Origin of the sequence: Glaciihabitans sp. INWT7 (genome assembly GCF_014217685.1) — a bacterium.
In the GTDB taxonomy this organism is placed as follows: domain Bacteria; phylum Actinomycetota; class Actinomycetes; order Actinomycetales; family Microbacteriaceae; genus Lacisediminihabitans.
Window position 1 is genome coordinate 280,756 of record NZ_CP043653.1, and the last position, 55,032, is coordinate 335,787.

The window sequence follows — 55,032 nt, forward strand, 5'->3', positions numbered from 1 at the left end:
ACGGCGGGCCACCTCGGCGTCTTCGATCGCTCTCACTACGAAGACGTGCTCATCGCGCGGGTTCGCAACCTGGCCGAACCCGCGGTGATCGAAGAGCGCTACGGCCTGATCAACGAGTTCGAGAAGCAGGTGGTCGACAGCGGCACCACCATGGTCAAAGTCATGCTGCACATCAGCGCCGACGAGCAGAAGGACCGACTCGAGGCGCGCCTCGACGACCCGGAGAAGAACTGGAAGTTCAATCCGGGCGATCTCGACGAGCGGGCGCTGTGGCCCCAGTACCAGGAGGCCTACCAGATCGCCTTCGAGAAGACTTCGACGGCGGATGTCCCGTGGTTCGTGATCCCCGCAGACCACAAGTGGTACGCGCGGGTCGCGGTGCAACACCTGCTGCTCGACGCGCTTCGGGGGTTGCACCTGACCTGGCCGCCCGCCGAGTTCGACGTGGCCGAGCAGAAGGCGCGACTGGCCGACGAACAATCGCCGGTCGAGTAACAAACCTCAGTCCAGCGCCTCCACGATGGGCCGGAACTTCATGCGAGTCTCGAGAAGCTCCCGCTCCGGCACCGATTCGGCGACGATTCCCGCGCCGGCATAGGCCGTGACCCGACCATCCTGATCGAACTGCGCGCTGCGCAAGGCGACCGCCCACTCACCGTCGCCATCCGCTCCCACCCAACCGACGGGGCCGGCATACCGGCCGCGGTCGAATGGCTCGAGCTCCCCGATGATCCGCAAGGCATCCGGCGTCGGAGTCCCCGCCACGGCGGCCGTCGGATGCAGCGAGCCGATCAGGTCGAGTGACGTCGAGCCGTCGGTGAGATCCCCCTCGATGTCACTCGCGAGGTGCCAGACGTTCGGCAGCTTCAGGGTGAAGGGCATCTCGCTGGCCATCACATTCGGGCTGTGCGACCGAAGCGATGCGAGCACATTCTGCACCGCATAGCGGTGCTCGTCCTGGTCTTTGGTCGAGGTGGCGAGCGCGGTCGCCGCCTGCTCGTCGGAGGCGGCGTCCAGCCCACGCGCGGCGCTGCCGGCCAGCACCCGGGCGGTCACCGAGCCGGCGTCGACGGTGACGAGTGTCTCCGGGCTCGAGCCGATGAAACCGTCGACGGCGAATGTCCAGCAGTCCGGATATCCCGCGGCGAGCACATCGATCATGCGTCGGATGTCCGCGCCATCCGGCAGCTGGCCCACCAGCTCGCGGGCGAGCACCACCTTGCTCACCTCGTGGGAGCGGATGCGCTTCACAGCGGTTGCCACCGCATCCCGGTAGTCCTCGCCCGGCACTGTGCCCGGGTGGAAGTCGACGTGAAACCGCGGGCCGTAGGGCTCGAGAGGCGGCACGACGAGCGGGTCGAGCTCTCCGAGTGCGATTCGCGTGATCCAGCTCTGGCCCTTGTCGCGCCCGATGATCATCGACGGCACGAGCAGAACACTCGTCGTGGCCGAGTCGTCGGAGAACGCGAAACTGCCGAAGGCGATGAGGCCGGTGCCCGTGCGCGCCAACGGATCGGTGACCGTCGCGGCAGCGGAGATCCGTTGCCAGGCGACAGCCGCGTCATGCACCCGATCGGGGCCACAGAACTCGAGCCGGAGGGCTTCTCCGTGCCCGACGAGGCCGAAACCGCGTCGCATCCAGAGCAGCGGATGCCGGGCCTCGAGCAGCGGCACGAGGGGGCCGAGATCTGCCGTGGGGGTGGTCTCGACCGTGAGGGACGGCACCGCGGCACCATCGTCGAAGGGCGCGGATGCGGTCACCCGGCCAACACTAGCCGGGCCTCGCTGGGAGCCACGGATGCACAGGAAGGCTGAACTAGACTTGTGCGCGTGGCAAAGGCAGATCTGACCAAGCAACCCAAAGAGGTTGCCGAGATGTTCGACGGCGTGGCTAAGCACTACGACCGCACGAACGATGTGCTGTCCATGGGCAACTCTTTCATCTGGCGCATCGCCACCACGCGGGCCGTCGCGCCCGTCGCGGGCGAACGCATCCTCGACATCGCGGCCGGAACCGGCACGAGTTCCGTGGCCCTCGCGAAGAGTGGCGCCGAGGTCGTCGCCGCCGATTTCTCGGCGGGCATGATCGAGGTGGGCCGGCAGAACCATCCGTCCATCACCTTCGTCGAAGCGGATGCCACCGACCTGCCGTTCAAGGACGGCGAGTTCGACGCAGTCACCGCGTCGTTCGGGCTGCGCAACGTGGAGGACCCGAAGAAGGCTCTGGCCGAGATGTACCGGGTGCTCAAGCCGGGGGGGCGGCTCGTGATCTGCGAGTTCAGCACCCCGTCTCGGGCGATTTTCCGCGCCGGCTATGGCGCCTACATGCGCTACCTGATGCCCTCGATCGTCGGGGCGGCGAGCTCCAACCCCGAGGCCTACACCTACCTCGCCGATTCGATCCGCGAATGGCCCGACCAGGTCACCCTCAGCCAGTGGATCCGCGGCGCAGGCTTCACTCGCGTGGCCTACCGCAACCTCACCGCCGGGGTCGTGGCGTTGCACCGCGGGCATAAGCCCGCCCGCGTGGTCACCCGTCGGGCGCCCCGCAAGACCGCGGCGCCGAAGAAGCCCGTGATCGAAACCGTCGTCGACAATGATGTCGCCACCAACCCGGACAGCCCGGCGGCTCCGAAGCCCTAGGGCTTCGTTTCCGCCCTCGACGGTTAGGCCGACCTCGTGACTCCCAGCGCGCCCCTCGCCCGCCGCCGCAACTCGCTCAATTCCGCGCTCGGGCTCGGTGAGAAGCTCTTCTCTTCCGCGAGCGAACGTCGTTTCGCTGCGGCGATCGAAGACGGGCTCGACGAGGTCGAGACAGGTCTTCTCGGCCAGGTCTCCTTCGCCGACGACATCGCGGATGCGACCACCCGCTACCTGCTCGACGCGGGGGGAAAGCGGGTGCGTCCCACCCTCGCCCTTCTCACGGCCCAACTCGGAACCGGCAACACCCCTGAGGTCGTGATCGCAGCGGAGGCCCTCGAGATCACCCATCTGGCATCGCTCTATCACGATGATGTGATGGATGAGGCGGGCATGCGCCGCGGAGTGCCCAGCGCCCAGAGCGTATGGGGCAATTCGGTGGCCATCCTCACCGGTGATCTGCTGTTTGCGCGGGCATCCAAGCTCATGTCGGGTCTGGGGGAACGCGCCATCATGCTGCAGGCCAATACCTTCGAGCGACTCTGTCTCGGCCAGTTGCACGAGACCATCGGGCCCCGTGACGACGAAGACCCGATCGATCACTACATCCAGGTGCTCGCCGACAAGACCGGCTCTCTCATCGCCGCCGCGGCGGAGATGGGAGTGATCTTCGGCAATGCGCCAGAGGAGTACCGCATCCCGGTGAAGGTCTTCGGCGAGAAGATCGGTGTCGCCTTCCAGCTCATCGACGACGTGATCGACCTGGCCGCGGGAGAAGAGGAGACGGGCAAGACCCCCGGAACCGACCTGCGCTCGGGTGTCGCCACCCTCCCGCTGCTGTATTTGCGCGACCTCGCGAAGACCGACGGGGATGCTGCGGACCTGCTCACCCGCATCGAACGCGACGTGAACGCGGCGCACTATTCCGCCGAACAGCCGGATGAGGCAGAGCTCGCCCTCGCTATCGCCGAATTGCGCGCCCACAGAGTGACCCAGAAGACCCTCGACGAAGCGCACCGCTGGGCGCGCGAGGCCGTCGAGGCGCTCGGGCCGCTTCCCGACGGGCCGGTGAAGAAAGCGCTCACCCGCTTCGCCGAGAGCGTCGTCGAACGCTCCAACTGACCGAACCGCTGCTGCCTGCCGGCGCGCCCGTCGAGAGCCGCCGCAAAACAATGAGGAACCCATGACGAAACTGAGACTCGCCATCGTCGGCGCCGGTCCCGCCGGAATCTACGCGGCGGACATCCTGCTCAAGGCGGAGAAGAACTTCGACGTGTCGATCGACCTCTTCGAGCAGCTTCCGGCACCGTACGGGCTGGTGCGCTATGGCGTGGCGCCGGACCACCCGCGCATCAAGGGCATCATCACCGCGCTGCGGGAGGTGCTCGACACCGGTCGCATCCGGTTGTTCGGGAACGTGCTCTACGGCCGGGACATCACGCTCGATGATCTGAAGAAGCACTACAACGCGGTGATCTTCTCCACCGGTGCGGTGCGGGATGCCGACCTCGACATCCCCGGAATCGATCTCGACGGCAGCTATGGAGCGGCGGAGTTCGTGAGCTGGTACGACGGTCATCCCGATGTGGCGCGCGAGTGGCCGCTCGAGGCGAAGGAGGTCGCGGTGATCGGCAACGGCAACGTCGCTCTCGACGTCGCTCGCATCCTCGCCAAGCACGCGGACGACCTGCTTCCCACCGAGATCCCCTCGAACGTTTATGACGCCCTTCTCGCGTCCCCGGTGACCGACGTGCATGTCTTCGGCCGTCGCGGACCGATGCAGGTGAAGTTCACGCCGCTCGAACTGCGCGAACTCGGCGAGTTGCGCGACGTCGACATGATCGTGCACGACGAGGACTTCGACTACGACGACGCTTCGAAGACGGCTATCGCCAGCAACAAGCAGGTGTTGGTGATCGACAAGGTCTTCACCCAGTGGCGCGCGCGCGAGGCCGGCACCGCATCCCGTCGGCTGCACCTGCACTTCCACGCAAAGCCGGTGGAAATCATCGGAGAGGGCCGAGTCGAGGGCTTCCGCTACGAGCGCACCGCACCCGATGGTGAGGGTGGCGTGATCGGCACCGGCGAGATCCGGGAGCTGCCGGTGCAGGCCATCTATCGGGCGGTCGGCTACTTCGGATCGCCGCTGGCCGAGATTCCCTTCGATGAGAAGCGAGGGGTGATCCCCAATCGTGAGGGCCAGGTGCTGGATGACTCCGACCACCCCCTGCCGGGTGTCTACGCCACCGGTTGGATCAAACGGGGCCCGGTCGGCCTCATCGGGCACACCAAGAGCGACGCGATGGAGACCATCAAGCATGTCGTCAATGACCAGGCGAACTGGTGGGCGCCGACGCATCCCGACGAGCAGTCCGTCGTCGACCTGCTCGAGGAACGCGGTGTCGAATTCACCGATCTCGGGGGTTGGCACCGGCTGGACGAGCACGAGAAGGCCCTCGGTGAGCCCAGCGGACGCGCCCGGATCAAGGTGGTGCCCCGTGACGAGATGGTGACGGTCTCCCGCGCCTCGGACTGAGTCGCGTTCGGCGACGGGGATCGGACTCGCGACCGACCCGTGCTACTGAACGGCTGCCGTCAGCCGCGCCGTGTTGTCGAGCACCTTCGAACGCAGGGGACGGGTGAGCCAGTCGTCCAGCGTGAGCTCTGTGCACTGCTGGCGATAGGACTCTTCCACCTCGCGAAGCTGTGCGACGACGTGGCGGCCGTGGAGCATCACCGAGATCTCGTAGTTGAGGCTGAACGAGCGCATGTCCATGTTGCTCGAGCCGATGACGGCGACCTCCTCGTCGATCGTGAAGTGCTTGGCGTGCAGCACCGTGGGCGACTTGTAGAGCCAGATGCGCACGCCCGCGCGCAGCAGGGCCTCGTAGTAGCTCCGCTGTGCGTGGAAAACCACGGGCTGGTCGGCGACCGCTGAGCAGAAGAGCTGCACATCCAGTCCGCGATACGCCGCGTTGGTGATGGCATAGAGCATCGAGTCATCCGGCACGAAGTACGGGCTTGTGATGATCACCCGGCGCTGCGCGCTGTACACGAGCGAGTCGAAGAGTCGAAGGTTGTTCTCGAGATCGAATCCGGGTCCGCTCGGCACGACCTGGGCGTCGATCGCATCCTTGATCTTCTCGTCCGGAATGCGATCGGTCTCTCGCATGAGCAGTTCGTCGGTCTCGCTGTACCAGTCGGTGACGAAGAGGGCGTTGATGCCCGCGACGATCGGTCCCTCGAACCGCACCATCAGGTCTTTCCATTTGAGACCGCGGCGCACGTTGCCCCGCTTGTTGTAGCTGCGGTCGATCATGTTCTGCGAGCCGGTGAAGGCGAGGGTGCGGTCGATCACGAGCAGCTTGCGGTGGTTGCGAAGATCGGGCCGTTGCCAGCGACCCCGCCAGGGCTGGATCGGCAGCATCAGGTGCCAGGTCGCGCCGATGTGCTTGAGGCGGCGAATGGTCCGCAGGTAGCCGGGGGACCGGATGGATGCGACGTGGTCGAGCAGCACCCGCACAGTCACCCCTCGCGCCACCGCGGCCTCGAGGGCGTCGAAGAACGGCTTCGTGGTCGGGTCGTACGACAGGATGTAGAACTCCGCGTGCACGAAGCGCTTGGCCATGCCGACGGCCTCGGTCATGGCGGCGAGGGACTCGGCATAGTCGGTGTAGAGCTTCGCCGTGTTGCCTCCGACCAGAGGCATCGAGCCGAGGGTGCGATTCTGTTCCACGATCGGCTCGAGCCAACCGGGGAAGTCGACCTCCTTTTCGACCCGATCCATCCCCTCGGTGGTTTCGAGGATGAAGGAATTGATCTCCACCTGCTTCTCGCGCCGCCGCTTGGGGAGTTTTCTGCTGCCGAACAGCAGGAAGAGCACGATACCGATGTAGGGGATCAGGAAGATCGCGAGCAGCCAGGCCATCGCGGTCTGCGGCTTGCGATTCTGGGGAACGATGATCACCGCGAGTACGCGGATCACGATATCGATCACCAGTGCGATGGTCGCGAAGACCGAACTCGCGAAGAAGTTGACGACGAAAGAGACCACGGGTTCGGGTGCGCGGCGGGCTCAGCGGAAGTTGACGAACTGCAGGTCGATATCGAGATCCGCGCCCTTGAGAAGGGCCATGGTCGACTGCAGGTCGTCCCGACTCTTCGACGTGACGCGCAACTCGTCGCCCTGGATCTGCGCCTTCACGCTCTTAGGGCCCTCGTCGCGGATGACCTTCGAGACCTTCTTCGCGTCCTCACTGGAGATGCCGTTCTTGAGCGAGACATCGATGCGGTACTCCTTGCCGGAGGCGTAGGGATCCCCGGTGTCGAGGCTGCGAAGGGAGATGCCGCGTTTGATGAACTTGGCCTCGAGCACCTCGAGCACCGCTTTCACGCGATCTTCGGACGAGGCTTTGAGCAACAGCTTCTCGCCGCTCCAGTCGACCTCTGCCCCCACATTCTTGAAGTCGTACCGCTGGGCGATCTCCTTCTGCGCCTGATGGAGCGCGTTGTCGGCCTCCATCTTGTCGACCTTGCTCACGATGTCAAAAGTTGGGTCAGCCATGCCAGCAGTTTAACGGGCGCGTCGGACGAAGATAGGAGCCGATGTCGATTCTGCGCGTGATCCTGATCTGCGCGGCTGGCCTGGTGGTCACCGTGGCGGTGATCGGCGCCATCGTGGTGTTCGCGCTGCCGGGAGGCGTCGGGCCGCATCGGCTTCCGGATGCCCAGGGCCCGTCGACCCCGCTCGCCCGCTTCGCGACGGCCGCGCCCGTGACCGCGGCAGCGGTCCCCGCCGGCCCAGCCCTCTCGGCCCTCGCCGATCCGAATTGGGTCGCCACCACCGCGAAGAAGACCGGAATTCCGTCGCGTGCGCTTTCCGCCTATGCCGGCGTCGCGATCTCGTTCGAGAGTCGTGAGTGCGGAATCGGCTGGAACACGCTGGCGGGCATCGGTGAGATCGAGTCTCGCCACGGCACGATCTTCGGCGGACGCATCGCCGCGAACGGCACTGCGACCCCCGCGATCTTCGGGGTGCCGCTCGACGGAGGAGCCGTCGCGAACATCCCCGACTCCGATCAGGGCACGATCGACGGAGATGCCAACATCGACCGGGCCGTCGGTCCGATGCAGCTGATCCCGGAGGCCTGGCGCAACTGGCATGCGGACGGCAATGCCGATGGCGTGCAGGATCCGCAGAACATCGATGACGCGACCCTTGCCGCGGCGGGCTACCTGTGCCGCGCCGGCGGCAAGGCGTTGAATACGGAGAGCGGCTGGCGGCAGGCTGTGCTCGCGTACAACGGGTCACAGCAGTACCTGGATGACGTGATCCGCTACTCCACCGGCTACGCGGCCGACGTGGCATCCTCGCCCTAGGACATCACCGCAACGATCACCGAGCCGAGGGGCGCGCCGTCGTCGAGCGCACCATGAGTTCGAAGGGAAGGGGCGTGTTCGACGAACCGAGGGTTCGGCGATCGGGGTGCAGCTCGTCCATGAGCAACTCGACAGCGAGCCGGCCCTGCAGCTCGGGAAACTGCGCGACAGTCGTGAGCCCGAAGAAGTCGCTGAGTTCGTGACCGTCGATGCCGATCACCGAGATGTCGGCGGGCACCCGCAGTCCGAGGTCGCGTGCGGCCAGGATGGTGCCGATGGCCATCTCGTCGGATGCGGCGAAGACGGCGGTCGGCCGGGTTCGCGGGTTGCCGAACAGCTGCTTCGCCGCGGCGTACCCACCCGGAATGGTGAAATCCGCCGACCGGAACAGCGACGGATCCGGCGAGATCCCCGCGGCTTCCAGCGCAGCCTCGTAACCCACCCGCCTGTTGGTGGGCAGGTGGAAGTCCCGCTCCGACTCCTGGTCGCCGCCGATGTGGGCGATCGACACATGACCGAGGGCGAGCAGGTGCTCTGTCGCGAGGCGAGCGACCGCCACATCGTCGATGCTGAAGGTGCGCACTCCCACCAGTGGTCCGCCGACGCCCACGATCGGCTTGCCGAGCGCGAGCAGGCCGGCGAGCTCGATCGGGGTGAGCTCGAGGGAGATCGCGACGACCGCATCCACCCGCTTTCGGAGCAGAAAGTGCTCGAAGACACTGCGCCGCTCTTCCCCGCCCCCACCGAGGTTGTAGAGGGTGAGGTCGTAGCCATTGCTCAGTAGCGAACGTTCGGCGCCCTCGAGCACCGAGCTGTAGAACCACCGGTTGAGAAAGGGGATGACGACCCCGATGTTCTTGGTGCGCCCGCTCGCGAGGCTCGAGGCGTTCGAGCTCACGACATAGCCGAGGTCCGCGGCTGCGGCGGTCACCCTGGCCTTCGTGATGTCGGAGACGTGGCCATTGCCGCTCAGGGCCCGGGACACCGTGGCGGTGGACACGCCGGCGGCTTCCGCGACCTCCTGGATGCCGGCCATCTGCCCGTCCTCTCGCTCCTCGTCGTGCGACCGACTGAATCCTATGGCCTCGCTCACCGCACCCTCGATTTCGCGCGGGCCATTCACCCTGTATCCTTTATTTGCGCGTTCGACCCGTGGTCGATGTGCATGGCAAGTTACCCAAGTGGCCAAAGGGATCTGACTGTAAATCAGCCGTCTACGACTTCGTGAGTTCGAATCTCGCACTTGCCACAGCAACACCTGCACGACCGACGGCCCGGCTCGATACGAGACGGGCCATTCGTGTCTCATCGGCGCACCGCTAACAAGAGCCAGGAATCCATGACGGCCGAACTGCTCGAGATCGCCCGCTCCGTCGCAGTGCAGGCGGGGGCGCTGGCACGGCTGCGCCGCTCGGAGGGGGTCGAGATCGCGGCAAGCAAGTCGTCGACCGAAGACATCGTGACCTTTGCGGATCGGGAGACCGAGGCGCTCATCCGTTCGAGGCTCGCCGAATTGCGGCCCCACGATGGATTCTTCGGAGAGGAGAGCGATGCGGAGACCGGCACGAGCGGGCTCACCTGGGTCGTCGACCCGATCGACGGCACCGTCAACTTCCTCTACGGGATTCCGCATTACGCCGTGAGCATCGCGGTGGTCGAGGGCGATCCGGATCCGCTCACCTGGCGCGCGCTCGCCGGAGTGGTCGCGAATCCCGCGAGTGGCGAGACCTTCTCCGCGCAGGCCGGCGCGGGGGCGTTCCTCGGTGCTTCGCCGATCCGCGTCGCTCCGCCGGTCGAACTCTCCCAGGCCCTCGTCGGCACCGGTTTCTCCTATCTCGCAGACATCCGTTCCGAGCAGGCGGAGGTGCTCAGCGGGTTGCTCCACCGGGTGCGTGACATCCGTCGAATGGGGGCAGCATCACTCGACCTGTGCGCCATCGCCTGCGGCCGGCTCGACGCCTATTTCGAGCGCGGTCTCGGCCCCTGGGATCACGCCGCCGGTGCGCTCATCGCCCGGGAAGCGGGAGCACGAGTCACCGGGAGGGATGGCGCGCCGCCGTCCCGCGAGTTCGTCCTGGCCGCCGAACCCGCGCTCGCCGCCGGGTTGGAGCGCCTGTTCGCAGAACTCTGAGCGCAGGTCCAGGGTGCGCTGCAACGATGAGGAACAGCTCTCCGGCGGCTTCTGAGCGATTGCCGTTTCAGCGGCAGTGACGTACCCTTTACCTATTCGTTATAAATCCTGCGGTGTTTCACCCGGGTTTTCGCACCAAGGATCACTGACCCACAGACCCACAGACCCACAGACCCACAGACGTACTCGAGTTCTCCAGCTCGCTGTATCCGTTGTTGGAGGACCACCAGCTTGAACGCCTATCGCTCATCCACGCCCGCACCATCGGCGACTCCGGAGAGTCGGTAGCGTGGCCGGCTTCGACTGGAGCCTCGAGTCCGCCCGCGATCAGGAGGCCGCTGACCGGGTCGCCCGCGGCCAAGAGCGCCATGGCGCGGCAGCGGCAGAGCCCGCCGCCACCTCACGCCGCGCGTTGAGGGAGCAGGAGACTGCGGCATCCGCGTCCCGCGTTCGCAGCCTCAAGGCTCCCCGAGCGCTCAAGGAACCGCGAACCGGCGCTCCGAAGACCCGCATTCCGAAGGCTCGTCCAGGAAAAAAGACTTCGCCTCGCGCGGTGGCGCCGCGGCCGAGCGTCCCCCACGCGTCAGCGGTCCGCACGACGCCCGTCCGCCCGCCGGTGAGCCGCCCGGCCCCCCGCCGCGGGCAGCTCCTGCGCAAGTTCATCACCATCAGCGCGATGTTCGGTGCGGGCGCGCTCCTCGTGGCGACTTCCCTTCCGGCCGTGGCCCTGCAGATGAATTCCGCCAGCGCTCTCACGCCCGATCTTCCCGCCACCTCGAACTCCCAGGTGCAGAGCCTCGTCGTGGACGGTGCGGCCACGGATGCCGCGCCCACCCGCGACCCGTACACCGTGGTCAACACCATCCAGCAGGCCCGCATGAAATTCGGACTGCAGAACTTCTCGTATACGAACGACACGAACGGCACTATCCAGTGGCCGTTCCCGTCGCCCGTTCCGATCAGCTCCGGATTCGGGGCGCGGGTCTCCCCCTGCGGAGGCTGTTCCTCCTTCCATGAGGGTGTCGACTTCATTCCCGGAGCGGGAACGCCGATCGGCGCGATCGCGGATGGCACCGTCACCTATGCCGCGTACGACGGCAACTTCGGCTACCACGTGATCATCGACCACAACATCAACGGCCAGAAGGTGCAGAGTCTCTACGCCCACATGCTCGCCGGCTCCATCAAGGTGGTGGTGGGCCAGCAGGTCACAGTGACCCAAGAATTGGGCCTGGTCGGAAGCACCGGACACTCCACCGGAGCCCATCTCCACCTCGAGGTCCACCTCGACGGCACGCCGGTGGATCCCTTCGCCTGGCTGAAGGCGAACGCGAACTGACGTTCGCCCCCGCTTACGGGGCTGGCCTTCTTGGCCGCGTTTGGCTACTCTTAACGAATTCGTTACTTTCGTATACACATTGTGATGCTTAGCAAGCGAAGCATCCGTGTGGCCGTACCAGTCCAGTGGTGCTGTGAATCGCCGCAGGGAGCAGCCGTCATGTCACAATCGTTCAGCGCACATTCGAGCGCGTGTGGGAACGATCTCCCTGTCCGCCTACCGGGACTCGTGTGAGCGGCGACCTCGGACTGCCGCCGGCGCGATCACGTCGCGAGCTGGCAGAGCGTCGATCCTCAGAGCCCCGAAAAAGTGCGCGTCGTGTTCGGGCGCTGTCGGCGGCGGCACGTCCGGCGGCACCCCTTCCCCGTAACGCGGTGCGCCGGGTGCTGCGCAAGCTGATGACCGTCGGGGCGATGGCGGGAGCCGCCGCCCTGCTCATCTCCACCTCTCTTCCGGCAAGCGCCTTCCTTCCCGCCTCCTCCGGATCCAGCGCGTCGGCGACCACAGCATCCCTCAGCGCGGCCGAGCCCGCCGAGGCCCTTTCTGTGCAGAACATGCGGGTGGATGACGCGGCCGCGGTCGCCGCACCGACCCGGGACGCATACACCGTCGTCTCTCTCGTGCAACAGATCGCCACCAAATACGCGTCGGCTGCGCGCAGCACCGCGTACACCAACGATCCCAACGGCACGATCCAGTGGCCGTTCCCGGTGCCGGTGCCGATCACCTACGGATTCGGTCCTCGATCCGTGCCCGGATGCGGATTCTGTTCCACCTTCCACGAGGGAGTCGACTTCACGCCCGGCTCGGGCGTCGCCATCCAGGCCATCGCCGATGGAGTGGTGAGCAAGGTCGAATTCGACGGCGGTGGGCTCGGCAACAACGTGACCATCGACCACAACATCAATGGCCAGAAGGTGCAGAGCGTCTACGGCCACATGCTCACCGGTTCGGTGCGGGTGGTGGTCGGCCAGATGGTCAAGGTGACGGATGAGGTGGGCCAGGTCGGCAGCACCGGCGCCTCGACCGGCGCCCACCTTCACCTCGAGATCCACCTCAACAACACGCCGGTCGACCCTTTCGCCTGGCTGAAGGCCAACGCGAACTGACCGAGCCGTCGTTGGTCGAGCCGCCGTTGCTCGAGTCGCCGTTGCTCGAGCCGCCGCGCAGCGACCGCATCGAGACCTAAGCGCGCAGCCAGACCGCGGTGTCACCCGGCAGCGATCGCCCATCGAGCTCTTCCGAGGCCACGATGATCTCCCCGGCGGGCAGCTCCACCGGCTCGGTGCCGGTGTTGGCGATCACGGTGACAGAGCCGTTTCGAAACGCGACGACGGCATCCGGGTAGCCCGTGAGCCATTCGACGTGGCCGAGTCCGAGGTCTGCAATGGACCGCCCGGCGAGAAGACTGCGGTAGAGCTCGAGAGTCGAGCCGGAGACGCCCCGCTGAGAGTCTCGGGCGTAGGGGGCCCAGTCCGCCGGTTGCGGAAGCCAGCTCTTGCCGCTGGGGCCGAAGCCGTACGATGGCGCGTCCGCCTCCCAGGGGATCGGCACGCGGCATCCATCCCGGCCGTAGCGTTCGCCGTCGGTTCGGAACCAGGTGGGATCCTGGCGCGCTTCGTCGGGCAGGTCGATGACCTCGGGCAACCCGAGCTCCTCACCCTGGTAGAGGTAGGCGCTTCCGGGCAAGGCGAGCATGAGGGTCGTCGCCGCGCGTGCGCGTCGAAGTCCGAGGGAGCGCACCGGCCGGCCGGGCGAACGCGGGCCGATGCCGTGGCCCTGCGGGTTCTCGGCGGTCATGGCGAGGCGTGAGGCGTGGCGCACCACGTCGTGGTTCGACATCACCCAGGTGCTCGGAGCGCCGACGCCGGTGAAAGCGACAAGAGAGGCGTTGATGATCGCCCGCATCGTCGGGCCGCTCCACGGAGTCTCGAGGTAGGAGAAGTTGAAGGCCTGCTGCATCTCGTCGGGCCGCACCCAGCGTGCGAGCTTGGCGAGCGGCTCCACCCACGCTTCGGCGCAGAGCACACGATCGCCCTCGTACTCCTCGAGCACGGAGTGCCAGTCCCGGTAGATCTCGTGCACGCCGTCCTGCGCCCAGTAGGGCGGGGTATTGTCGTCGTCGAGATTCGCGTCGATCTGCGGCTCGAGACCCAGGGTGCCGCTGCCGCCCATGCTGCCGCCGTCGGCCGGAGCCGTGTAGTCGGGCAAGCCCGCGGCCTTGATCAGGCCGTGCGCCACATCCACCCGGAAGCCGTCGACGCCGCGGTCGAGCCAGAAGCGCAGGATGTCGCGGAACTGCTCCCGCACCCAGGGGTTCTGCCAGTTGAGGTCGGGCTGCGAGGAGTCGAAGATGTGGAGGTACCACTGGCCGGGCGTTCCGTCGGGATTGGTGAGGCGGCTCCAGGCGGACCCGCCGAACACGGAATCCCAGTTGTTCGGCGGCAGTTCGCCGTTGAGGCCTTTACCCTCACGGAACATGTAGCGGTCGCGCTCGGGGCTTCCCTCCGGTGCGGCGAGGGCCTCCTGGAACCAGGCGTGCTGATCCGAGGAGTGGTTGGGCACGAGGTCAACGATGAGTTTGAGGCCGAGCTCGTGCACGCGCTTCTCGAGTGCATCGAAGTCGGCCAGGGTGCCGAAGATCGGATCGACGTCGCAGTAGTCGGCGACGTCGTATCCGGCGTCCTTCTGCGGCGAGGTGTAGAACGGCGAGAGCCAGACGGCGTCCACCCCGAGTTCCACCAACGCGGGAAGTCGTTCGGTGATGCCGATGAGGTCGCCGAGGCCGTCGTCGCCCATGCCGTCGGCGAAGGACCGCGGGTAGATCTGGTAGATGACGGCGGAGCGCCACCATTCGTTTCCGGAGGCGCTGGAAAGTGTGGTGGTCTCGGTTGCGGGCGCAGAAAAACCCTGCCGAATGTCGAGGCTCATCCGAAAACCCTATTGCATCGCCTGTCGCCCGAAATCGCGGAGCAGTCGGCCGCCCGCAGGAGTGCCGGTGAGGGTACTGTCTGCAGGCGTGAACTCTTTGCCCCTTTGGCTGCTCGTGCTGATCTTCGTCGCGGGTGCCGCCGTCATCTGGGTGGCGGGCATCCAACTGTCCAAAACGACGGATGTGCTGGACAAGAGGCTGCATCTCGGCAGTGCCCTCGGCGGGCTGATCGTTCTCGCGGTCGCCACCAACCTCCCAGAGATCGCCATCACGGTCAGCGCGGCTCTGTCGGGGAATATCGAGATCGCGACGGGAAACATCCTGGGCGGCATCGCGATCCAAACGGTTGTTCTCGCGATCCTCGATCTCTTCGGACGGCGGGGAAAGGGCGTGCGCCCGCTGACCTACCGGGCCGCCTCCCTGACACTGGTGCTCGAGGCGGTCGTCGTCGTCGCAGTTCTGTCTGTCGTCGTGGCGGGCAGCCAGCTCCCCTCTGGGCTCGTGTTCGCCCGGATCACGCCGGACGTGGTCGCCATCGCCGCCCTGTGGATCGTCGGTCTGGCGCTGGTGCAGCGCTCCGGCTCGCACCTTCCCTGGCACGAGGACGGGTCGGCTCCGGACTCGTCTCCGCATCCGCGTGGACATCGGCGTCACACGCCGGACAAGAAGATGAGTGTGACGAAAGCCGCCATCGTGTTCGCGATCTCCGCCGTCGCCACCCTCGTCGCGGGAGTGGTGCTCGAGCGGGCCGGCGATGCCGCGTCGTCGCAGATCGGCCTGTCGGGGGTGCTCTTCGGAGCGACCTTCCTGGCGCTGGCGACATCTCTGCCCGAGATCTCCACAGGGCTCCAGGCCGTGAAGCAGGGCGACGACAACCTGGCGATGAGCGACATTTTCGGGGGGAACGCCTTCTTGCCTGTTCTCTTCCTCGTCGCGACGATCATCTCCGGCAGGTCGGTTTTGTCCCACGCCAACCCCAGCGACATCTACCTCACGTCCCTCGCGATACTGCTTACCCTGATCTACATCGTCGGTCTGATCTTTCGACCGTCCCGACGGATCCTCGGCATGGGTGTCGACTCTCTCGCCGTGGTCGTCGTCTACGCCGTTGGCATCCTCGGGCTGGTCTCGATCGCGAACGGATGACCGAACCTCCGTCGTAATCGGGCCGTAACGGCGCTACGGTACCTTCGAGACCAGCATCGGCGGGCAATTCAGCCCCGCAGGCCATCGAGGGGGCACCATGGGCATCGTCAACGAGCCGCACCACGACGGTTCTCCCCTGTATGTCTCCGATTCCGCACCCCAGCTCGGCGACCACGTGCGCGTGCGCATCCGCATCCCCGAAGAATTCGGGCCAGTCATCGCCGTGCATACCCGCTCCAATCCCGACCACGAGCCGCGCTTCGCCGTCGCGTCGCCCGTCGCGGATGTCGACGGGTGGGAGTGGTGGGAGGCCGAGATCGAGATCGAGAACCCGGTGCACGGCTATCGCTGGCTGCTCTCCCTGGCGGATGGTGGTTCGGCCTGGGTGAATGCCACCGGTGTCCACACGATCGAGACCCTCGATTCGGAGGACTTCCGGCTGGTGACCTATCCGGCTGCGCCCGAGTGGGCCTCGTCGACGGTGATGTACCAGATCTTCCCCGACCGATTCGCCCGGTCTGCGGCGGCATCCACTCGCGCACTGCCCGACTGGGCCGAACCGGCGGAGTGGACGGATGACGTGGTCTACGTCGGCGCGGACACCCCTCGCCAGTTCTACGGCGGCGATCTCGCGGGCATCGCCGAGCATCTCGACCATCTGGTGGCTCTCGGGGTCAATCTCATCTACCTGACTCCCGTGTTCCCGGCGCAGTCCAACCACCGTTACGACGCGCTGTCCTTCGCCGAGGTGGATCCTTTGCTCGGCGGAGACGAGGCGCTCGTCGCCCTCATCGAAGCGGCGCATGGGCGCGGACTGAGGGTGATCGGGGACCTCACCTCCAACCACAGCGGGGACGCCCACGAGTGGTTCCGGGCCTCCCACCTCACTCCCGGGGCCGCGGAGAGCGAGTTCTACTACTGGCTCGACGAGCAGCAGGAGCGCTACGTATCGTGGCTCGGAGTTCCGAGCCTCCCCAAGTTCAACTGGAACTCGGCCGAACTGCGCCGTCGCTTCATCGACGGCCCCGAGTCTGTCGTCGCGAAGTGGCTCGGCGAACCGTACAACCTCGACGGCTGGCGCATCGACGTCTCCAACATGACCGGACGCTATCTCGACCAGGACCTCAACCAGGAGGTGCGCCGCACGATCCGACGCACGATGGTCGCCACGAAGACGGACACGATCCTGCTCGGGGAGTCGACCAACGACGCAGCGAGCGACTTTCCCGGGGACGCCTGGCACGGGGCGATGACGTACGCCAACTTCACCCGGCCGGTGTGGGGCTGGCTCTCCGAGCCCGGGAGCCTCGCGCCCGGCGGCATCGGCATGGCGCTCGGCACGATCCCCAGCTACAGCGGGATCGAAGTGCATGCGGCGCACATCCGCTTCACCGCAGCGTTCCCGTGGCGCGTGAGGCTCCATAACATGAACGCTCTCGACACCCACGACACCCCGCGATTCCTCACCCACGCGCGCCCGGGCACCGTGCCTGTCGCGTTCGGTTTGTCGGTGACGCTGCCGGGCATCCCCGTCGTCTTCGCCGGCGACGAGTTCGGACTCACCGGAACGGATGGCGAGCACTCCCGTACTCCGATGCCCTGGGGAACCGAGGCGGCGGCTGCCGACACCATCTCCCTCTATTCGCGCCTGATCCACCTTCGGACCTCGCATCCGGCATTGAACGGTGGCGGCATCCGCTGGATGCATGCCGGCAGCGAGGTGCTCGTCTTCGTGCGGGAGTCTGCCGAGGAGAGCGTGCTCGTCGTCGCGGCCCGGGATGGTTTCGACGTGACCCTTCCGGCGCACGCGGTGGCCGGCCTTCCGGTGACGCTCTTCGGCCGGATCGGTGCTGTGCATACCGCTGAGGGCCTCAGGCTGAGCGGATCCGGGCCGGCCTTTGGCGCATTCGAGTTGCCGGGCATCACGCTTCCCGACTTCTTCGAGCCCGGCGTGATCCTCGCCCTCGAGTAACGGCGCGGCGGGCCCCGCGGCGGGTGCTATTCTCTAACGGTGCCAAAATGGCGCGCGGAAATTCGTGTGCTGCTTTCGCCCCCTTAGCTCATTGGTAGAGCACTTCCTTGGTAAGGAAGAGGTAGTGGGTCCGATTCCCACAGGGGGCTCTCGTAACCCGTTTGTCTGGTTACGTCCCGGCGGGGTAGCTCAGGTGGTTAGAGCACACGGCTCATAATCGTGGTGTCGCGGGTTCAAGTCCCGCTCCCGCTACTTAGCTTCATGCGCCCGAGACTATGTGGCCGAATCCACCGAGCTCCACGATTGCACTCTCGGTTCGGATCAACAGAGCGGTCGCTGTATCGACCTGTCGCTCGAATCATGCCGGGCCCGGTTCTCCGGCAGGGACGTCACGGAAGAACGGGCGAGACGGCTCCAATCGCGGCCTGAAGCGTCCGGATGCTCGACCCGAGCACGCCCGACGACAACAAGCCCGAACCGAGCGGGCCCGCGGAGTCCTCTCCGACTGACGGCAGCTGCTGAAGTGCTGCCCTGACCCGAGCGTCCATGTGGTCGAGCTGCCAAGCGATCTCGTCGGAGAGAGCCATCGGTCGGTCCGGAGCGGCCAGCCCGGCTGCTTTCGCGGCGTAGGCGGCTGCGCCGAGAGCGTGAGCGCCCATGTGAGCGACACCCGCCGCTTGTCCCGCAGACCGCGCGGCTGCCGCTGCAGCAGGGGAGTCCACGCCGTTCGCGGCCCGACCAGCGACGAAGCGCCGACGAATTTCACCGACAGCATCGAGCTCACCCCGAGCGAACGCGCGAGTTCGATCGATGGCATCACGGGGTCGATCGTCTGTGGGGGCCTCGGTCTCGAACAAGACCAGGACACGCTCAGCACAGTCTGCTGCCCACAGAGCGACGAGGCGTCGATCAGCTTCGCTCAATGACTGCGGGGAAAGCATTCCAGCATTCTCGCACCCCGTCCTACCGGGCGCTCCGGCTACGGCAATCCGGTCGCGCTGACACTATTGCGATCGACCCAGCTCCGGGGGACGATCGAGTCGTGGCTACTGGCACGGTGAAGTTCTTCTCTGCGGAGGAAGGCTGGGGAGCTATCTCGTCGCCAGAGCTACCCGACGACCAAGACGCCTTCGTCCACTTCTCCGTTATCGAGAGCGAGGGGTACCGCTACCTCGTAGCGGGCGATGAAGTCGATTTCGACTACGTTCGTATCGACCAACACGGCTTCCGCTTCGTGGCGACTCGCGCGCGCAAGGGCGAAGCCCCGAGTGCGGCAAGTCCGGCGATTCGCTAGACGGTCAGGCCGGTGAGGGGGAGGCGTTCTGCGGAAGAAGACTCGCGACGCTTGCCCCGGGACGGAGGTCGAGTCGACGGAGCAACTGGGCATTCAGCGCCACGACGACCGTGGAGGCAGACATCAGCAATGCGCCGACCTCCATCGGGAGAACGAAACCGATGGGCGCAAGCACTCCCGCGGCGAGCGGCACCGCGATCAGGTTGTAGCCGGCGGCCCACCAGAGGTTCTGCTTCATCTTCCGGTAGGTCTTGCGAGACAACTCGATAACCGAGAGTACCGATCGGGGGTCATCACTGGCGAGGATCACGCCGGCGGAGGCGATGGCCACGTCGGTGCCCGCCCCGATGGCGATGCCGACATCCGCCTGGGCGAGCGCGGGCGCGTCATTCACGCCGTCCCCGACCATGGCGACCTTGCGGCCCTCGCGCTGCAATTCGGTGACCTTTGCTGCCTTGTCCTCCGGGTGCACCCCGGCGAATACCCGATCGATGCCGAGGTCATCCGCCACGGACTGGGCGACGGCCTGGGCATCCCCGGTGATCATCACCACCTGTATCCCGAGTGCGCGGAGGGCATCGACGGCGTGACGGGATTCCGGTCGCACCTCATCGGCAAGCCCGAGGGCCCCGATCACTTTCGAGTCCCGGAGCACGTGAAGGATGATGGCTCCCTCGCGTTCCCACGCGAGCGTCTCGGGGAGCGGATCGGCGGTGTGGGAGGCGAGCATGCCCGGTCCGCCGACGCTGACCTCGCTGCCGTTCACGACCCCCGTGACCCCGATAGCCGTCGACGCCTGGAAGTCGGTCGCCTTCAGGATCGAGAGACCGCGCGCTTTCGCGGCATCCACGATGGCCGTGGCCAGCGGATGCTCGCTGTCTGCCTCGACGGCCGCCGCGAGTGAGAGCACATCCTGCTCCGAAGTCGGCGCCGTGACGGCCACCCTGGTGACGCTCGGCTCACCCTTGGTCAGGGTTCCGGTCTTGTCGAAGAGCACGGAGTCGACAGTGCGCATGTTCTCCAGCGCCAGGCGGTCTTTGACCAGGACGCCACCCTTCGCGGCTCGTTCCGTGGCGATGGAGACGACGAGGGGGATTGCCAGGCCGAGAGCGTGCGGACAGGCGATCACGAGCACGGTGATCGTACGGATGACCGCGTCCTGTGGCGCTCCGAGGGCGGTCCACACGATGGCGGTGATCACGCCGGATCCCAGTGCGAACCAGAACAACCAGCCGGCGGCGACGTCGGCCAACCGTTGGGCTCGTGACGACGAGTTCTGCGCCTCTGAGACGAGCCGCTGGATGCCGGCGAGTGCCGTGTCGCCCCCCACCGCGGAGATCCGCACCCGGAGGGCGTTGTCGGTGGCCACCGTTCCCGCAACGACCTGGGCGCCCGGCCCGCGTGTGACCGCCCGGGATTCGCCGGTGATCATCGATTCATCGACATCCGCTGTGCCTTCGGTGATTTCCCCGTCCGCCGGGACGCGGCCGCCGGGACGCACGATGACGAGATCGCCGACCTCCAGGTCGGCGGGGGAGATCACCGCCACAGTCTCGCCGTCGATGCGTTCCGCCTCATCCGGCAGCAGTGCCGCAAGCGACTCCAGAGCGGTGGATGACTGGGCGAGGGATCGCATTTCGATCCAGTGGCCGAGAAGCATGATCACGATGAGGAGGGCGAGCTCCCACCAGAAATCCAACTGACGATCGATGAGGCCGAGACTCGCGGCCCACGATGCGACGAACGCGACGGTGATCGCCAGCGCGATGAGGAGCATCAATCCGGGCTTGCGTGCTTTCAGCTCTGACACGGCTCCGGTGAGGAACGGACGCCCGCCCCACGCGTAGAGCACGGTTCCGAGCACGGGCGAGATCGATGCCACCAAGAGGGTGTCGGGGAGCGGGTAACCCAGGATTCTGGCGAACATCTGGCTGAATGCCACCACGGGAACGGCGATGACGAGCATGATCCAGAACAGACGTCGAAACTGACCGACGTGGTCGCCATGCCCGGCGTGGCTCATCCCGTCCGCCGAATCATGGTGCGCGGGCGCTCCGTGGTGGTCGCTTTCGAGCACGTGTTGTGTCGGCTGGTCATGAGAGGGGGACATCATCGAAATATATACCCCCATGGGGTATATATCAACCTCAAGAGCGTCATTCACTGCGCGCCGGATGTGGTCAGCGCTCCCGGCGCTCCTTGACACGGTGCGGATTCGGATGTCGACTCGGTTCACCCGCTGACCGAGGATGTCAGTGGCCCGAACCGGCCGAGGAGTACTGAGATGAGCACCATCGTCGTGCAGGCATTCATCACCCTGGACGGCGTCGTCCAGTCCGGCGGGGGCCCGGAGGAGGATCGCGAGGGTGGCTTCGAGCACGGCGGGTGGACATCGGAGTATGACGAGCACGACGTGGCTGGCGAGATGACGGAGATCATCCGCTCCTGGGAGAGCGCAACCGAGGCGCTGCTGCTCGGACGCAAGACCTACGAGATCTGGGCCTCCTCCTGGGGCGTCTGGGACGAGAACGACGCTGGATTGAAGGGGGAGCTCAACAGAAGGTACAACCGCGTTCCCAAATACGTCGCCTCCCGCACGCTCAGCGAGCTCGGTTGGCAGAACTCGCACCTTCTCGGCGCGGATGTCCCGGCTGCGGTGCGCGCGCTTCGCGAGGAGCCCGGTGGCGAAATCCGCGTCTGGGGCAGCACCCGGCTGATCCACACACTGGCCGAGCACGACCTGATCGACGAATACCGGCTCGCGGTCTACCCGATGGTGTTGGGTACCGGCAAGAGGTTGTTTCCCGAGGGATTTCCCCGGGTGAGCCTCTCCCGTGTGGACACCCGAGCTCTGGCATCCGGGGTGCAGGTCACCACCTACCGTCGCTCGACCCCCGCCTGATCAGCTGCCCCAGGGTCTCAGGCGGCGACCTCGTTCAACTTGCCGGTGGCGACGTCGAAGACGAAGCCACGCACCGAGTCCCGGAACGGGATGAACGGGCTCGCCGCGATTCGGGCGATCGACTGCTTCACGTCTGCGGCCTCATCCGGGAAGGACTCGGCTGCCCACGCGGGCCGCAGTCCCGTGTCGTCCTGGATCGACTGCTTGAAGGCGTCGTCGGTGAAGGTCAGCATTCCGCAGTCCGTGTGATGGATCAGGATGATCTCCCTCGTGCCGAGCAGCCTCTGGCTGATCGCCAGCGAGCGGATCTCGTCCTCGGTGATCACCCCGCCGGCGTTGCGGATCACGTGCGACTCGCCCTCCGCCAGCCCGAGTACCCGGTAGACGTCGATGCGCGCATCCATGCAGGCGACGACAGCGATGTGCTTGCTCGGCGGCAGCGGCAATGGGCCGGAGAACTGCGCGGCATAGGCTTCGTTGTTCTTCAGCAGGTCGTCGGTCACGCTCATCGGGTTCCTCACTTCGGGGTGTCGACCGGATCGGGTCACCCCCAGCTTCGACCCCTCTCGGGGGCCGCAGGCCGTTGTTACCGCGCCTTACGGTTTGAGTCGGAGTGTTACCCAGCACCTTCGCGCAAATTCAAGCCCCTGACCCCGACAATTTCCGCGCGTACCGTGCTCGGCATGGCAATCACCCAGTACACCTTCGGCAACCCCGTCACCCGCTACCCCGACATCACCCCACCAGAGCAGCACCAGGACGGTCCGGGCGTGGAGCACGCCCAGAGCTCGGCCCCGGATGTCGGCGAAGACAGCTACGTCGGCAGCGGCCGGCTCACCGGCCGCAAGGCCCTCATTACCGGTGGGGACTCCGGCATCGGCGCCGCGGTCGCTATCGCCTTCGCCAGGGAGGGAGCGGATGTCGCGATCTCCTACCTCGCTTCGGAGCAGGAAGATGCCGACCGCACCATCCGACTGATCGAAGCAGCCGGGCGGAAGGCGGTCGCCCTTCCCGGAGACATCACGGATGCCGCGCGTTGCCGCGACCTCGTCGCGCAGGCCGTCGAGCAACTCGGAGGGCTGGACATCCTCGTCAACAATGCCGGCAAGCAGCAGTTCGCCGAGCACCTGCTCGACATCAGCGATGAGCAGTTCGCGGAGACATACGAGACCAACGTCTTCGCGATGTTCTGGATCACCAAGGCCGCCCTCCCGCACCTCGCGCCCGGATCGACGATCATCAACACCTCATCGATCCAGGGCTACACGCCGTCGCCGCTTCTGGTCGACTATGCCTCGACCAAGGCCGCGATCAACACCTTCTCCAAGGCACTGGCTCAGCAACTCGCTCCAGAGGGCATCCGCGTGAACGTGGTGGCGCCCGGCCCGATCTGGACTCCGCTGCAGACCGCCGGCGGCCAGCCGCCCTCGGCGCTGCCGACCACGGGCGAAGAGACGGCGCTCGGCCGTTGGGGGCAGCCCGCAGAGTTGGCCCCGGCTTACGTGTTCCTCGCCTCACCGGAATCGAGTTTCGTCGTGGGCGAGACGCTGCACGTCGACGGGGGAATGCCCAATCCCTGACTCACTGCAACCCTGACCCGCTGCGGGGAGTCGAGGGCGCGCTCTAGCGCTTGCCCTCGGCGACCTCGACGCCCAGCCATCGCGCCAGCTCGGAGATCTCCTCTCGCACCATCGCGTCCTCCTCCGGGTCGAAGGGCAGGAATTCGTGTACCGCGGCGATCCGAAGCACGCTCTCGGATCGGTCGACCTCGGCCTCGAGCATGCCGACGAAGCGATCGCCCATGAGGATGGGGTGGGCAAACAGTCCGTACTTGCGCTGGGGCTTCGGCTTGAACTGCTCGAGCACGTACTCGAACTCGAAGATCTCACGAAGCCGCGGACGATCGAAGAGCAAGCCGTCGTAGGGGTTGAGGAAGGCGACGCGACCGCCGGCGTCTTCGTCGAGCGTCGCGAGTGCCGCCGGGTCCACCCGCCAGGGCGAACGCAGTCCCTCGATCCGCACCGGCTCGCCGGCCATTCCGACCGGAGTCCAGGGCGACTTCTGCCGGGCGATTCCGGCGGCCTGGAGCCGTCTCTCGTCCCACTGCCGGTCCGCGTGCTCCCTGTCCAGTTCGGGCAGATCACTGGGGTAGACGCGCTCGGCGAGGTCCCAGCGGCGATGCCTGCCCTCGCGGCCGACGATGGCGACCTCACCCTGTCGGCTGAGGAAGTCCAGCATGATCGGCACCTGATTGGATCCGAACCATCCATCGGGTGGTCGAGTCACGTCGGCGGTGTCGGGGATGTCGCTCGCGAGAAGCGGACCATCGGACCGGAGCCGCGCCAGAACCTCCGACCGGAAGCGCGAGTTCGCGTCGAGCCACTGCCGGGTGCTCTCGCGGCGTGGCCATTGCCGCATCGCGGGCAGCATCAGCGGCAGCAGGCTGACCGGGCGGAATGCCCCGTCGAACTCGAAAAGCAGGTGATCCCGTTCGACAGCATCCTTCAGCTGACCGGGCTCATAGGCGTAACCGATCCGCGACCACAGCACGGTGTGCTCGCACGCCGCGATGACCCGGGTCGGATCGATCTTGACAGCGCCAAGCTGCTCCGCGACCTCGATGACATCGCCCGGACGTTCGGCATCGAGCAACTGGGATCGCACCGCGATGCGACGGGCATCGTCCAGCGTGAGTACTCGAGGGCTCGCCATGGGCACCTCCCCTGTCTCGGATTCAGCCGGCCTTCGTCGGCGCGTTCCTATCATCGTCCCCACGACCGACGGCGAAGCCAAAGTGTTCGAGGAGACGCTCGCCCCGAGCACGCGAACCGTGGGGCTGAGACGAAGATGCATCTTTGCTGGTAGTTCGATGTCAATACATGCACTGAGTGCATCGTTGCACTTAGTGTGAGCGACGTGATCATGTCCACGGCACCCGATCGACGGGCCGCTCTCAAAGAGCGCCATCGATCGGCGATCCTGGCCGCAGCCCATGATCTCGTGCAGGAGCGCGGCGGTCCCCGCTTCAACGTGGACGAGCTCGCCGAGCGAGCCGATGTGGCCAGGCGCACCGTCTTCAACCATTTCGCCTCCGTCGACGAAGTACTCCTGGCCCTCTCCGCCGAGGAACTCGAGGTGATCATCGACGAATTCATCGCCGCGGTCGCCGCCAGCCCGGTCGGTGACGGCAGTCGAGCGTCCATGTTCGCCGAGCTCGCTGAGATGCTGCAGCACGTCGATCTGCCCACGGTGATCGCCTCTGTCGTGAAAGTCCTCGGCGTCGAGGATGCCGACGATGCCCGAGGGCGCGCGCTCACCGACGTGACATTCGCCCGCGCCGCCGATCGCCTCCTGCGTGAGGTCGCGAGGCGCTACCCGCAGGCGGACACGCTCGACACCGAAGTCCTCGTCGGTTCGCTGATGAACGGCGTCGTCGTCATCGCCAAGCGCTGGCTCGAAGAATCGGCCGGACGCCCCGACCCCGCAGCGCGGGCCGACTGGGACCGCCTCCTCGCCCGGCTCACCGACACCATCAGATCTGGATATTCGCCCACAGCTTGATATCGCGGGGTGCACCGGCGCGCCCCGTTCCGCACGACAGCACCGCACTCACCACACCCTGCACTCACCATTGAAAGGAACGAGGGTTCGACATGGCCGGCCTCCTCTATCGCCTCGGACGATTCTCTGCACGCCGTCACTGGACGGTCATCGTCAGCTGGGTGGTGATCATCGCCCTCGCGGGAGTCGGGTACGCGCTGTTCGCGGGCACGCCATCCCCGTCGATCAGCATCCCCGGTACGGCGACGGCCAAGGTGCAGGACGAGCTGAACGCGAAGTTCCCCAAGGCGAGCGGCGGAAGCGGAAGCCTCGTGCTCGAGACGACCTCCGGAAAGGCCTTCACCGACGCCCAGAAGGCGGATGTCACGCAGCTTCTCGCAGACATCGCCGACATGAGCGGGGTGAAGTCGGCCAACAACCCGTTCACCACGCAAGCGACACTGGACGACAACCGGCAGCAGGTCACCGACGGTCGGTCGAAGATCACCACCGGCAAGGACCAGCTCGCGGCCGCGCAGGCCCAGCTGACCGCGGGCCAGACTCAACTCGATCAGGCCCAGCAGCAGCTCGACGCGGCCAAGGCCGCGGCCGCGGGTGCTCCGGCGGCAGTGCAGGCGCAGCTCGAGGCGCAGCAGGCCGGGATCACCGCCCAGCAGGCGACCCTCACCGCCAATCAAGCGACCCTCGACGCCAACGCGAAGACCCTCGACGATCAGAGCACCAAGCTCGAACTCGGATCCCAGCTTCTCGACCTCTCGTCCAACATCCGATTCGTTTCCAAGGATGACAGCAGTGCTGTCGCCACCATCCAGTTCACCAAGTCGACCAACCTCGTCTCTCCCGCGCTGAAGACCGCGGTCGAGAAAAAGGCGGAGGCCGGCGTCGACGGGGTGAAGGTCTATGTGTCGCAAGACATCGCGCAGGGGGTTCCGAGCATCCTCGGACCGGGTGAAGTCGTCGGCGTCATCGTCGCGGCGATCGTGCTCATGGTCATGCTCGGAACGCTCATCGGAGCGGCCCTTCCCCTCCTCAGCGCCGGCGTCGGACTCGGTGCCGCCACCCTGGGCGCCATGGCGTTCTCCGGCATCGTGGAGTTCAACTCCGTCACGGTGGTGCTCGGTGTGATGCTCGGCCTGGCGGTCGGAATCGACTATTCGCTGTTCATCCTCAACCGGCATCGCACCCAGTTGAAACAGGGGATGCCGCTGCACGAGTCCATCGGACTGGCCAACGGTACCTCCGGCAACGCGGTGGTCTTCGCCGGCACCACGGTCATCGTCGCACTGCTCGCGCTCAACATCACCGGCATCCCGTTCCTCGGCCTCATGGGAACCGTCGGTGCCGTCGCGGTCGCGGTGGCCATCCTGGTGGCGATCACGTTCACCCCGGCGATGCTCTCGCTGGTCGGGCTCCGGATCCTGCGCAAGAAGGAACGCCTGGCGATCGGGCACGCGAGCGCCAAGCGGGTGCCCAACACTCCGATGAAGACCTGGCGCGCGATCATCACGCTGGTCGCCGGCGTCGCGGTTCTCGGCGTCATCGCCCTCCCTGCCATGAACATGCGCCTCGGGCTTCCTGTCGGCTCATCGGAGGCCACGACCTCTAGCCAGTACAAGGCCTACAAGACCCTCGAAGACAAGTTCGGCGCCGGCCAGAACAGCCCGCTGCTCGTCGTCGCCGATCTGCCCGCGGCCGCTACCGGAGACGAACTCCAGCGCCAGGAGATCGCGATCGGAACGAAGATCACGTCAGTGGGAAACGTGGCCGCAGTAGCTCCGATCGGCGCATCGACGGATGGCACGGTCGTCGCCTTCCAGGTGATCCCGAAGGGAGGCCCGTCGAGCGTGTCGACGGAGGCTCTCGTTCACGATCTGCGCGATCTCTCTCCGATCTCGTCGGATTCCGGAAAGATCACCCTGGGGGTGGCCGGCAACGCGAGTGCGAACATCGACGTGTCCGAGAAGCTCTCCGCGGCGCTTCCGATCTATCTCGTGGTGGTCGTCGGGCTTTCGCTGCTGATCCTGATCCTGGTGTTCCGCTCGATTCTCGTGCCGATCACCGCGACGGCGGGCTTCGTGCTGTCGCTCCTCGCCACCTTCGGCGGGCTCACCGCGATCTACCAGTACGGATGGCTCAGCGCCGTGTTCGGAGTGCACGATCCGGCGCCGATTCTGAGCTTCCTGCCCGTGATCGAGGTCGGGGTGCTGTTCGGTCTCGCGATGGACTACCAGCTGTTCCTGGTCTCTGGCATGCGGGAGGCTTACGCTCACGGTGCCCCGGCGAAGATCGCCGTGCAGCGCGGCCTTCATGCCGGTCGATCGGTGGTGACGGCCGCAGCCATCATCATGATCTCGGTCTTCTCCGGATTCATCTTCTCGGAGTCCTCCACTATTCGCCCGATCGGTTTCGGACTGGCCTTCGGCGTGCTCCTCGACGCCTTCATCGTGCGGATGCTGCTCATCCCGGCCGCCATGCACCTGCTCGGAAGAGCGGCATGGTGGCTGCCGAAATGGCTGGACCGCATCATCCCGGACGTCGACGTGGAGGGCGCGAAGCTCGAGCGGACGCATCCTGTCTCTCACGAGGACGAGGTGGTCGATCTGGCCGTCGGCGAGGATTCGGCTCCACGGCATCCGGCCCACCGGGCCTGAGGCCGCGCTGGCGGCGGTCAGTCCTGGGGCATGATCAGGCAGAACGGATGCCCGGCAGGGTCGAGGTAGACGCGAAACGTGGGCGTCTCCGATCCCGCCTTGGTCGCACCGAGTGCGAGCACGGCAGCCTCGGCGACGTCGAAGTCGTCGACCTTCACGTCGAGATGCATCTGCTGCGGGCCATCCTGGCTGGGCCACCGCGGAGCTGTGTAGTGGTCCACCTGCTGGAACGCGATGAGCGGGCGCCCTCCGCCGGGCGGCGCGAGTTCGGCCCAGTCGGGGTCGAAGCCGACGATCTCGGCTCCGATCAGCTCGGCATAGAACCGGGCGAGTTGCTGGGGTTCCGGGCAGTCGATGAGGAGAAGTTCAAGGGTTCCGATCATGAGCCGAGGCTACTCGGTGGGTATGACAATGGGCGCGTCGTCGTGGCCCGGCGCCGGCCACGCCATAATGACGGGGGAAAGAGGAGTTGCCATGGACATGCGTCTGGAACTGGTGCCGCTGCGTTCGACCGACGTGGACCGCAGCAAGGCCTTCTACGTCGAGCAGGTCGGCTTCCTGGTCGACCACGACGTCGAGCCGGGCAATGGCATGCGGGTGGTGCAGCTGACCCCTCCCGGATCGGCCTGTTCGATCGCCATCGGCGTGGGTTTCGTCGAGGCGGATGCGCCCGCAGTGAATGGTCTGCACCTGGTGGTGGACGACCTGGACGCGGTCAGGGAGGAGCTGCTCGGCACCGGAGTGGAGGTATCGGGGATCAGCGACATGGGCGGAGTCCGCTACGCCTACTTCAGCGACCCGGACGGCAACTCCTGGGCGCTCCAGCAGATATCCCGCTAACGGGACCAGCGCCTGACGCCCCACCCATAACGTCACAACGGATCGGCAGCCTGCGCCTCGGAGGGAGGACGTCCTCTTCGGTGCCCGGCGGCTAATTCAGAGACTGGTGCGGTGCGGAGAAGGCGATCGAGTTCGCCGTGACTCCCACGAGACCGAGAGTCACACGCAGCATGGTCGGCGGCAGCTCGTCACCCGGCGGAGGTGTGTTGGCGAGGAGGGTGAGTGCCGTGCCGTCGAGCAATGATGCCGTGAGCGAGTCGAGATAGACCTGCACGTTCCCCGTCAGCTGCATCGTCGTGGCATCGGTCACCAGAGCTGGACCGGTCGCCTTCCGCACATCGAGCAGGAAGTCCTTCACGGTGACACCGTCGGCGACGATCTTGAGCGCTGTCGTGCGGGTGCCGTTGGCTAGGGGGACCGTGACGACGGTGACCGAGTGGAGTCCCGAGATGGAGATCGAGGAGCCGCCGAGCTGGGCGGCGGGCAGGGTGAACGTCGGGGCTCCGTCATCCGGCACGCCGATGGCCGGGGCCGGCGGCGTGCCCGAACCCGGTGCGGGCGGCAGGCCGATTTTCCCGGGGAGGGGCGCGACGGGGGCCGGACTCGGTCGAGGACCCTGGCTCGGTGCGGGAGACGGCTGTCCCGACCCGCACTGCATGAGCAGCGGGATGCACATGCCCGCGCCCGGCACCCGTGCCGCGCCGATTCCCGAGAGGGCGACCACGAGCACCGCCGCAATCAGAAGAGTCCCGGTCGTGCACCGGCGCGACCGCCCCGCGTTCAGGATCGACTCGCTTCGACGGGGGCCGCTTCCCTCACGACCGCGGCGGTCTCCGGGTTCTGGTGACGAGACTCCAGCGGCATCCAGGCGACGATCAGGATGCCGCCGACCGCACCGAGGAGCATTCCGATGAAGAATCCGCCCAGGTTCACTCCGACTAGCGAGTAGATCGAGATGGCGAGCACGAGCACACCGTAGAAGATGCGGTGCACCGGCATGACGGTCGCGAGGATTCCGAGCAACACCATCAGCAGCGGGATGATCGTGGCCTGCAATCCCTCGATGCCCACCTGCACGTGGATCTTGCCCACGTCCAACTGCCCGGAGAAGAACATCTCCACCCCGGCGAGGGCGGCGAGCAGACCTCCCACGAAAGGCCGGTTGCGTCGCCAGGCCGAGAATGCGGTGCGACGGGCGGTCACTAGAAGCACCCCTTGGTGCCATCCGTGAGCTGGAGATGCATGCCGGTGAGGGTGAAGACCGAGGCCTGGGTCGACCACGCGGTCTGCTGCAGCCCGACGATCTTGAGGGAGTCGGCATCCTGCGCGAAGTCTCCCGCCGTTCCCTTGTGGCTGGTCTTCACGGTCGAGGCATCCACCCCGATGCGGATGTTGTTGAAGGTGGAGTCGCCCTTGAGGTCGGTCATGCCGATCTGGAGGTCGGTCGCCGTTGCCGGCTTCCCGCCGCCACCGGCGGTGATGAGCAGTCCGACCTTGCCGAGCGGGGTGTCGGTCACGACGGACTGGCACAGATCCGCGAGGTTGGCGGAGGCGATGTTGGCGATGGCCACCTGGTGGGGCTTGCCGGCGGTGTCGTTGGCGACCCCCGCGTACTGGGAGAACCCGGTGCCGTCCAACTGGGAGGCGCTGATCTGGAACTGGCTGCCGGAGACGGCGAAGGACACCGGCACCGCGCCGTTGGCCACTCCGCCCATCAGCACGGTGGCGACGACGGCCACCGGCACCGCCGCGAGCACGATGCGACCGGCGTGCGTGCCTGTGAGGCTTCGGATGTTCATAGATCCTCCTTGATCCAGACCACATGACAGATGTGATCGCTATAGGAAGAGCGACGCGAGGGCGGCGCAACTATGACGCGGATCCGCGAAAGTATTCTGCGGATGTCCCGGAACCGGCATCCGCAGGGGTCAGAAGTCGAGCAGGTTGCCCCGCGCACCGCCCGTGCCGTATTCGCGGCGCAGCACCCCTCGCTTGCGCAGTTCCGGCACCAGGAGATCGAGGTATCCGTGAACGGTCACCGGGTGGAGGTCGCCCGAGAAGATGAAGCCGTCGTTGTCGGCGTCGTCCCCGAGAGCTTGGATGAAGTCCGCGACCTGCTCGAGGGTGCCGACGAATCCGGTGCCGTCGGCGATACGCCCCTTGCGGGCCTTGCGCGCCGCGAGGTCGCGGAGGGTCTGAGTCTCGAAGCTTTCCGAGCCTCCGAGCAGACCCTTGATCGTGCCCTGGGAGACGTGCTGTCCGAAGACCGAGATGTCCAGTGGCTTGTCGAGATCGAGGATGGTGAGGTCCGTCTCGAGGTCGCTCGACTGACCGGCGATCACGGCTCGCACTTCGGCATCGGAAGGATGCAGCGAGGCCGCGACCACGCGATCCACCTCCTCCTGGCTCGCCACGATCTCCGGCTTGAAGACGAACAGGATCTTGATGTCTTCGGCCCGGCGGCCGCGCGCGACGGCGGCCTCGTGCACCTTTGCACGGTAGGCGCGCACACTCTCGACGGTGAGCGGGGCGAGGGCGAGCTGCACGTCGGAGTTGCCCCCGGCGAAGGACAGCCCGCGTCCGGAGCCGCCGGGGGAGACGATGAGCGGATCGCCCGCGTCGAACGGCACGGCGTTGAGGGGCCCGTCAAGGGTGAAGTACTCACCCTCGTGGTGGAAGGCATCGATGTGGCTGGCATCGGCAAAGCGCCCGGTCGCGGCATCCTCGACGAGGGCACCCTCGTCCCAGCTGTGCCAGAGGCGGCGCACGACGGTGAGCCACTCCTCGGCCCGATCGTAGGCACCGTCATGAGACAGTTCCTCCAGACCGAAGTGCCGCGCGCTCTTCACGTCGGTGACCAGGTTGATGCCGAACCGGCTGTCGCTGAGGTGCTGGAGGGTGGCGAACTGTCGAGCGGCGAGATAGGGCGGATAGGCCCCGGCGTTGATGGTCGGCGCGATCCCGATGTGCGAGCTCGCCTCGAAGAGATAGGGAGTCAGCAGCAGCGGATCGAGCTTCGGTCCGCCGTAGGCCGCACGCACGCGCAGGTCGAGCGTCTCCGGGGAGCCGAGGGAGAGGGCATCCTCGATGATCAGCAGGTCGAGCCCGGCCTGCTCGAGCTCGCGGACGGACTGCTGGTAGAGCTTCGGCGAGGTCCACCGATATTTCCACTGGTAATCCGGGCGGCCCCACCCCTGTGGTCCGAAGCCGCGGCCGAAGAACCAGCCGAAGTGTTGGAGTCGCGTCATGGTGTTCATCTCCCTGTGAGGCCGGCGTGTGCTCCTCGACCCTAGGTCGATCCCGGTGGAGGGCGGCGGAATGTGTCGCCGTGTGAAGAGGCGGATTGTCCGCTCGCCCTCCCCGCCGTAGCGTGGGCCGCGCACCCAGAGGAGAAACGCCGTGACATCCACCCCCTTGCCCTTCGGCAGCGAGCACTTCGGTTTCGACACCGACCAGGTGCATGCCGGTGAGCAGATCGGTGACGGGCACGGCGCTCGGGTCACCCCGATCTACCTCACGGCAGGGTTCGTCTTCGACTCCTTCGACCATGCGCGCGACCGCTTCGCCGGCCACGACGGAGCCTGGACCTATTCGCGCGTGGGTAACCCGACGAACGTCGTGGTCGAGGATCGGCTTACCGCTCTCGAGCACGGCGTCGGATCGCTACTGGTCGGAAGCGGTCAGGCCGCGCTCACGGTCGCTATGCTCGCCATCCTCAAGTCCGGAGATCATTTCCTCGCCACCCAGAGCCTCTACGAGGGCACCAAGACGCTCTTCCGCGAGAACTTCGTGCGGTTCGGAATAGAGGTCGAGTTCGTCGATGATCCCCACGATCTCGCCGAATGGCAGCGTCGACTGCGGCCGACCACGCGCGCGGTCTTCGCCGAATCGATCCCCAACCCCAAGAACGACCTGATCGATTTCGACCTCGTCGCGGGCTTCGCCCGGGATGCCGGGGTGCCGTTCATCGTCGACAGCACGGCGGCCACGCCGTATCTGCTTCGCCCTCTCGACCATGGCGCCTCGGTGGTGGTGCACTCCGCAAGCAAGTTCCTCAGCGGCCACGGCGCCTCCCTTGCCGGGGTCATCGTCGACGGTGGCAGCTTCGACTGGGCCCGGTATCCGCAGAAGTTCCCGCAGTTCTCGGCGCCTCTCGCGGGTGATGAGAGCGACTCGATGGTGTCCCGCTTCGGCCCGAGGGCATTCATCGAATACGCCCGCACCGTGATCGCGGCCCGGCTCGGCCCGGTTCTGTCGCCCGTCAACGCGTTCCTTCTGCTCCAGGGACTCGAGACCCTCTCGTTGCGCGTGGAGCGTCATTCGCGCAACGCGCTCGCCGTGGCCGAATGGCTCGAGCAACAGCCCGAGGTGGAGTCCGTCGACTATCCCGGTCTCGCCTCCAGCCCGCACCGCGCGCTCGCCGAGCGCTATCTGCCGCGCGGGGCCGGATCCGTCTTCGGATTCACCCTCACCGGCGGCCTCGACGATGCCCGCACGCTCATCGACTCCGTCGAGCTCTTCAGCCGGATGACCCACATGGGGGATGTGCGCTCGATGATCCTGCATCCGGGTACGACTTCGCACGCGCAGGTCTCCGCGGCCGACCGGGCACGCTTCGGTATCGACGACGGACTGGTGCGCCTCTCGGTGGGTATCGAGGATGAAGCGGACCTGATCGCAGACCTCGACCGGGCCTTCGTCGCGTTGCGGACCGCCCGCGTGCTCGCCGACGTCGGCTGAGCCGCACCTCGGCTGTGGCGCCGGGAATCCGGGCCGCCACGACCGATCGGCCGAGTCCGATCCCTCCCGGGAAGGCGCTTAGCGCGCGCGCAGACGCGGCGCGAGGTCCCGCTCGAACGACTCGAGGAAACGGGCCTGGTCGTGACCCGGTGCATGGAACACCAGATGATTGAAGCCGGCGTCGATGTACTCGCCGATCTTCGCGGTCGTTTCATCGGGGTCGGAGCCCACGATCCAGCGCGTGGCGACCTGCTCGATCGGCAGGGCGTCGGCCGCCTTCTCCATCTCGATCGGGTCGGTCAGGTCGTGCTTCTGTTCCGCCGAGAGCGACAGCGGCGCCCAGAAGCGGGTGTTCTCGAGCGCGAGGTCGGGATCGGTGTCGTACGAGAGCTTGATCTCGATCATGTGGTCGATCGCCGCGACATCCCTCCCCGCCTTCTCGGCGCCCGCAGCAACGGCGGGGATCAGCTTCTCGGTGTACAGGTCCATCCCCTTGCCTGAGGTGCAGATGAAACCGTCTCCCGCGCGACCGGCGTAGCCGGCCACCACCGGACCGCCCGCAGCGATATAGACCGGGATGCCGCCCTCCGGCCGGTCGTAGATGCTCGCGTCGTGCGTGGAGTAGTACTCGCCCTCGAAGTTGACGCGGTCGCCGGTCCACAGCTCACGCATGAGGGAAACCGCCTCGCGCAGCCGGGCGTACCGTTCCTTGAACTCGGGCCAGTCCTGCTCGCCGGCTCCGCGAAAGCCCGTGGCCACCTCGTTGAGTGCCTCGCCCGTTCCGACGCCGATCATGATCCGCCCCGGGTAGAGGCAGCCGAGAGTCGCGAAGGCCTGAGCAAGCACGGCGGGGTTGTACCGGAACGTCGGGGTCATCACCGAGGTGCCGATCTGGATGGTCGAGGTCCGTTCGCCGACGGCCGCCATCCAGGCAAGAGAGAACGGGGCGTGCCCGCCGGTGTGCCGCCAGGGCTGAAAGTGGTCGCTGACCGCCACGCTCTCGAAGCCGTGGGCTTCCGCGGCGACCGCGATCTCCACGAGCTCCCGCGGCGCGAACTGCTCCGCGGATGCCTTGTAGCCGAGTTTCAATGGCAGGGTGGGTGCAGACATGGGGCTCGATTCCTGGGGGTGATGAGGTATCCCTCCATTCTGGTCGTGGCGGCGGTGAGTAAACACCGGGAATCCCCGCCGGACGTATCGTTTCTTTCGGGGGTGTTCGCCTCCCCGGCCGGAAGGGCCCCATGCATCCCACCAGTCCTGCCCAGTTCGAGGCGTCGCGCTCCCGCACGATCCCGCAGCCGGAGCTGGTACGCGATGATGTCTGGGCGCTGGCCCAGCAGATGCCCGGCGGCTATCTGCCCTATTCCCTGCTCTACGTGCTGCGGGACGCCGATGGCGCATTCCACGTGATCGATCCGGGCTGGGATTCGCCGCAGAACTGGTCGACCCTCTGCGAGGTGCTCGCCGGCCTCGGCGCCTCTGTGGCGGACGTGCGCTCCATCACCTCCACGCATCTGCACCCCGACCACATCGGCCTGGCGCAGCGACTTCGCCAGGCATCCGGTGCCCCGCTCCAGCTGCACGAGACGGAGGCTGCCGCCACCGGTTCTCCCTTCGACGGCCCCGGAAACGCGGATGCGGTCGAGCTGCAGCTCGATGCCTGGGGCGTGCCCGAGCACCGCCGCGCCGAGATCCTGCGCATCACCGCCCAGGCCTCGGGCTTCGTGCCGCCCGCCGCGGACCGCACCCTCGTCGACGGCGAGCGGCTCGACATCCCCGGCTTCGACCTGCGCGGCATGCTGACACCCGGCCACACCTCCGGGCACCTGTGTCTTCGTGAAGACGGGCGATCACTGCTGTTCACCGGTGATCACCTCCTGCCGATGATGTACGCCGGGCTCGGCCTCGGCGCCCCGAGCGCCACCAATCCCCTCGCAGATTATCTGGCCAGCCTCGATCGGGTGCGCGAGTACCCCGGATATGAGGTGCTGCCGGGCCATGGCTACCGCTTCGCCGGGGTGGCCGAGCGGGCGACGGAGACCGCCGAACATCACCGACGCCGGTCGCGAGAGGTCGCGGCGGTGCTCGAGGATGCCCCGGACTCCAGCACCTGGCAGATCGCCTCGTCCCTCACCTGGTCGGCGGGCTGGCCCGGGCTCGTGGACTTCCTGCTCTACTCGGCCCTCGCCCAGACCGAGATGCACCGGGACTACCTCGCGGGCGCGGCCCGCTGAGCGATCAGGATCACGCGGTCAGGATGTGCAGGGCCGCAAGCTCATCCTCGATCTGGCCACCCTCATGGGCGTTGAACGGCCAGACCTCGATCTGCTTCTCGCCCCGGTACGCGTTGAAGGCTCCGAACACGGTGGACGGCGGGCAGGTCGTGTCCATCAGGGCGGTCGAGAATCGGGCCGGAGCGCTAGCGCGTCGGGCGAAATTGACGCCGTCGAAGTAACCGAGCGTGTTCTGCACGGCCCCGGCTTTCGCGCGATGCACGGCGAGGTAGCGGCCGATCTCCCGGTAGGGATCGCTGTCGGTGATCGTGATGGCGCGCGGGAAGTCGCAGAGGAACGGCACGAACGGAAAGACCGCGCGCAGGCCGTCGACCAGGCCGGCGACGGCGAGGGCGAGCCCGCCGCCCTGGCTGAATCCGAGCACCGAGATCCGGTCGGCGTCGATCGCCGGAAGGGATCGGGCGGCGTCGATCGCCCGCACGGCATCCGTGATCACGCGGCGGTAGTAGTAGGTCTCCGGCGATTCGATTCCGCGCGTCATGAACCCGGGGCTGCTGGGCGCCGAGCCCTGAGGGTCCGCCGTGTCGCCGGGACTCCAGATGGACCCTTGCCCGCGGGTGTCCATCTGCAGGTGCGCGAATCCGGCCGACGACCAGAACAGGTTCTCGACGGCATGACCGCGACCGCCGCCATACCCGACGAACTCCACCAGGGCGGGAAGTGGCTGCGAAATGCCGACGGGTAGACGCAGCCACGCGTGCACCCGGTGCCCACCGTATCCGGCGAAGCTCACATCGAAGACCTCGACGGTGCGCAACCCCGAATCGACGGGTGACACGGTCACTGCGAGATCGAACCCGCGCGACTCGGCGAGGGTCGTTTCCCAGAACGCATCGAAATCCGGCGGGTCGACCTGGCTGCTCTCGTAGGACCGCAGCTGGGCTTCGGGCAGATCCGTGAACATCGTCGTCCTTCGAGAAAGTGCGGGGCCGTGACCGGTTCTAGACAGTCAGGCGGATGAAGAGGGGCGAGCCCCACAGGCTGCCCACGTGCTCCACGTAGCGGCCAGGGCGCGGCGAGTTGTACATGCCACCGGCTCCGTCGTAGATGCCCACGTGCTGGCCGGGCCAATAGACGAGGTCGCCGGCGACGGCATCCGCCTTACTGATGCTCACTCCGAGGCGGGCCTGGTGGTCGGCTCCGCGCGGCAGGCTGATGCCGAATCCGGCGAAGACATACTGGGTGAATCCGTCGCACGAGAAGCTGGTCTGCGGGCTGTTGCCGGTGCCGTAGGGCACGACTCCCACGAACTGGGCCGCGTAGGCGAGAACCGCCGCTCCGCTGTAGGAGGGGGCCGGCGGGTTCACGGTCACCCCGGCGAAGCGGTTTGCAACCGGAGCCTTACCGGCCGCGGCGACGATCACGACGGGGGGAGGCTTGGTCACCGAGTACCCGTCGCGGGAGGGGGCGATGAGCGCCACAGAAGTGACGACCGAGGCCGTCTGGACCGTTGCCGGGGGGCCGGTGACGGCGGCCGCGGAGCCGACGACGGCATACGCGGGGATGGCTACGGTCGCGATGAGAGCGCCCGCAGCCACAAGGGCGCCGAGCTTCGCGGCGTAAGAAGTCATCCCGACAGGCTAGCCCACGCCCTCCCAAAAGTCTCATTCTGGTAACGAGACACACGCGAACTGGGGCGTTCGGGCCGTGTTTCGGGGGTGATCAGACCGGTGCGCCTCACTTTGTTCAAGAAATATCGCGACACGCCGAAAACACTAGATGTAGTGGAATGACAGGAGTGTCATTCCGGTTATATAGTAAGAACCCACGACGGCACCGATAGTGAACAAGCGGTGACGGAGTACCAAACTTTCCGCACTTTCCACCCATCAGCTTCAGGAGGCTCCCATGGACAACGACAACAGCTTCATCGGCGGATACGCAGTACCGGTCGACCCGATGGACGACCTGCAGTGCGACAGCTGCCAGTAAGTCTCGATACAGCAAAGAGCCCCGGCCACCAGCGATGGTGACCGGGGCTTTCTCTTTTCGGGGCCGCCGTCGTTAGGCTCTCTCCGTGCCCAAGGAATCCGAATGACCGTGAACCCCGAACTCGTCGGCCGGGTGTTCCCGCCGACAGAGCCGTACCTGGTGGGTCGGGAGAAGATCCGCGAGTTCGCGCGTTCCGTCTTCGCCACCACCCCGCTCTGCTTCGATCTGGCCGCCGCACAGGCCGCCGGCTACAGCGACCTCGTCGCACCGCCCACCTTCCCGGTCGTCGTACAGGAGCGCACACTGCACCAGTTGCTCTCCGAGCCGGATGCGGGCATCGACTTCTCGCGTGTGGTGCACGGGGACCAGCGCTTCAGCTTCAGCCGCCCGATAGTGGCGGGCGATGAACTCACTGCGACCCTGACCGTCGCGAGCATCAAGTCGCTCGGCGGACACTCCATGGTCACGGCCGAGTCCTCCATCGTCGGGGCAGACGGCGAGCACGTCGTCACCGCAATCTCCACCCTTGTCGTGCGGGGTGACGAATGACCGGCATCACGGCTCTGTCCCTCGAGATCGGGCAGGTGGTGGCTGAAGCCGAGTTCGCGCTCAGCCGCAACTCGCTCGTGCGGTACGCCGGGGCATCCGGCGACTTCAACGCGATCCACTATCGCGACGATGTCGCCCAGTCGGTGGGGCTGCCCGGCGTTCTCGCGCACGGGATGCTCACGATGGGCCTCGCGGTGCAGCCGGTCGTCGACTGGATCGGCGACCCCGGACGGGTGCTCGACTACCAGGTGCGCTTCACCCGCCCGGTGCCTGTGGATGCCGCGGAGGGTGCGCTCGTGCGCGTCACCGCCAAGGTCGGCGCTCTCGAGACCGACATCGCGCGCATCGACCTCACCGTCACCTTCGACGGTGCGACGGTGCTCGGAAAGGCGCAGGTGCGCGTGAGCGTGGCCTGATCGATGGATCTTCGAGAACACACCACCATCCGCGTCGGCGGCCCCGCGGCGGAGTTCCTTGCGCCGGCGACCGCCGATCAGCTCGTCGAGACCGCAAGGGCGGTCTGGGCGACCGGTGACGACTGGATCGCGCTCGGCGGAGGCTCGAACCTCGTCGTGGCCGACGACGGGGTGCCGGGCACGGTGATCCATGTGGTCACCCGGGGGATCGAACGGCTGCCGGGCGAGGGCGTGGTGCTGCGCGTACAGGCCGGCGAGCCCTGGGATGAGCTCGTCGCGCTCACCGTCGAGCAGGGTCTCGCGGGCATCGAAGCGCTCTCGGGTATCCCGGGGTCCTGCGGGGCGGCCCCGATCCAGAACATCGGCGCCTACGGACAGGAACTCTCCTCCTCGCTGGTCGCCATCGAGTTCCTCGACTATCTCAGCGGGGAACGCCGGCGCCTTCCTGCCGCCGAACTCGAGCTCGGCTACCGTCGATCCGCTCTCAAGGGAGGGCGCGCGGGAATCGTCATCTCGATCGATCTCGCACTCTCGCAGAACGGCGGTGCGCTCAGCGATCCGATCGAGTACGACCAGCTTGCGAGCGCCCTCGGCGTCTCGGTGGGGGATCGCCTTCCCGTCGCGCAGGTGCGCTCCGCGGTGCTCGCGCTGAGGAGTGCGAAGGGGATGATTCTCGATCCGGCGGATCCCGATTCGGTGAGCGCGGGTTCTTTCTTCACCAATCCGATTGTGAGTGCGGCCTTCTCGCGCTCACTCCCCCCGGATGTCCCGCGGTGGCCGGCGGAGGACGGCCCCTCTGCCACTGTGGCTCCGCGCGTGACTCCACTGGAGTCCTACATCCCGGAGCACCTCGCGCCCAGGAACGTCTCCGCTGCGAGCGGCGTCAAGCTCAGCGCCGCCTGGCTGATCGAGCACTCCGGCGTGACCCGGGGTTTCCGGCTTCCCGGTTCGCGCGCGGCCATCTCGAGCAAGCACAGCCTCGCGATCGTGAACACGGGGGGTGCGACCGCCGAGCAGGTCGCGGAGCTCGCCCGCTACATCCAGACTCGCGTACTCGGTGCTTACGGGGTCGTGCTGCAGCCGGAGCCCGTACTGCTTGGCGTGCACGTCTGAGCTGATGGCCGACGTCTAGTTGGCGTTGGCGATCAGCCAGGCGTAGGGATCGACGAAACTCCCGTCGAGGGAGATGCCGAGGTGGAGGTGGGCGCCGGTCGAGGCGCCCGTGCTGCCGACAAACCCGAGGGTCTGCCCGACGGTCACGGTCTGGCCGACCGCAACGGTCGGTGATCCGGCGATCATGTGCGCGTAGAGGCTCTCGACCCTCTGCCCATTGATCACGTGTTCGATGACGACGCGCGTGCCGTAGGAGGCATAGCCACCGGTGTCCTGACCCACGATGGTCACCACTCCCGGTGCGATCGCGCCGATGGGCGCACCTGCTCCGGGCAGGAAGTCGAGACCGTCGTGATAGGAAGAACAGCCACGACAGGGGGACGGGCGCGGCCCGAATCCGCTGGCGATGGGCACGTACCGGGGAAAGGGCCACTGGACGGTGCCATTGGGATTCGGCGTGTAGAGCATGCTGCCGCGAGGGGTGAAGTTCGCCAGCTTGGCCTGGCGCACCGGAGGCGGCGGGGGAGGAAGGGTGACCGCGTAGCCATCACGACCGGCCGATGTCGGCGCGGCGATAGTCGCCTCGGTGCTCGCGGCGAACGACTGGGTTGGGGCCGTCTCGCGCAACGACGAATTTGTGCGGGTGAGAGCCGCGGCGGAATCGGCGCGGTACAGCGCCGCTGCGGGAAGCGAGGTCGACACGATGAGCGCGGCAACGCCGAACAGGGCGCCGATGGCGGTGACCTTGGAGGTCACCCTCTTCAGGGCCGATCTCTGCTGCTGTTGCACCGGGTAAGTCCTCTGCCTTGAGCGACCTCCGCGTCAGCGGTCGAGACTCGGGCGTGTTCGGGATTCGCCACCGTTTAGTAACGAATCGGTAAAGGCTAGCAAGAGTCGGGCCATTCGACCAGAGCCGCTATTGCCTCAGCGCTTCAGCAGCCCGAGTTCCATGGCGAGAGTCACCGCGCGCGTGCGGTCGCTCACACCGAGTTTCTCGAAGACATGCAGGAGGTGGGTCTTCACCGTTGCCTCGCTCAGAAACAGCGCTTTCGCGATGGAGGGGTTGCTGTTTCCGTCGGCGACGAGCGCGAGCACCTGACTCTCCCGGGCGCTCAGCGTCACCGCGACCGGCTTCGCTACCCGTCGCACCAGCAGCGCCGCGATGGAGGGCGCGAGAGCCACCTCACCACGGGCCACCGAGCGGATTCCCGCGAGGATCTCCTCCTGCGGCGCAGCCTTCAACAGGTAGCCGGTGGCACCGGCCTCGATCGCGGAGAGGATCGCCTCGTCGGTCTCATAGGTCGTCAACACGATGACACGGATGCCGGGCTCCGAGGCGAGGATCTGCAGGGTCGCGGCCACCCCGTCGAGCTCCACTTCGCCGAAGGAGGAGTTGCCGGAACGAGACGGCACTGGCATCCGGAGGTCCATCAGCACGAGGTCTGGCTTCAGTCGGAGCGCGGTCGACACGGCCTCAGTTCCGCTCGCGGCCTCGCCGACGACCTCGACATCCGGCGCGTCCTGAAGCAGGGCGACGATGCCGCTGCGCACGATCTGATGGTCGTCGGCCACCACGACGCGGATCACGCAGCGACCCCGATCGGCAGTGAGACCGAGAGGGAGGTGCCGCCTCCCGGCACGCTCGACAGCGCGAGCGCGCCGTTGACCAGGGCAAGCCGGTCCCGCATCCCGGGCAGCCCGAAGCCGGTCTCCGCCTTAGTCGAGTCGAAGCCGGTGCCATCATCGGTGACGGAGAGGGTCGCCGTGTGCAGCTCGGTGACCATACGCACGGTCGCCGACGTCGCGTGCGAGTGCTTTCGCACGTTGGCCAGCGCCTCCTGGGCACAGCGAAGCAACACGACCTCGGTGTCGCGATCGAGGTCGACCGAGACCTCCGCGATCACGGTGATCGCGATCCCGGACTCCCGGCGGTAGCGTTCGGCGAGCCTCTCGAGAGCGGCCGCTATGCCGCCGCCGAGGTCGACCGGGGCGCTCGCCGCGACGAGCGATCGCGTCTCAACCAGCACCTCCCGCGCGCTCTGCTCGAGCAGGCGCAGCTGGTCGGCGAGGGGTTCGAGTCGCTCGTGGGCGAGTTCGCGCTGGGCGCGCTGGGACATCATCACGATGCCGGTGAGGCTCTGGGCGATCGTGTCGTGGATCTCCCGGGCGAGTCGCTCCCGTTCGCTCACGACCCCGGTGTCGTGGTTCGCCGCCGCGAGCTCGGCCTGCGTCGCGGTGAGTTCATCGAGCAGGTGGAGGCGTTCGGCGCTCAGGTCGGCGATACGACTGATCCACAGCCCGAGGGCGAGGCTCCCCACCAGCGAGATGCTCTGGATGAGCGCGGTCTGCGCGAGGTTGTCGGAGTCCGTTCCCACCGAAACGATGAATCCGGCGCTCACCGCGACAGCGAGACCGACGTTCGCCACCATCGCCACCCTGGTCGACGGGATCACCACCCACAGCAGCGGAAACGCGATCGCCTGCACGAAGGCGAGATTCGGCGAGCAGGCGACGAGTGCGCCGGAGCCGATGATCAGAGCGAGCGCGAACGGCAGCCTGAGGCGGGCTTCACCGCCGAGCGCGCGTCTTCCGATGGTGACGTAGACGATCGACAGCAGCGCGATGGTGGCCCAGGCGGCAATCCGTTGGCCGGCGCTCGGCGCCCAGGAGAACACGTCGATGACCGCGAGCATCGCCATGGTGGTGGCGAAGAACACGTGCCACCAGCGGTTTCCTGTCATGGTCTCAAGCTTCCCACCAGCCCGGTCGGCCGCGGCTCAGGAATCCTTGCGGATCCAACGGAAGGTCAGGCGGCAGGCCACGAGTCCGACCACGAGCCAGATCGCCGTCACGAGAGCGACGCCGCCGAGGTTCCAGGTGCCGCCCATTTCGAGAGTCTTGAACGAATCCGGGAGGAATACCGAGCGCATCCCCTGCGCCAGCCACTTGAGCGGGAAGATGCTCGCGAAGTTCTGCAGCCAGTCGGGCAGCTGCGAGAAGCTCAGGTAGACGCCCGAGATGAACTGCAGGATCAGCGTGATCGGGATGATCACCGCTGTTGCACTCTTGCCGGAGCGGGGCAGTGCGCTCAGCGCGATGCCGAGCACCGCACAGGTCGAGACGCCGAGCAGGAACACCCAGGCGAAGGTGAGCCATTTGATGGGATCGGTCGGCAACGGCACCCTGAACGCCAGCGCCGCGACGACGAGCAGCAGCGCCGACTGCAGGATGCCCGTCACGATCACCTGCCCGATCTTGCCGATGAAGTAGCTCAGCACCGGCAGGGGGGATCCCCCGAGGCGTTTGAGGGTGCCGTCGCTCTTCTCCGTCGCGATATCGATCGACATGTTCTGCAGGCCGCTGAGCAGCACGCCGGCGGCGAGCATCCCGGGCAGGTAGAAGTCCGCGGCCGTCAGGTTGGTGCCGCTCGCGGTCTTGCCGAAGCTGCCCTCGCTGAAGGCGACCGAGAAGATCGTGAGGAAGACCAGGGGGAAGAGGAAGGTGAAGAAGACCGAGTCCCCCTGGCGGAAGTAGGTCTTGATCTCGTACCCGATGCGGCTAGCCCCCAGCGCGAGGGTGCGGCCGGCGGGCAGCTTGGGGGTCTCGATGGCGGTGGTCACAGTGCGCGCTCCAGTTCTTCCATGGTCTTGTCCTGAGTGGTGTGTGCCGCGACGAGGTCGAGATAGACGTCTTCGAGGCTCGGGCGTCGCACTTCGAGGCCGTCAGGTTCGCCACCGGTCGCGGCGAACAGGCGGGCGACGACGGATGCCGGTTCGGTAGTGCGTTCCTCGTGAGATCCGTTCTCGTCCTGCCATCGCACCACCGGGATGCGGGCGTGCGCCCCACCGATCTCGTCGATGGTGCCGATGTCGATGAGCGTTCCTCCGGCGATCACTCCCGCGCGGTCGCCCAACTGTGCGGCCTCGTCCAGGTAGTGGGTGGTCAGCAGGATCGTCGTGCCCTCGCGCTTGAGGGAGCGGATGAGCTCCCAGAACTCGCGTCGCGCCTCCGGGTCGAAGCCGGTGGTCGGCTCGTCGAGGAAGAGCAACTCCGGCCGGCCGATCACCCCGAGCGCGACATCCACCCGCCGCCGTTGGCCGCCCGAGAGGGACTTGATGCGCGATTTGGCCTTCTCGGTGAGTCCCACCGCCGCGATGACCTCGTCGACGTCCCTCGGGTTGGCATAGAAGCCGGCGAAGTGAGCGAGTTGCTCGCGCACTGTCACATTGCCGCTCTCGCCGGTCGACTGCAACACGATTCCGAGGCGGGCCTTCCAGTCGATGCCGCCGCGCTGGGGATCCACGCCGAGCACGAGTGCCTCGCCGCTCGTGCGATCGCGATAACCCTCGAGAATCTCGATGGTCGTGGACTTCCCGGCGCCGTTGGGGCCGAGAAGGGCGAATGTCTCGCCGGCTTCGATGTCGAAGCTCACGCCATCCAGAGCCGAGAAGTCGCCGTATTGCTTGCGCAGGTTGCGCACACTCACGTGGGGAGGAGTTGTCATACGCCCATAGTCCCGCGCCACGCCGCCCACGACAACGGTGCACCGGATGGGGGCGCATCAACCGATCGGTGGATGCCGCGAGGAGTTCCCCCGGCGATCGCCCGGGAATCAGCCTCGCCCGCAGCCGCCTCCCGCAGCTTTGCGCCTCGCGCGACCGTCGCCTAGACTGGGGCGTGGTAGTTGAAATCTGCCATCATTTTCTGTGCCCTTTTCGCGTAAAAGCGTGACTGGCTTCGGAGTATGGTGACGGTTCGGCTGCGAAGGGCGGTGGCTCAATTGGTAGAGCAGCGGTCTCCAAAACCGCAGGTTGCAGGTTCAAGTCCTGTCCGCCCTGCAGTTCGGTTCGCGCACCTGTGCGGGTCGGCAGTTTCGACGAAGGTAGTAACCAAGTGGCGAGAAATGTCATCGACGAGCCGAGTGAGGACATCGTCGCGAATGCCAAACAGGATCGTGGCGCAAGCCGCGGCCCGTTCGGTCGACTCGTCATCTTCCTCCGGCAGGTAATCAATGAACTGAAGAAGGTCGTCACCCCGACCCGCAAGGAACTGTTCAGCTACACCGGCGTCGTGTTGGTCTTCGTGGTCATCATGATGGCGCTGGTCTACGGGCTCGACCTGGTCTTCGCACTCGGAGTGAATACCGTCTTCGGCAAATAACGATCTTCAGCTGATTCGGGTCGCGAGACCGGAATGCACGATCTGATCTGGGGGAGCACCGGCTCCCGAACCGGCGGCGGCACGCGATGTGCCACATTCGCCCAAAAAAATATGGAATGAGATTCACAGTGTCTGGAACAAACCGCGACGACATCGACCTCGCGACTGCCGCCGAGCAGTCCTCGGAGGAGGACGAAGCGCAGGAAGGCAACGAGCTGGCCGCGGATGAAGCATCCGACGAGCCGGCCGAGAGCCGTGCCATCCACCTGGTCGATGACACCGACGAAGACGACACCGACAGCGATGTCGAGGCCGACCTCGACGCCGCCCTCGACGCGGTAGCGCTCGCGGTGGACCCCGAAGCGGACGCCGTCGTGGCCGACGCCCTAGAGGTCGACGACGCCGACGAGGCCGAGGCCGCCGTGGAGGCGACCGAGGACGAGGTCGGATTCGTGGAGGGTGAGACCGAAGAGGTCGTGCCGTTCGACGACGCGTTCGAGGCGGAGATCGAGTCCGAGCTCGCCGAGCAGTCGAGTGTCGACGAGGCCGAGGAAGAGACCGAGGTCGACCCCTACGACGAGTTCCGCAAGGAGCTCAAGGCCGCGTACGGCAAGTGGTACGTCATCCACTCCTACGCCGGATTCGAGAAGCGGGTCAAGCAGAACATCGAGAACCGCAAGGTCTCGATGGCCATGGAGGACTTCGTCTTCCAAGTCGAGGTTCCGATGGAAGACGTCGTCGAGATCAAGAACGGGCAGCGCAAGCTGGTCACTCGCGTGCGCATCCCCGGCTACGTGCTGGTGCGCATGGACCTCAACGAGGACAGCTGGTCGGTCGTGCGTCACACTCCCGGTGTCACCGGGTTCGTCGGCAACTCGCACAACCCCACGCCGCTGCGTTTCGAAGAGGCCTTCAACATGCTGAAGAGCCTCGTGCAGATCGTCGAAGCTCCGGTCAAGGCCGGCGTCAAGGGCGGCAAGGCCGTTGGCCGCTCCATCCCCCAGGAAGTCGACTTCGAAATCGGCGAGACGATCACCATCAAGGAGGGTTCGTTCGCGGGCCTTCCCGGGTCGATCAACGAGATCAAGGCGGAGAGCGGCAAGCTCATCGTGCTCGTCTCCCTGTTCGAGCGCGAGACCCCGGTGGAACTCAGCTTCGACCAGGTCACCAAGCTCTAGTAAGATCAACCGGTCGCGAGAGCGACCACCGGCTGTCGAGCCGGGCGTTCTGTCGCCCGCATCGACACCGACCAAGACCACCGCATTCGGGATCTACCCGGATGTCGGGAGCGCCATCCATCCGGATGGCACGAAGAGAAGGAAAAACAATGGCACCGAAAAAGAAGGTCACGGGTCTGATCAAGCTTCAGATCCAGGCCGGCGCCGCCAACCCCGCACCGCCCATCGGGCCTGCGCTGGGTCAGCACGGCGTTAACATCATGGAGTTCTGCAAGGCGTACAACGCCGCGACCGAGTCGCAGCGCGGCAACGTCATCCCGGTCGAGATCACCGTCTACGAGGACCGTTCGTTCACGTTCATCCTCAAGACCCCGCCGGCCGCCGAGCTCATCAAGAAGGCCGCCGGAGTCGCCAAGGGATCCGGCACCCCGCACACCACCAAGGTGGGACGCCTGTCGAAGGACCAGCTCCGCTCGATCGCCGAGCAGAAGATGGTCGACCTCAACGCCAACGACGTTGCAGCGGCAGAGAAGATCATCGCGGGCACCGCCCGCTCTATGGGAATCACGGTGGACGCATAATGGCTACGAAATCCAAGGCCTACCGCGCCGCAGCCGAGAAGATGGAAGAGGGCAAGTTCTACACGCCCAACGAGGCCGTCGGAATCGCCCGCGAGACCGGTTCGAAGAACTTCAACTCCACAGTCGAGGTCGCCCTCAAGCTCGGAGTAGACCCCCGCAAGGCGGACCAGATGGTTCGCGGAACGGTGATCCTCCCGCACGGAACCGGCAAGACCGCCCGCGTCATCGTGTTCGCAACCGGACCGGCCGCTGACGCCGCGATCGCTGCGGGCGCCGACGAGGTCGGTGGCGACGAGCTCATCGAGAAGGTGGCCGCCGGCTACACCTCGTTCGACTCCGCCGTCTCCACCCCGGAGCTCATGGGCAAGGTCGGTCGTCTCGGAAAGGTGCTCGGCCCGCGTGGCCTCATGCCCAACCCGAAGACCGGCACCGTGACCACGGATGTGGCGAAGGCCGTCTCCGAGATCAAGGGCGGAAAGATCGAGTTCCGCGTCGACAAGCACTCCAACGTGCACTTCATCGTGGGCAAGGCGGCTTTCCCCGCCGAGCAGCTCGAGGAGAACATCAAGGCGGCGCTCGACGAGATCGTGCGCTCGAAGCCCAGCTCCGCGAAGGGCCGCTACATCCAGAAGGGCACTGTCACGACCACCTTCGGTCCGGGCATCCCGCTGGACGTCAACGTCCTTTAGAAGCACCAGCACTGTCGGAAAGGGGACCACTTCGGTGGTTCCCTTTCTGCGTTCGCGGCACCCGCTGCGAGCGACGGTTACAGACAGTCGAGGAGAGCGGATGATCGTGCGCAGGGCCGAATCCGGCGAGGGACAGCTGCTGCACGAGCTGGCCGCCGTCACCTTCGGGCTCGCTTGCCCACCGGGCACCACCGAGCTCGAGATCAGCGAACACGTCGCCCGGCATCTTTCCACGGAGCGTTTCGAGGAATGGCTCGCCGACCCCGACCGGGAGGTGCTCGTCGCTCTCTCCGATTCCGGCTTCACCGGTTACACGGTGCTCGTGTTCGGCGCACCGACGGATGCGGATGTCGCGGCCGTGGTCACCGCTCGCCCGACGGCCGAGCTGAGCAAGTGCTACGTGCTCGCCGGCGAGCACGGCAGTGGTGTGGCATCCGAGCTGATGTCCGCAACGATCGAGGTCGCGCGACTGCGCGGGTCGGCGACGATCTGGCTTGGCGTGAACGACAAGAACGACCGGGCGAACCGCTTCTACGGCAAGCACGGATTCGCACGGGTCGGCTCCAAGCGCTTCGCGCTCGGTGACCGGTTCGAAGACGACTACGTGCGGGAGCTCACGCTCTAACCGAGCTCCGACACGCTCAGGACGATCTTGCCGCGGGTGCGGCCGGTCTCGATGGCGGTGTGGGCTTCGGCGACATGCTCTAGGTCGAAGACGTGGTCGACGGTCACGTGCACATCTCCGGAGTCGAGCAGCCGCCCGATGATGGCGAGAGTGGAGCCGTCCGGGGAGGTCTTGTAGGTCGTCGCGCGCACGCCCGCGGCCGCGGCATCCTCCATCAGGGTCGGCCAGCTCCCACTCGGGGCATTCACGAGCAGACCCCCCGAGCGCAGCACCGACAGGGACCGTGTGCCGGTGTCATCCTGCACATTGCCGATGAGGTCGATGACCACATCGACGCGACTGACGACGTCTTCGAAGCGAGTCGTGTTGTGGTCGACCACCTCCGCCGCCCCGAGTTCCCGCAGCCAGCTCTCATTGCGGGCAGAGCCGGTGGCGATCACATGGGCGCCGAAGTAGGCGGCGAACTGCACCGCGAAGTGTCCGACGCCACCGGATGCCGCGTGGATGAGCACTCGCTGGGCCTCGTGCGCCTTCGCGACATCCACCACCATTCCCCAGGCGGTGAGGGCGGCGAGCGGCACTCCGGCGGCCTCGACATGGGTGAGGCGAGCCGGCTTACGGGCGATGCTCATTGTGGGCACGCTGGCGTATTCCGCGTAGGTGCCCGCAAGCCGCGGCACGGCGACCATGCCGAAGACCTCATCGCCGGGTTTGAACGGGCAGCTCTCGTAGGGGCTCTCCACGATGATCCCGCTGAAATCGGCTCCGAGCACGACGGGGAAGTTCGCAATCGCCGCAGAAGATCCCGCGCCGGAGCGCGTCTTCGCATCGATCGGGTTCACCCCCGCGGCGATGATCTTCACCACGACCTCGGCGCTCACCTTCGTCGGCATCGGAAGGTCGGCCGGAGTGAACACCTCAGGTCCCCCTGTGGCCGCGATCACCATCGCTCGCATCGTGGTCATGCACCCAGTCAAGTCGCACAATGATTCGCCGGTGTTACAACGGTGTCAACTGGATGCAAACTATGCCAGGCCGTAGCATTCAAGAATGATCGCGTCGATGCCTCCCTATCGACGGTCTCTCGAGTCCGGCGGAGCCATTCTCGGGTCGGTATTCGTGCTCGCGGCGCTCGTGATCATCTGGATCGCACGGCTGTCGCAGGGGCGCGATCTCTATGTGAGCGAACTCGGTGCGGCCGGCCAGCCGACGGCCCACTGGTTCGAGGGCGCGCTCCTGCTCATCGTCGCGGGCGGAAGCCTCATCGCATATTCCGTTCGCGGCATCCGATCACGGTTCGCCGTGCTGGCCTTCTGGGCTCCCGCGGTGTCGCTCTGGATCGGGTGTGGCTTCTTCTTGATCGCCTCGCAGGTCACCTGCACCAGCGGATGTCCGTTGCCGGTCGGTGCGAGCTTCACCTGGCAGGACTTCATCCACACCGTCGTCGCGGTGCTCGCCTTCGCGGCGGCGTGCCTCGGCATGCTGCAGGTCTCCTTCGCGGCCGGGCACCGTTCGCTCGCCCGCTTCTCCCTCGCGGCCGGGATCGCCGTCGCGGTGATCGCGGGGGCCGGGGGCATCCTCTCGCTCGCGCAATTTCAGGCCGACTTCGGCAGCAGGCTCGAACTCGCGGCGACCACGATCGCCCTCGGCTGGCTGCTGGTCCTCGGGCTGATGACCGCGTTGAGTCCCGCACCGTCGAGGGCCCCGACAATCGTCGACCTCGAGGACTCGCTGTCGGTCGGCTAACGCGACCGGTCGGCTACCAGGCGCAGCACCTGGTCCGCGAGGTGCACGAGCAGGTGGATCTGGCTCTCGTCGCGATCGATCCAGCGGCATTCCGGCTCGGCATTGGTCGGAACGAAGTCGTCGTGCTGCTCCCAGACGAGGAGTGTCCGTTCCGCCCCGAGCACGTATTGCTGCCACCAGACCTGCCGCAGGTACGAGCGAGGGATCGATCGCCATGCCGAACTCGTCGTCTTGATCTCGGCGAGTTCCAGGTGCCCGGATGTTGCGACCGCGAGCCCGTCGGGGGTGGCGAGGTGTGCCGGTTGACCGGCGGCATGAAACAGGGCGTCGCTGGAGACGATGCCGTAGTGCCGTTCGACCCAGCGGGCGATCTCCGGCTCCCGCGCCCGACCGTGATCCGTGAAGACGTTGCCGCCGAAGCCGCTTCCGTTGATCTTGTCGAAGGCGACTGCCTGCACCGACGCGGTGCCCGAAAGCCGGGCGACGTCCGTCGCGGTGATGCCCCGGCTGCGGGCCCGGAGCCAGGCGACGCGGTCGGCCGCCCGCGCGACGATGCGGTCGCGGTGATCCGGAGCCGGCTCATCCCAGAGGGAGAGCATGGGCTGGATGACGGTCACCCCACCATTGTCCCCCGCGGCACCGTCCGTCGCCCCCGCCGCGCCCCGTCCCCGCCCACTCGCCTCGCATAACTCCTGCACTGTGCGGCAGCCGGGCGAAGGCTTCCCGCGTTTTCGGGGTCTGCACCACCTCTTCGTCACAACTGCAGGAGTTATGCAGGGGGCGAGGGGACGGTCAGGCGCGGAGGGCGAGCGCGCTCTCGATGGACTCCGGTGAGAGCACGTGCTGCGAGACCAGCATCGACGCGCCGAGGATGCCCGCGTCGTCGGCCGAACGGGCGAGTGAGATGGTGAGATGCGCCGTCGCCAAGGGGAGGGAACGGTTGTAGACGACCTCCCGCACGCCCGCGAGCAGGTGATCACCCGCGCTCGCCAGTGATCCGCCGAGCACGATGACCGAAGGATTGAGCAGGCTCACACAGGTGGCGAGCACCTCCCCGAGGTCCCGGCCGGCCTGGCGCAGGGCGGCGACGGCCGCGGGGTTGCCGTGCTCCGCGAGGTCCACGAGCTCCCCGGCGCGCACGTCGCTTCCGTGGGAGGCGAGCGCTGCCGCAATCGCGGGGGCTCCCGCGAGGGCCTCGAGGCATCCGATGTTGCCGCAGCGGCAGAGCACGTCGGCTCCGCGGGCCACCCGCACGTGACCGAGGTCGCCCGCGCTGCCCATCGCACCGCGCTGCAGCTGGCCGTTGCCGATGATGCCGGCCCCGATTCCCGTCGATGCCTTCACGAAGAGAAGGTTGTCCTGGTCCGGCCAGTGGGTGCGTTGTTCCCCGAGGGCCATGATGTTGACGTCGTTGTCCACGAGCACCGGAACGTCGAAGGCGCGTCGCACATAGCCGGGCACGTCGAAGTCGTGCCAGCCGGGCATGATGGGGGGATTGGCTGGTCGGCCGGTCGTGTGGTCGACCGGCCCGGGGAGCCCGATGCCGACGCCGCTCAACTCACCAGTGCGGGTGCCGAGGGAGTCGAGCAGCTGACGAGCGTGGTCGATGACGAGGTCGAGCACCGGCTTCGGGCCCTCTCCGATGGCGATCTCGGCCCGAAGGCTCGCGAGCACGGTGCCGGCGAGATCCGTCACCGCTATCACGCTGTGCGAGGCGCCGAGGTCGACGGCGAGCACCGTTCGGGCCGCCGGGTTGAAAGCGAAACGGGAAGGCGGACGGCCACCGGATGAGGCGCCCCCGCCGACCGCGGTCACGAAGCCAGACGCCATCAGGGCGTCGACCCGCACCGCCACCGTGGAGCGGGCGAGACCGGTGAGGGCGGCGAGTTCCGCTCGGGTGCGTGGCACCCCGTCGAGCAGCAACTGGAAGAGGTCACCGGAACGCGCAGAGCCCGGCGCCGGCACGGCGGGCACGCTCAGGAGGACCATGTCCTATTGATAGCAGTTGTACTTCGTGCTGTCACGCCAGCAATAGAAGTCGAAGGACGCATCACTTTTGATTGACTATCGACAGAAGTGGGCATATTTTGTTGGGAGTGCGTTCCGAACGCCGCCGATACAAGCATCGCCGCTCGATCCGAGGAGAACCAGTGCCAACGACGCCCCCGCTTTCACTCCAGCTCTACACCGTGCGAAAAGAACTCGATGCGGACTTCGCCGGCACGATGCAGCGGATCGCAGACATCGGGTTCACCCGTGTCGAGCCTTATGACTTCCTCGCGAGAGCCGACGCCCTCGCTGCCGGTCTCGCCGCTACCGGCCTCTCCGCGCCGAGCGCCCACTTCCGCTTCCTCGACGCCGAGAGTCTTGGCGGCGCCAGCCTCGACGACGTGTTCTCCACGGCCGCCCGCCTCGGCATCCCGACGGTGATCGACCCCTTCGTCGACCCCGCGAAATGGCTCTCGGCTGCCGACATCCACCGCACAGCGGATGCCCTCAACGCCGCCGCGGAGGTGGCCGTAAAGCACGGCATCCGCATCGGCTATCACAACCACTGGTTCGAGCTGGAGTCCGTGATCGACGGCGACACCGGCCTCGAGATCCTCAGCTCGGGACTCGACCCGGCCGTCATCCTCGAACTCGACACGTACTGGGCCGCCGCCGGCGGGCAGGATGTGGTGGCGCTTCTCGGTCGCCTCGGCGACCGGGTGCGGCTGCTGCATGTGAAGGATGGCCCGATCGAGCCTGACCCCGCCACCCAGCTGGCGGTGGGCGCGGGCAATATGCCGGTGTGGGAGATCATCGCCGCCGCCACCAGCCTCGAGGTCGCCGTCGTCGAGCTCGACGCCTTCGCCGGCGACATGTTCGAAGCGGTCACCGACAGCTTCGCCTACCTCAACGCGGGAGTGAGCGCATGAGCGGCCCGATCGGCGTCGGCCTCATCGGCGCCGGGACCATCAGCAAGCAATACCTCCAGAACCTCACCACCTTTCCCGACATCGTCGTGCACTCGATCGGCGACGTCTACGAGCCCGTGGCCAAGGAACGGGCTGCGGAGTTCGGCATCGAGACCTCCGGCGGAGTCGAGGCGACGCTGGGGCATCCCGATGTCGAGATCGTCATCAACCTGACGATCCCCGCCGCTCACGTGGAGGTCGCTCTCGCAGCCGTCGCCGCCGCCAAGCACGTGTGGAGCGAGAAACCCTTCTCACTCGACCGCGCGAGCGGTCTCTCTCTGCTCGCCGCGGCGGACAAGGCAGGTGTGCGCCTCGGTTCCGCGCCGGACACCTTCCTCGGTGCGGGGCTGCAGACCGCTCGCCGCATGATCGAGCGAGGAGACATCGGGGTGCCGCTCACCGCGCTGACGCTCATGCAGTCGCCCGGGCCGGAGTCGTGGCATCCGAACCCCGCATTCCTGTTCCAGGAGGGGGCCGGGCCGCTCTTCGATATCGGTCCGTACTACCTCACGACCCTCATGCAGACCTTCGGATCGGTGAGCCGCGTCGCCGCGCTCGGTTCGAAGTCGAGAGACACCCGGGTCATCGGCTCTGGTGCCAAGGCCGGCGAGCGATTCGACGTGACCGTTCCTTCGCACGTGAGCGCCATCGCGGAGTTCGAGGGCGGCCAGTCGTCGCAGAGCATCTTCAGTTTCGACTCCCCGATGGACCGGCACGGCTTCGTCGAGGTGACCGGTACCGAGGGCACCATGTCGTTCCCCGACCCGAACAACTTCGACGGGGAGATCCGCGTGAAACATGCCGGCGAGGCGGAGTGGACCTCCTACCCCGCTGTCGGTTCGACGAGTTCTCGGGGCTCCGGTGTGCTCGAAATGGGGCGTGCCATCCGCGCGGGTCGGCCGCATCGCGCGACCGGCGAACTCGCGTACCACGTGCTCGACACCATGGTCTCCATCAGCGAGTCGATCGACCGCCACAGCTTCGTGGAGGTGGCGAGTTCGGTCGCCGCAGCACCCGCCCTTCCGGAGGACTGGGATCCGACGGCGGCGACGCTGTAGGGCTGCCCTGATGACCACCCCCGCTCGGCCACTGGGCGTCGCGATGATCGGCTACGCCTTCATGGGGCGCGCCCACTCCCACGCGTGGGCGACCGTGGCGAGCTTTTTCGAGGTTCCCGCTTTCGAGCGGCGAGTGCTCGTGGGCCGGGATGCCGCCGGAGTCGCGGCTGCGGCATCCGCATTCGGCTGGTCGGAGTCCGCGACCGACTGGCGCGAAGTGATCGCGAGGCCGGACGTCGACATCGTGGACATCTGCACGCCGGGACACCTCCACGCCGAGATCGCCACCGCTGCGCTCGCCGCCGGTAAGCATGTGCTGGTCGAGAAGCCGCTCGCCAACACCCTGGCGGAGGCCGAGGCGATGGAAGATGCCGCGGCGAGGGCTTCGGTCGCCGGTGTGGTGTCGATGGTCGGCTTCAACTACCGGCGCATCCCCGCGCTCGCGCTCGCGCGCAAGATCGTCGCCGACGGCCGGCTCGGTGCGATCCGCCAGGTGCGCGCCTCCTACCTCCAGGACTGGCTCGTGGATGCCTCGGCCCCCATGAGCTGGCGGCTGCGCCGGGAGACCGCCGGCTCCGGCGCTCTCGGCGACCTCGCTTCGCATGCCGTCGACCAGCTCCAGTTCCTGCTCGGGGAGCTGGTGACCGAAGTATCCGCGCGTACTCACACCTTTGTGACCGATCGACCGGGCGAGCTCGGCCCCGAGCCGGTGACCGTTGACGACGCGGTCTGGGCGAACCTGAGCTTCGGCGCCGGCGCTCGCGGGAGTCTCGAGGTGTCACGGGTGGCCACCGGGCGCAAGAACGCCCTCTCGATCGAGCTGTTCGGGTCGACCGGCGCGCTGCGATTCGACCTCGAGGAGCTCAACGAGCTGTGGTTTCTCGACGCCACGGAGCCCATCGAGACCCAGGGCTTTCGCCGCATCCTCGTGACCGAGCCTGAGCATCCCTACCTTGCGGCCTGGTGGCCGCAGGGCCACATGCTCGGCTGGGAGCATTCCTTCGTGCACGAGGTGCGCGACCTGCTGCTCGCCGTCGAATCCGGCGGGGCGGGGAGTCCCTCGTTCGCCGAGGGACTCGCCGTGCAACGCGTTCTCAGCGCGATCGAAACCAGCGCCGCCGCGCACGGAACCAGTGTGACCCTCGTCGAATCCCCGCTTGTGAAGGAGCAGCAATGACCGCCTCGACCCACCCCGTGACCCTTTTCA

Annotated in this window: 56 protein-coding genes and 4 tRNA genes (2 of these 60 cut by a window edge); 35 read left to right on the plus strand and 25 right to left on the minus strand. The window is 66.7% G+C overall.

The features are described from left to right. On the plus strand, positions 1-495 hold the 3' portion of the coding sequence (locus tag F1C58_RS01435; RefSeq protein WP_185202274.1) for a polyphosphate kinase 2 family protein. The gene continues 372 nt to the left of window position 1, outside the view; 495 of the gene's 867 nt are visible here — the last part of the coding sequence; its start codon lies off the left edge, out of view; its stop codon occupies positions 493-495. A 6-nt stretch (positions 496-501) separates the two neighbouring features. Here the strand turns inward: F1C58_RS01435 and F1C58_RS01440 are convergent, their stop codons facing one another. After that, a complete protein-coding gene (locus tag F1C58_RS01440; protein ID WP_255461199.1) occupies positions 502-1,761 on the minus strand; it encodes an isochorismate synthase MenF in 1,260 nt (419 codons plus the stop codon). A gap of 69 nt (positions 1,762-1,830) precedes the next feature. Here F1C58_RS01440 and ubiE point away from each other — a divergent pair, with 69 nt between their 5' ends. The 3 genes from ubiE to F1C58_RS01455 all read left to right on the plus strand — a co-directional run bounded on the left by ubiE (position 1,831) and on the right by F1C58_RS01455 (position 5,176). After that, complete coding sequence (gene ubiE, locus F1C58_RS01445) at positions 1,831-2,643, plus strand: bifunctional demethylmenaquinone methyltransferase/2-methoxy-6-polyprenyl-1,4-benzoquinol methylase UbiE (RefSeq protein WP_185202275.1); 813 nt, start codon at positions 1,831-1,833, stop codon at positions 2,641-2,643. Positions 2,644-2,679: 36 nt separating this feature from the next. Beyond that, positions 2,680-3,762, plus strand: a complete 1,083-nt coding sequence (locus F1C58_RS01450) for a polyprenyl synthetase family protein (RefSeq protein ID WP_185202276.1) — start codon at positions 2,680-2,682, stop codon at positions 3,760-3,762. A 61-nt stretch (positions 3,763-3,823) separates the two neighbouring features. Beyond that, on the plus strand, positions 3,824-5,176 hold the full coding sequence (locus tag F1C58_RS01455) for an FAD-dependent oxidoreductase (protein WP_185202277.1): 1,353 nt from the start codon (positions 3,824-3,826) through the stop codon (positions 5,174-5,176). A 42-nt stretch (positions 5,177-5,218) separates the two neighbouring features. Here the strand turns inward: F1C58_RS01455 and cls are convergent, their stop codons facing one another. Together cls and F1C58_RS01465 are read right to left on the minus strand one after the other, a co-directional pair. Beyond that, positions 5,219-6,694, minus strand: coding sequence for a cardiolipin synthase (cls, locus tag F1C58_RS01460; protein ID WP_185202278.1), 1,476 nt, complete (start codon positions 6,692-6,694; stop codon positions 5,219-5,221). A gap of 21 nt (positions 6,695-6,715) precedes the next feature. Then, positions 6,716-7,204 carry a YajQ family cyclic di-GMP-binding protein gene (locus F1C58_RS01465; RefSeq protein ID WP_185202279.1) on the minus strand — a complete coding sequence of 163 codons (489 nt, stop codon included), beginning with the start codon at positions 7,202-7,204 and terminating at the stop codon, positions 6,716-6,718. Positions 7,205-7,245: 41 nt separating this feature from the next. Here F1C58_RS01465 and F1C58_RS01470 point away from each other — a divergent pair, with 41 nt between their 5' ends. Then, entirely contained in the window at positions 7,246-8,019 is a 774-nt protein-coding gene (locus tag F1C58_RS01470; protein ID WP_185202280.1) for a lytic transglycosylase domain-containing protein, read from the plus strand. A gap of 16 nt (positions 8,020-8,035) precedes the next feature. Here the strand turns inward: F1C58_RS01470 and F1C58_RS01475 are convergent, their stop codons facing one another. Next, positions 8,036-9,055, minus strand: a complete 1,020-nt coding sequence (locus tag F1C58_RS01475; RefSeq protein WP_185203929.1) for a LacI family DNA-binding transcriptional regulator — start codon at positions 9,053-9,055, stop codon at positions 8,036-8,038. 131 nt (positions 9,056-9,186) lie between these two features. Between F1C58_RS01475 and F1C58_RS01480 the strand changes: the two genes are divergently transcribed. The 4 genes from F1C58_RS01480 (at position 9,187) to F1C58_RS01495 (ending at position 12,598) form a co-directional block, all read left to right on the plus strand. Beyond that, positions 9,187-9,268 (plus strand) — tRNA-Tyr (locus F1C58_RS01480). A gap of 90 nt (positions 9,269-9,358) precedes the next feature. After that, complete coding sequence (locus F1C58_RS01485) at positions 9,359-10,150, plus strand: inositol monophosphatase family protein (RefSeq protein ID WP_185202281.1); 792 nt, start codon at positions 9,359-9,361, stop codon at positions 10,148-10,150. Between the two features lie 289 nt (positions 10,151-10,439). Next, complete coding sequence (locus F1C58_RS01490) at positions 10,440-11,489, plus strand: M23 family metallopeptidase (RefSeq protein ID WP_185202282.1); 1,050 nt, start codon at positions 10,440-10,442, stop codon at positions 11,487-11,489. 383 nt (positions 11,490-11,872) lie between these two features. After that, the gene (locus tag F1C58_RS01495) at positions 11,873-12,598 is read left to right on the plus strand and encodes a M23 family metallopeptidase (RefSeq protein WP_185202283.1); all 726 of its coding nucleotides are present in this window, start codon (positions 11,873-11,875) and stop codon (positions 12,596-12,598) included. 76 nt (positions 12,599-12,674) lie between these two features. Here F1C58_RS01495 and F1C58_RS01500 read toward each other — a convergent pair whose 3' ends face one another. Then, a complete protein-coding gene (locus F1C58_RS01500; RefSeq protein ID WP_185202284.1) occupies positions 12,675-14,420 on the minus strand; it encodes a glycoside hydrolase family 13 protein in 1,746 nt (581 codons plus the stop codon). An 88-nt stretch (positions 14,421-14,508) separates the two neighbouring features. Here F1C58_RS01500 and F1C58_RS01505 point away from each other — a divergent pair, with 88 nt between their 5' ends. The 4 genes from F1C58_RS01505 to F1C58_RS01520 all read left to right on the plus strand — a co-directional run bounded on the left by F1C58_RS01505 (position 14,509) and on the right by F1C58_RS01520 (position 17,791). Beyond that, positions 14,509-15,567 (plus strand): sodium:calcium antiporter, encoded by a 1,059-nt coding sequence (locus F1C58_RS01505; RefSeq protein WP_185202285.1) that lies wholly within the window; start codon positions 14,509-14,511, stop codon positions 15,565-15,567. A 97-nt stretch (positions 15,568-15,664) separates the two neighbouring features. Beyond that, on the plus strand, positions 15,665-17,539 hold the full coding sequence (locus tag F1C58_RS01510; RefSeq protein ID WP_185202286.1) for a glycoside hydrolase family 13 protein: 1,875 nt from the start codon (positions 15,665-15,667) through the stop codon (positions 17,537-17,539). 77 nt (positions 17,540-17,616) lie between these two features. Further along, positions 17,617-17,688, plus strand: a tRNA-Thr gene (locus F1C58_RS01515). A 29-nt stretch (positions 17,689-17,717) separates the two neighbouring features. Next, positions 17,718-17,791, plus strand: a tRNA-Met gene (locus F1C58_RS01520). Positions 17,792-17,928: 137 nt separating this feature from the next. Here F1C58_RS01520 and F1C58_RS01525 read toward each other — a convergent pair. Continuing rightward, positions 17,929-18,480: a putative immunity protein gene (locus tag F1C58_RS01525; protein WP_185202287.1), complete on the minus strand. Its 552-nt coding sequence runs from the start codon at positions 18,478-18,480 to the stop codon at positions 17,929-17,931. A 101-nt stretch (positions 18,481-18,581) separates the two neighbouring features. Here F1C58_RS01525 and F1C58_RS01530 point away from each other — a divergent pair, with 101 nt between their 5' ends. Next, positions 18,582-18,833 (plus strand): cold-shock protein, encoded by a 252-nt coding sequence (locus F1C58_RS01530; protein ID WP_219732013.1) that lies wholly within the window; start codon positions 18,582-18,584, stop codon positions 18,831-18,833. 4 nt (positions 18,834-18,837) lie between these two features. Here F1C58_RS01530 and F1C58_RS01535 read toward each other — a convergent pair whose 3' ends face one another. Further along, entirely contained in the window at positions 18,838-20,943 is a 2,106-nt protein-coding gene (locus F1C58_RS01535) for a heavy metal translocating P-type ATPase (RefSeq protein ID WP_370543678.1), read from the minus strand. 174 nt (positions 20,944-21,117) lie between these two features. Here F1C58_RS01535 and F1C58_RS01540 point away from each other — a divergent pair, with 174 nt between their 5' ends. Continuing rightward, the gene (locus F1C58_RS01540; protein ID WP_185202290.1) at positions 21,118-21,735 is read left to right on the plus strand and encodes a dihydrofolate reductase family protein; all 618 of its coding nucleotides are present in this window, start codon (positions 21,118-21,120) and stop codon (positions 21,733-21,735) included. 17 nt (positions 21,736-21,752) lie between these two features. On the opposite strand, the gene F1C58_RS01545 is transcribed toward F1C58_RS01540, so the two are convergent. Continuing rightward, complete coding sequence (locus F1C58_RS01545) at positions 21,753-22,244, minus strand: carbonic anhydrase (protein ID WP_185202291.1); 492 nt, start codon at positions 22,242-22,244, stop codon at positions 21,753-21,755. Between the two features lie 174 nt (positions 22,245-22,418). Between F1C58_RS01545 and F1C58_RS01550 the strand changes: the two genes are divergently transcribed. Next, positions 22,419-23,315: a glucose 1-dehydrogenase gene (locus F1C58_RS01550; protein WP_185202292.1), complete on the plus strand. Its 897-nt coding sequence runs from the start codon at positions 22,419-22,421 to the stop codon at positions 23,313-23,315. A 43-nt stretch (positions 23,316-23,358) separates the two neighbouring features. On the opposite strand, the gene F1C58_RS01555 is transcribed toward F1C58_RS01550, so the two are convergent. Then, positions 23,359-24,447 carry a DNA glycosylase AlkZ-like family protein gene (locus F1C58_RS01555; RefSeq protein ID WP_185202293.1) on the minus strand — a complete coding sequence of 363 codons (1,089 nt, stop codon included), beginning with the start codon at positions 24,445-24,447 and terminating at the stop codon, positions 23,359-23,361. Between the two features lie 210 nt (positions 24,448-24,657). On the opposite strand from F1C58_RS01555, the gene F1C58_RS01560 reads away from it, so the two are divergent. Both F1C58_RS01560 and F1C58_RS01565 read left to right on the plus strand, forming a co-directional pair. Beyond that, a complete protein-coding gene (locus F1C58_RS01560; RefSeq protein WP_255461400.1) occupies positions 24,658-25,296 on the plus strand; it encodes a TetR/AcrR family transcriptional regulator in 639 nt (212 codons plus the stop codon). Between the two features lie 92 nt (positions 25,297-25,388). Beyond that, the gene (locus F1C58_RS01565; RefSeq protein WP_185202295.1) at positions 25,389-27,947 is read left to right on the plus strand and encodes an MMPL family transporter; all 2,559 of its coding nucleotides are present in this window, start codon (positions 25,389-25,391) and stop codon (positions 27,945-27,947) included. Positions 27,948-27,964: 17 nt separating this feature from the next. Here the strand turns inward: F1C58_RS01565 and F1C58_RS01570 are convergent, their stop codons facing one another. Beyond that, complete coding sequence (locus tag F1C58_RS01570) at positions 27,965-28,330, minus strand: VOC family protein (RefSeq protein ID WP_185202296.1); 366 nt, start codon at positions 28,328-28,330, stop codon at positions 27,965-27,967. A gap of 91 nt (positions 28,331-28,421) precedes the next feature. On the opposite strand from F1C58_RS01570, the gene F1C58_RS01575 reads away from it, so the two are divergent. Continuing rightward, complete coding sequence (locus tag F1C58_RS01575) at positions 28,422-28,787, plus strand: VOC family protein (protein ID WP_185202297.1); 366 nt, start codon at positions 28,422-28,424, stop codon at positions 28,785-28,787. 91 nt (positions 28,788-28,878) lie between these two features. Here the strand turns inward: F1C58_RS01575 and F1C58_RS01580 are convergent, their stop codons facing one another. The 4 genes from F1C58_RS01580 to F1C58_RS01595 all read right to left on the minus strand — a co-directional run bounded on the left by F1C58_RS01580 (position 28,879) and on the right by F1C58_RS01595 (position 32,035). Further along, positions 28,879-29,517 (minus strand): hypothetical protein, encoded by a 639-nt coding sequence (locus tag F1C58_RS01580; RefSeq protein ID WP_255461200.1) that lies wholly within the window; start codon positions 29,515-29,517, stop codon positions 28,879-28,881. A gap of 50 nt (positions 29,518-29,567) precedes the next feature. Further along, positions 29,568-29,990, minus strand: coding sequence for a DUF6114 domain-containing protein (locus tag F1C58_RS01585; protein WP_255461201.1), 423 nt, complete (start codon positions 29,988-29,990; stop codon positions 29,568-29,570). Next, positions 29,990-30,586, minus strand: coding sequence for a DUF6230 family protein (locus F1C58_RS01590; RefSeq protein WP_185202298.1), 597 nt, complete (start codon positions 30,584-30,586; stop codon positions 29,990-29,992). Before F1C58_RS01590 ends, F1C58_RS01585 begins: the two co-directional genes overlap by 1 nt. Before the next feature lie 129 nt (positions 30,587-30,715). Then, the gene (locus F1C58_RS01595; RefSeq protein WP_185202299.1) at positions 30,716-32,035 is read right to left on the minus strand and encodes an LLM class flavin-dependent oxidoreductase; all 1,320 of its coding nucleotides are present in this window, start codon (positions 32,033-32,035) and stop codon (positions 30,716-30,718) included. 151 nt (positions 32,036-32,186) lie between these two features. On the opposite strand from F1C58_RS01595, the gene F1C58_RS01600 reads away from it, so the two are divergent. Then, positions 32,187-33,527, plus strand: a complete 1,341-nt coding sequence (locus F1C58_RS01600; RefSeq protein ID WP_255461202.1) for an O-acetylhomoserine aminocarboxypropyltransferase/cysteine synthase family protein — start codon at positions 32,187-32,189, stop codon at positions 33,525-33,527. Positions 33,528-33,605: 78 nt separating this feature from the next. On the opposite strand, the gene fgd is transcribed toward F1C58_RS01600, so the two are convergent. Continuing rightward, positions 33,606-34,637 (minus strand): glucose-6-phosphate dehydrogenase (coenzyme-F420), encoded by a 1,032-nt coding sequence (fgd, locus tag F1C58_RS01605; protein WP_185202300.1) that lies wholly within the window; start codon positions 34,635-34,637, stop codon positions 33,606-33,608. Positions 34,638-34,768: 131 nt separating this feature from the next. Here fgd and F1C58_RS01610 point away from each other — a divergent pair, with 131 nt between their 5' ends. Beyond that, a complete protein-coding gene (locus tag F1C58_RS01610) occupies positions 34,769-35,761 on the plus strand; it encodes an MBL fold metallo-hydrolase (RefSeq protein WP_255461203.1) in 993 nt (330 codons plus the stop codon). Between the two features lie 10 nt (positions 35,762-35,771). Here F1C58_RS01610 and F1C58_RS01615 read toward each other — a convergent pair whose 3' ends face one another. Then, positions 35,772-36,725: an acetylxylan esterase gene (locus F1C58_RS01615; RefSeq protein ID WP_185202301.1), complete on the minus strand. Its 954-nt coding sequence runs from the start codon at positions 36,723-36,725 to the stop codon at positions 35,772-35,774. 37 nt (positions 36,726-36,762) lie between these two features. Then, positions 36,763-37,392 (minus strand): C40 family peptidase, encoded by a 630-nt coding sequence (locus F1C58_RS01620; protein ID WP_185202302.1) that lies wholly within the window; start codon positions 37,390-37,392, stop codon positions 36,763-36,765. A 463-nt stretch (positions 37,393-37,855) separates the two neighbouring features. Here F1C58_RS01620 and F1C58_RS01625 point away from each other — a divergent pair, with 463 nt between their 5' ends. The 3 genes from F1C58_RS01625 to F1C58_RS01635 are packed head-to-tail and all read left to right on the plus strand — an operon-like array spanning position 37,856 to position 39,831. Beyond that, entirely contained in the window at positions 37,856-38,302 is a 447-nt protein-coding gene (locus F1C58_RS01625; protein WP_185202303.1) for a MaoC family dehydratase N-terminal domain-containing protein, read from the plus strand. Next, positions 38,299-38,718, plus strand: coding sequence for a MaoC family dehydratase (locus tag F1C58_RS01630; RefSeq protein ID WP_185202304.1), 420 nt, complete (start codon positions 38,299-38,301; stop codon positions 38,716-38,718). Before F1C58_RS01625 ends, F1C58_RS01630 begins: the two co-directional genes overlap by 4 nt. 3 nt (positions 38,719-38,721) lie before the next feature. Next, positions 38,722-39,831 carry a UDP-N-acetylmuramate dehydrogenase gene (locus F1C58_RS01635; RefSeq protein WP_185202305.1) on the plus strand — a complete coding sequence of 370 codons (1,110 nt, stop codon included), beginning with the start codon at positions 38,722-38,724 and terminating at the stop codon, positions 39,829-39,831. A gap of 15 nt (positions 39,832-39,846) precedes the next feature. On the opposite strand, the gene F1C58_RS01640 is transcribed toward F1C58_RS01635, so the two are convergent. The 5 genes from F1C58_RS01640 to F1C58_RS01660 all read right to left on the minus strand — a co-directional run bounded on the left by F1C58_RS01640 (position 39,847) and on the right by F1C58_RS01660 (position 44,335). Next, positions 39,847-40,620 (minus strand): M23 family metallopeptidase, encoded by a 774-nt coding sequence (locus F1C58_RS01640; RefSeq protein ID WP_185202306.1) that lies wholly within the window; start codon positions 40,618-40,620, stop codon positions 39,847-39,849. A 135-nt stretch (positions 40,621-40,755) separates the two neighbouring features. Beyond that, entirely contained in the window at positions 40,756-41,418 is a 663-nt protein-coding gene (locus F1C58_RS01645; RefSeq protein WP_185202307.1) for a response regulator transcription factor, read from the minus strand. Next, the gene (locus tag F1C58_RS01650) at positions 41,415-42,572 is read right to left on the minus strand and encodes a sensor histidine kinase (RefSeq protein WP_185202308.1); all 1,158 of its coding nucleotides are present in this window, start codon (positions 42,570-42,572) and stop codon (positions 41,415-41,417) included. The genes F1C58_RS01645 and F1C58_RS01650 overlap by 4 nt, the downstream gene beginning before the upstream one ends. Positions 42,573-42,608: 36 nt before the next feature. Further along, the gene (locus F1C58_RS01655; RefSeq protein WP_185202309.1) at positions 42,609-43,451 is read right to left on the minus strand and encodes an ABC transporter permease; all 843 of its coding nucleotides are present in this window, start codon (positions 43,449-43,451) and stop codon (positions 42,609-42,611) included. Next, positions 43,448-44,335, minus strand: coding sequence for an ABC transporter ATP-binding protein (locus tag F1C58_RS01660; protein WP_185202310.1), 888 nt, complete (start codon positions 44,333-44,335; stop codon positions 43,448-43,450). The genes F1C58_RS01655 and F1C58_RS01660 overlap by 4 nt, the downstream gene beginning before the upstream one ends. A 261-nt stretch (positions 44,336-44,596) precedes the next feature. Between F1C58_RS01660 and F1C58_RS01665 the strand changes: the two genes are divergently transcribed. From F1C58_RS01665 to F1C58_RS01690, 6 genes are all read left to right on the plus strand, one after another. Next, positions 44,597-44,669 (plus strand) — tRNA-Trp (locus F1C58_RS01665). A gap of 55 nt (positions 44,670-44,724) precedes the next feature. Next, positions 44,725-44,991, plus strand: a complete 267-nt coding sequence (gene secE, locus F1C58_RS01670; protein ID WP_185202311.1) for a preprotein translocase subunit SecE — start codon at positions 44,725-44,727, stop codon at positions 44,989-44,991. Between the two features lie 128 nt (positions 44,992-45,119). After that, positions 45,120-46,169, plus strand: coding sequence for a transcription termination/antitermination protein NusG (nusG, locus tag F1C58_RS01675; protein WP_185203933.1), 1,050 nt, complete (start codon positions 45,120-45,122; stop codon positions 46,167-46,169). 149 nt (positions 46,170-46,318) lie between these two features. Beyond that, a complete protein-coding gene (gene rplK / locus F1C58_RS01680; protein ID WP_185202312.1) occupies positions 46,319-46,750 on the plus strand; it encodes a 50S ribosomal protein L11 in 432 nt (143 codons plus the stop codon). Next, entirely contained in the window at positions 46,750-47,439 is a 690-nt protein-coding gene (gene rplA / locus F1C58_RS01685) for a 50S ribosomal protein L1 (RefSeq protein ID WP_185202313.1), read from the plus strand. Before rplK ends, rplA begins: the two co-directional genes overlap by 1 nt. 100 nt (positions 47,440-47,539) lie before the next feature. Then, entirely contained in the window at positions 47,540-48,064 is a 525-nt protein-coding gene (locus F1C58_RS01690) for a GNAT family N-acetyltransferase (RefSeq protein WP_185202314.1), read from the plus strand. Here the strand turns inward: F1C58_RS01690 and F1C58_RS01695 are convergent. Beyond that, on the minus strand, positions 48,061-49,020 hold the full coding sequence (locus F1C58_RS01695) for an NADP-dependent oxidoreductase (protein WP_185203934.1): 960 nt from the start codon (positions 49,018-49,020) through the stop codon (positions 48,061-48,063). The two genes, F1C58_RS01690 and F1C58_RS01695, sit on opposite strands and share 4 nt — an antisense overlap. A gap of 106 nt (positions 49,021-49,126) precedes the next feature. On the opposite strand from F1C58_RS01695, the gene F1C58_RS01700 reads away from it, so the two are divergent. Next, positions 49,127-49,810, plus strand: a complete 684-nt coding sequence (locus F1C58_RS01700) for a DUF998 domain-containing protein (RefSeq protein WP_255461205.1) — start codon at positions 49,127-49,129, stop codon at positions 49,808-49,810. On the opposite strand, the gene F1C58_RS01705 is transcribed toward F1C58_RS01700, so the two are convergent. Together F1C58_RS01705 and F1C58_RS01710 are read right to left on the minus strand one after the other, a co-directional pair. Beyond that, positions 49,807-50,409 (minus strand): YqaJ viral recombinase family protein, encoded by a 603-nt coding sequence (locus F1C58_RS01705; protein ID WP_185203935.1) that lies wholly within the window; start codon positions 50,407-50,409, stop codon positions 49,807-49,809. The genes F1C58_RS01700 and F1C58_RS01705 overlap by 4 nt on opposite strands. A 193-nt stretch (positions 50,410-50,602) precedes the next feature. After that, a complete protein-coding gene (locus tag F1C58_RS01710) occupies positions 50,603-51,799 on the minus strand; it encodes an ROK family protein (protein ID WP_185202316.1) in 1,197 nt (398 codons plus the stop codon). Positions 51,800-51,960: 161 nt separating this feature from the next. Between F1C58_RS01710 and F1C58_RS01715 the strand changes: the two genes are divergently transcribed. The 4 genes in view from F1C58_RS01715 to F1C58_RS01730 are tightly spaced (at most 10 nt apart) and all read left to right on the plus strand, a layout consistent with a single transcriptional unit that may run on beyond the window. After that, positions 51,961-52,728 (plus strand): sugar phosphate isomerase/epimerase family protein, encoded by a 768-nt coding sequence (locus F1C58_RS01715; RefSeq protein WP_370543679.1) that lies wholly within the window; start codon positions 51,961-51,963, stop codon positions 52,726-52,728. Next, on the plus strand, positions 52,725-53,825 hold the full coding sequence (locus tag F1C58_RS01720) for a Gfo/Idh/MocA family protein (protein WP_185202317.1): 1,101 nt from the start codon (positions 52,725-52,727) through the stop codon (positions 53,823-53,825). The genes F1C58_RS01715 and F1C58_RS01720 overlap by 4 nt, the downstream gene beginning before the upstream one ends. 10 nt (positions 53,826-53,835) lie before the next feature. Then, complete coding sequence (locus F1C58_RS01725; protein WP_255461206.1) at positions 53,836-55,002, plus strand: Gfo/Idh/MocA family protein; 1,167 nt, start codon at positions 53,836-53,838, stop codon at positions 55,000-55,002. Next, a protein-coding gene (locus F1C58_RS01730) for a sugar phosphate isomerase/epimerase (RefSeq protein ID WP_185202318.1) crosses the window boundary here: on the plus strand, positions 54,999-55,032 show its start. Its footprint extends 983 nt past the window's final position; the window shows 34 of its 1,017 coding nt (coding positions 1-34); it begins with the start codon at positions 54,999-55,001; its stop codon lies off the right edge, out of view. Before F1C58_RS01725 ends, F1C58_RS01730 begins: the two co-directional genes overlap by 4 nt.

Excerpts from the sequence above, each read along its gene's own strand:
- F1C58_RS01455 (WP_185202277.1), top strand. The coding sequence starts at position 3,824 with ATGACGAAACTGAGACTCGCCATCGTCGGCGCCGGTCCCGCCGGAATC.
- F1C58_RS01465 (WP_185202279.1), bottom strand. The coding sequence starts at position 7,204 with ATGGCTGACCCAACTTTTGACATCGTGAGCAAGGTCGACAAGATGGAG.
- F1C58_RS01470 (WP_185202280.1), top strand. The coding sequence starts at position 7,246 with ATGTCGATTCTGCGCGTGATCCTGATCTGCGCGGCTGGCCTGGTGGTC.
- F1C58_RS01475 (WP_185203929.1), bottom strand. The coding sequence starts at position 9,055 with ATGGCCGGCATCCAGGAGGTCGCGGAAGCCGCCGGCGTGTCCACCGCC.
- F1C58_RS01485 (WP_185202281.1), top strand. The coding sequence starts at position 9,359 with ATGACGGCCGAACTGCTCGAGATCGCCCGCTCCGTCGCAGTGCAGGCG.
- F1C58_RS01500 (WP_185202284.1), bottom strand. The coding sequence starts at position 14,420 with ATGAGCCTCGACATTCGGCAGGGTTTTTCTGCGCCCGCAACCGAGACC.
- F1C58_RS01510 (WP_185202286.1), top strand. The coding sequence starts at position 15,665 with ATGGGCATCGTCAACGAGCCGCACCACGACGGTTCTCCCCTGTATGTC.
- F1C58_RS01525 (WP_185202287.1), bottom strand. The coding sequence starts at position 18,480 with ATGCTTTCCCCGCAGTCATTGAGCGAAGCTGATCGACGCCTCGTCGCT.
- F1C58_RS01535 (WP_370543678.1), bottom strand. The coding sequence starts at position 20,943 with ATGTCCCCCTCTCATGACCAGCCGACACAACACGTGCTCGAAAGCGAC.
- F1C58_RS01540 (WP_185202290.1), top strand. The coding sequence starts at position 21,118 with ATGAGCACCATCGTCGTGCAGGCATTCATCACCCTGGACGGCGTCGTC.
- F1C58_RS01545 (WP_185202291.1), bottom strand. The coding sequence starts at position 22,244 with ATGAGCGTGACCGACGACCTGCTGAAGAACAACGAAGCCTATGCCGCG.
- F1C58_RS01550 (WP_185202292.1), top strand. The coding sequence starts at position 22,419 with ATGGCAATCACCCAGTACACCTTCGGCAACCCCGTCACCCGCTACCCC.
- F1C58_RS01555 (WP_185202293.1), bottom strand. The coding sequence starts at position 24,447 with ATGGCGAGCCCTCGAGTACTCACGCTGGACGATGCCCGTCGCATCGCG.
- F1C58_RS01560 (WP_255461400.1), top strand. The coding sequence starts at position 24,658 with ATGTCCACGGCACCCGATCGACGGGCCGCTCTCAAAGAGCGCCATCGA.
- F1C58_RS01565 (WP_185202295.1), top strand. The coding sequence starts at position 25,389 with ATGGCCGGCCTCCTCTATCGCCTCGGACGATTCTCTGCACGCCGTCAC.
- F1C58_RS01570 (WP_185202296.1), bottom strand. The coding sequence starts at position 28,330 with ATGATCGGAACCCTTGAACTTCTCCTCATCGACTGCCCGGAACCCCAG.
- F1C58_RS01575 (WP_185202297.1), top strand. The coding sequence starts at position 28,422 with ATGGACATGCGTCTGGAACTGGTGCCGCTGCGTTCGACCGACGTGGAC.
- F1C58_RS01590 (WP_185202298.1), bottom strand. The coding sequence starts at position 30,586 with ATGAACATCCGAAGCCTCACAGGCACGCACGCCGGTCGCATCGTGCTC.
- F1C58_RS01595 (WP_185202299.1), bottom strand. The coding sequence starts at position 32,035 with ATGACGCGACTCCAACACTTCGGCTGGTTCTTCGGCCGCGGCTTCGGA.
- fgd (WP_185202300.1), bottom strand. The coding sequence starts at position 34,637 with ATGTCTGCACCCACCCTGCCATTGAAACTCGGCTACAAGGCATCCGCG.
- F1C58_RS01610 (WP_255461203.1), top strand. The coding sequence starts at position 34,769 with ATGCATCCCACCAGTCCTGCCCAGTTCGAGGCGTCGCGCTCCCGCACG.
- F1C58_RS01615 (WP_185202301.1), bottom strand. The coding sequence starts at position 36,725 with ATGTTCACGGATCTGCCCGAAGCCCAGCTGCGGTCCTACGAGAGCAGC.
- F1C58_RS01620 (WP_185202302.1), bottom strand. The coding sequence starts at position 37,392 with ATGACTTCTTACGCCGCGAAGCTCGGCGCCCTTGTGGCTGCGGGCGCT.
- F1C58_RS01625 (WP_185202303.1), top strand. The coding sequence starts at position 37,856 with ATGACCGTGAACCCCGAACTCGTCGGCCGGGTGTTCCCGCCGACAGAG.
- F1C58_RS01630 (WP_185202304.1), top strand. The coding sequence starts at position 38,299 with ATGACCGGCATCACGGCTCTGTCCCTCGAGATCGGGCAGGTGGTGGCT.
- F1C58_RS01635 (WP_185202305.1), top strand. The coding sequence starts at position 38,722 with ATGGATCTTCGAGAACACACCACCATCCGCGTCGGCGGCCCCGCGGCG.
- F1C58_RS01650 (WP_185202308.1), bottom strand. The coding sequence starts at position 42,572 with ATGACAGGAAACCGCTGGTGGCACGTGTTCTTCGCCACCACCATGGCG.
- F1C58_RS01660 (WP_185202310.1), bottom strand. The coding sequence starts at position 44,335 with ATGACAACTCCTCCCCACGTGAGTGTGCGCAACCTGCGCAAGCAATAC.
- rplK (WP_185202312.1), top strand. The coding sequence starts at position 46,319 with ATGGCACCGAAAAAGAAGGTCACGGGTCTGATCAAGCTTCAGATCCAG.
- rplA (WP_185202313.1), top strand. The coding sequence starts at position 46,750 with ATGGCTACGAAATCCAAGGCCTACCGCGCCGCAGCCGAGAAGATGGAA.
- F1C58_RS01690 (WP_185202314.1), top strand. The coding sequence starts at position 47,540 with ATGATCGTGCGCAGGGCCGAATCCGGCGAGGGACAGCTGCTGCACGAG.
- F1C58_RS01695 (WP_185203934.1), bottom strand. The coding sequence starts at position 49,020 with ATGCGAGCGATGGTGATCGCGGCCACAGGGGGACCTGAGGTGTTCACT.
- F1C58_RS01700 (WP_255461205.1), top strand. The coding sequence starts at position 49,127 with ATGCCTCCCTATCGACGGTCTCTCGAGTCCGGCGGAGCCATTCTCGGG.
- F1C58_RS01705 (WP_185203935.1), bottom strand. The coding sequence starts at position 50,409 with ATGCTCTCCCTCTGGGATGAGCCGGCTCCGGATCACCGCGACCGCATC.
- F1C58_RS01710 (WP_185202316.1), bottom strand. The coding sequence starts at position 51,799 with ATGGTCCTCCTGAGCGTGCCCGCCGTGCCGGCGCCGGGCTCTGCGCGT.
- F1C58_RS01720 (WP_185202317.1), top strand. The coding sequence starts at position 52,725 with ATGAGCGGCCCGATCGGCGTCGGCCTCATCGGCGCCGGGACCATCAGC.
- F1C58_RS01725 (WP_255461206.1), top strand. The coding sequence starts at position 53,836 with ATGACCACCCCCGCTCGGCCACTGGGCGTCGCGATGATCGGCTACGCC.